The organism is Streptomyces rugosispiralis, from assembly GCF_024505145.1.
Lineage (GTDB): Bacteria > Actinomycetota > Actinomycetes > Streptomycetales > Streptomycetaceae > Streptomyces > Streptomyces rugosispiralis.
This window is the reverse complement of the sequence record NZ_JANIAA010000032.1, coordinates 57,672-115,342: the sequence shown is the minus strand read 5'-3', so window position 1 is coordinate 115,342 and position 57,671 is coordinate 57,672. Positions and strand designations below refer to the sequence as shown.

The following is a 57,671-nucleotide window of genomic DNA, read 5'->3' as shown; positions in this document are numbered from 1 at the left end:
GGCAATCAGTGCGTCAACACCGATCTCTTCCATGACCCGTACCGCACGGGCCCGTCGACCAGTCGGCAGCCGCCGTGCCCAGCGACCCGGCGGCCCGCGAACGCCGTCGTCGGCAGGTGACCGCCGGAGCCTACCGGCTGCGACAGTGCGACAAGCCCGTGGTCACCCTCGCCGCGATGGACGACCCCACCTGGATCCTCGACCAGGTCTTCCCCGTCGAGCGGGCAACCCCCCTCGTCACCGTCCTGGACGGCCACCCCCACACCTTGGCCTTCCTGAGCACGATCCGGAACGTTCCCGTCAGCACCCTCGGCGTGACCCGGTTCGGCCAGTCCGGGGCGATCGAGGACGTCTGCCGCTACCACGGCATCGATACGGACAGCCTCGTCGCCACCGCCCTCGACCTCATCGACTGAAACGGGCCCAAGCGCCCGGACCGCTCGGCGTCTTGGCCCACCCGCTGGCCCGAGATGACTGGCCCGAACGCTCTCTCCCGACCCTGCGCCGGCCTACGCCGACCCGTACCACCTGCATCCCCCTCACCCGCGGCACCATGCACACCCGGCCCGCCGCGCCATCCCCTCGCCGGGCCGGCGCCTCATACCCCGCCCGGCGGTAAGCCTCCTGTCCTGCTGAAAGGCATACCGCCGGGCGGCCCACCGTGCGGCCGCCGACAGCGCGCCACCGTCCCGCGTGACGACCGCCGCGTTCGTCCGACTCCTGATCACCGGTGCACGACACCCGCGTACGGTCCTCAACCTGTACGCCGGGCACTGCAACGCGGGACGGGCCACACTAGGGTCGTTCTGGCCGGCCTCGGCGGCGGACGCGGTGTGCTGTCCGGAGAGGACGCGGTGTGCTGTCCGGGCAGCAGCCCGGTCGGGCCCGAGCTATGAGGAGCACTAGTGGACGCTTGTCGGCTCGGCGACCTCGTCGACAGCTTGGCCCTGCGGCTTCACACCGCGCCCGTCGGGCCTGCCGCCCCGGTCACCGAGGTGCTGCTGTACGACGCGCACGCCCCGTTCCCGCGCGTACCCGGGGCCCTGCTGCTGGCGGTCGGCGTGCGGCCGGCGGCGGCCGGGCCGCTGGTGCGGGCCGCGGCGGAGGCCGGGATGACCGGGATCGTGGTGCGGGGCACCGACGGGCCGGTCGGGGAGGCCGAGACATATGGCGTGGCGCTGCTGTCGGTCGACGAGGGAGCGTCCTGGCACCATGTGCATCTGATGCTGGCCTCGGCGATCGGCGCCCGGTCCGCCCCCGGTGGCCGGCTGGGTGATCTGTTCGCGCTGGTCGACGCGATCGCGGCGGCGACCGGTGGGGCGACGTCCGTGGAGGACCCGCACAAGCGGATTCTGGCTTACTCCACCGTGCCCGGCCAGCCGGTCGACGAGGACCGCCGTCAGGGCATTCTCGGCCTCCAGGTCCCGGACAGCGTGGAGAACACGGACCAGGTCCGGCTGGTGTTCGGCTCGCGCGGGCCGGTGCGGCTGCCCCCGCTCGCCGAGGGTGAACTGCCGCGGCTCGCCGTAGCGGTGCGGGCCGGTGGTGAGACTCTCGGCTCGATCTGGGTGGTCGACGACGGCATGCTCGCCGCGGACGCCGAGAAGACCCTGGCCCAGGGCGCCTCCACGGCGGCGCTGCTTCTGTTACGGGCCCGCCTGGCCCAGGAGCTGGCCCGCGATCAGAACGTCGACGTGGTACGCCGGTTGCTGGACGGTTCGGCGGATGCCTCGACGGCACACCGTCTGGAGTGGGACGCGGTCCGGGTGGCCGCGTTCGTGCTGGATTCCGCGGCAAGCGTGCCGGACGCCGAGCGGGCCCTGCTCAGGCTGCTGGGCGTGGTGCGCCTGCAGTGCGAGGCCCGGTACGGGCAGCATGCGTGTGTGCTCCTGGACGGGGTGGTGTACGCCCTGCTGCCCGCGCCCGGGGAACACGGCGGGGAGCATGCGCCGCAGGGGCTGAAGGCGACCGACCGGCGGCACCGGCAGTTGGCGGAGGACACCGTGCGCCGGGCCGCGCGGTCGCTGCGGGTGCCGGTACGGGCAGCGCTCGGCCCGGTGGTGCCCAGCCCCGGCGGGGTGGTGGACTCGCGTGCGGACGCGGATACGGTCCTGCGGCTGCTCAATGACGATCTGCCGGTGGCCACCGTGGACGAGGTGCGTCCCCGGGTGACACTGCTGCGGCTTTCCGATGTGATGCGGGAGCGGCGAGGGTTGCGGACGGGTGCCTGGCGGCGAGTGCTGGCGGCGGACGCTGAGTACGGCACCGATTACGCCCGCACCCTGGTGTCCTGGTTCGACGCGGGCTGTGACGTGGCGGGCGCGGCCAAGGCGCTCTCCGTCCATCCCAATACCTGCCGCTACCGTCTCAAGCAGGTCGGCCGGCAGCTCGGGATCGACCTGGAGGACCCCGATGAACGGCTGGTTCTCTGGCTGCAGTTGAGGGTCCTGGCCGAGGGCTCCCGGTCGGCCGGCCCCTGACAGTCGATCCCTGTCAGCGGAGGTCGCGGATGAGTTCGCGGAGGATGGAGTCCACCTTCTCCTCCTTGAACTCTTCCGAGCCGATCAGCAGGGTCACGGCCCGCCGGCCGTCATCGGTGACGGCGTTCCTGAGCTTGTGACCGGTCTCCATGAAGCCGCTGTGTCCCCAAGTGACGAAGCCCGGGGTGCTCTCGTAGCGCTCGACTCCCAGGCCGTAGCGCCCGCCGCTCTCCTCGGGGTCCGGAACGGTCCGCTTCATCTCGGCCAGTTGGGCTGGGGCCAGCAGCTTCCCGGACATCAGCGCGGTCCAGAAGGTGGTGACGTCGGCACCGGTGGAGACCAGGGCACCCGATGCGTCGGACCCGGAGACGTTCCATTCCGTCCAGTCCAGCAGTTTCCCGGATCGCTTCACGTAGCTTCGCAAGTCCGGCTCGGGGAGCGTGGTCCGGTCGCCCGGCCAGGACGTGTGGCGCAGTCCGAGGGGCTTGATGATCCGCTCTTCGATCTCGGTGCTGATGCTGCGACCGGTGACCTTGGCGACGATCAGCCCGGCCAGGTTGTAGTTGGTGTTGGAGTAGGAGAAGCCGTGCGGAGTGCTGTCGTCGGCCGGGGGCAGAGTCAACGCCTGCAGGACCGTGTCCAGGGGCTCGAAGTGGTCCCAGCGGTGCGCAACCTCGTCGTCCCAGTACGGCGCGTCCAGGTAATCGGGCAGGCCACTGGTGTGTTGCAGCAGCTGTCGAATCGTGATCTCGCGCCCGTCGTAGTGCTCGGTGCGGATCAGACCCGGCAGATAGTCGTCGACGGTGCCATCGAGCTTGATCTTGCCTTCGCCGACGAGCTGGAGCACGACGGTGGCCACCCAGGTCTTGGTGTTGCTGGCGATACGGCTGTGCTCATTGCCGACGGCCTTGCGCCCCGTCCCCAGATCGGCGAGGCCGACCCCGGCGTTCCGAACACCGCAGCGTGGACTCTTCACCGTCACGCTGATCCCCGAGGCGTCGGCGCCGCTCAGTTCCTTCAGCGCCCTTTCGATGGCCTGTGTGTCACACCGTGGTGTTGCGGCCGACACGGCGGGAGCGGCCAGCAAGGGGACGAGGACCGCCAAGGCCGCGACCACACTTGTCCTGCGTCGCATCAGGTCTCCTTCTTCGATGCGGTTACGTGCCGCGTAACCGGATACGCCCAGCATCCGGCACGGGCGGGCCGTGGGTATGCGGTGTCTGTCCAGGGATTCCGCGCATGGTCTGTGCGCTTGGCCAACAGGCCGTCCCGTCCGATCTGCTATGCGGCGGAGTTGGCTGCCGGGTTCATCGACGACAAGTACCGCCCCGAGGGGCGCTGCGGCAGACCCTCCGCATGGTCGAGTGCGGTCACGTCCTCGCCGACGGCAGCCGGGAGAACGCCACCGGCAGCTGACCTACCCTCCCGGGCGTCGACTCGCTGGAGCCCTGCCTGCGTACCCGCCCCCCACAAGGCCCTCCCGTCCGCGGACTACGTGGAGATCGAGGCCGCTCCGCACGGCTTGCTCTGGACTCACGCGGAAGAGGTCAACGCCGCACTCCTCACCTTCCTGCGGAAGTGATCCCACGGGCGGGCAGTGCGGTCAGAAGCGCCTCGGCGGTGCGGCGGTCCAGGCCGGCCACCGGCTCGTCGAGCAGCAGGTTCGGTGGATGCCTCCACGCGGGCCGGGACAGGGCGCTCACGGGCAAGCTCCCCTGCGCGTACAGGCATGACGACCGTCCGACCGCTGCCTACATTTCCGGCACCTACACAGTCGCCGGAACGAAGAGGCCCCATGCAGTTCGGAATTTTCTCGGTGGGGGACGTGACCCCCGACCCGACCGACGCCCGTACGCCGTCGGAGCGCGAACGCATCAAGGCGATGGTCGCCATCGCGCTGAAGGCGGAAGAGGTCGGCCTCGACGTCTTCGCGACCGGTGAGCACCACAACCCGCCGTTCGTACCGTCGTCCCCGACCACGATGCTCGGCTACATCGCCGCCCGTACCGAGAGGTTGCTCCTTTCCACCGCCACGACGCTGATCACCACCAACGATCCGGTGAAGATCGCCGAGGACTACGCGATGCTCCAGCACCTGGCCGACGGCCGGGTCGACCTGATGATGGGGCGCGGCAACACCGGCCCGGTGTATCCGTGGTTCGGCCAGGACATCCGGCAGGGCATCAACCTGGCGAAGGAGAACTACGCCCTGCTGCGCCGGCTGTGGCGCGAGGACGTCGTGAGCTGGGAGGGGAAGTTCCGTACGCCGCTGCAGGGCTTCACCTCCACGCCGCGCCCGCTGGACGGCGTACCGCCGTTCGTCTGGCACGGCTCGATCCGCTCGCCGGAGATCGCCGAGCAGGCGGCCTTCTACGGCGACGGCTTCTTCCACAACAACATCTTCTGGCCCGCCGACCACACGCGGCAGATGGTCCGGCTGTACCGGCGGCGGTACGCCTTCCACGGGCACGGCCGGCCGGAGGAGGCCATCGTCGGCCTCGGCGGACAGGTCTTCATGCGGAAGAACTCCCAGGAGGCCGTGCGGGAGTTCCGCCCCTACTTCGACAACGCGCCCGTCTACGGGCACGGGCCCTCGCTTGAGGAGTTCACCGAGCAGACGCCGCTGACGGTGGGCTCTCCCCAGCAGGTCATCGAGCGGACACTGTCGTTCCGCGAGACCGTCGGTGACTACCAGCGGCAGCTGTTCCTGATGGACCACGCGGGGCTGCCCCTGAAGACCGTCCTGGAACAGATCGACATCCTCGGTGAAGAGGTGGTGCCCGTGCTGCGGAAGGAGTTCGCGATCGGTCGCCCGGCCGATGTGCCGGACGCTCCCACGCACGAGTCGCTGCGAGCCGTTCGCGAGGTGTCCGCCGCATGAAGCTCGTCGCTGTGTCCGCGGGACTGAGCACCCCGTCCGCCACACGCCTGCTCGCCGACCGGCTCGCCGAGTCGGCCGGCGGCGAGCTAGCCGCCGGTGGCCAGGACGTGGAGACCGAGGTCATCGAGGTGCGGGAGCTGGCCGTCGCCGTCGCCAACAACCTCGTGACCGGATTCCCCCCGCCGCCCCTGGCCGCCGCCCTCGACGCGGTGACGGGCGCCCACGGCCTGATCGCCGTGACCCCCGTGTTCACCGCCTCCTACAGCGGGCTGTTCAAGTCCTTCTTCGACCTGATCGACCCGGACGCCCTCACCGGCAAGCCGGTCCTCGTCGCGGCCACCGGAGGCACGGCCCGCCACTCCCTGGTCCTCGAACACGCCCTGCGCCCGCTTTTCGCCTATCTGCGCGCCACCGTCGTCCCCACCGCGGTGTACGCGGCGTCCGAGGACTGGGGATCCGGGGGCGACGAGTACACCGAGGGGCTGCCCGCGCGGATCCGGCGGGCGGGCGCCGAGCTGGCCGCCCTCATGGCCACCCGCGCGGTGGAGCGGGAGCCGGCGGAGGACGACATCACCGTGCTCGAGCGGCGCCTCTCCGACCTGCGATTCGACTGAGGCCGCCCCCCCCCGGCGGGCCGCCCCCCCCCGGCGCCCCCCGGCGGGCCCCCCGGCGGGCCGACCCCCGGCGGGCCGCACCACTCCGAGGGCCGCCTCCGGCTCCGGGGAGGCGAGCGCTTCCGTACGGGAGGGCACCTTCATCCGTTCCGGCCGGCTTATGGCATGCTTCGGGTAGATTCACCGCGTCGCACGCCTGCCGCAGCCGCACCCGTGCGGCCATGGTTCTTGAGGATGGTGTGTGGACCGGTACCCGAAGCGTCCCCTTTCCGGCAGGACGGGTGCCCGGCAGGGACCGGTGCGTGGCCGGGACGAGGAACTGGCGTTCCTCGACGCACGACTCGACGCCCTCGCCCGTGGCCACGGCGGGGTCGTGTGCGTCGAGGGCCCGCCGGGCAGTGGCAAGAGCCGGCTCCTGGCGGAGGGGCACGCCGCCGCGGTGCGGCGTGGCTTCCGCACGTTCCTGGGCGGCGCGGATCCCGACGAACATTTCGTGCCGCTCGCCCCGCTGCTCGGCGGGTTGGCGTCCGGCGTCGAACCCCTGCTCGACGCCGAGCGGCTCCGGGAGCTGTCCACCACTCCTGACCAGCGGTTCTGGCTGCTTCAGGAACTGCAGGACCGGCTGGAGCAGATGGCCCTCGACCGGCCGCTGCTCATCGTCCTCGACGACCTTCAGTGGTGCGACGACCTGACACTTCTCGCTGTCCGCACCCTCTCGACCAGGCTGTCGTCGCACGCGATCCTGTGGCTGGTGGCCGTGCGCGACGGGACCCCGAGCCCGTTGGTGCGCGGGTCGTTGGACCGATTGCGACAGGTCGGCGGGTACGAGTTGCGCCTCGGGCCGCTCACGGACGACGCGGTGGCGCAGATCGCCGGGGACGTCCTGGGCGCGGCGCCCGATGCCGGGGTCCTCGAAGTCGCCCGCCGCGCCGAGGGCCTGCCGCTGCTGCTGGTGGAGATGCTCGGCGGGCTGCGGGACGAGGACTTCGTAAGCGTCGCGGACGGTGTGGCCCGACTGTCGGGACAAGCCATTCCGGCCCGTCTGCTGTCCACCGTCGGACATCGCCTCGATCTGCTGTCCGCACCGGCCCGCGACGTTGTGCAGACCGCGTCCGCCGTGGGCCGCTCGCTCACCGTGGACCTGCTGGCCGAGCTGCTCGGGCGACCGGCCGCGGCGCTGATCACCGCGGTGCGGGAGTCCCTCGACTCCGACCTGCTGGTCGAACGGGACGGCCGTCTGTACTTCCGCCACGACCTGATCCGCGAGGCGGTCGAAGCCGCCCTGCCGGTCTCCGTACGCCGGGCCCTGCGCCGTCATGCCGCCGAGGTGCTGCTGGCACACGGCGCGCCCGCTGTCGAGGCCGCCACGCTCCTGGCCGACAGCGCGGAGGTCGGGGACCGTCCGGCCGTCGAGCGGCTGCGTACCGCCGCGGCGGAACTCGCGCCCACCGCGTCCGCTCCGGCGGCCGAACTCAGCTGTCGGGCCATGGAGCTCACCCCCGAGGACGCGCCGGAACGGCCCGCGATCGTGGCGGAAACCATCGTTCTGCTGTGGCAGAGCGGGCAGGCCGCGCGTGCCAAGGCGCTGGGTGCCTCGACCCTGCCCGGTATCCTCCGGCCCGAGGACGAGGCACGGGTACGGATGGGGCTGGCGCGCCTGTCCAGCCAGTTCGACTTCATGGAAGCGGTCCGGCAGGCCCGTGCCGGGGCCGCGCTGCCCGGTCTGCCGCCACCGCTGCGGGCCCAGCTGCTGGCGCTGCTCTGCCTCAACCTGGCGAACATCGGGGACATGGAGGCATGTGCCCACGCCGTGACCGAGGCGCTGGACGCCGCCGCGGGGGCGGGGGAGCGGGGCGCCGAGGCCACCGCGATGGCCGTCGAATCGGTCGTGCTCTTCTACCGAATGGACTGGAAAGCGGCGTTCCGGCTGGCGGACAGGGCCGCCGCGACGGCGGCCGACCTCGGCATCGCCCACTGCCTGTGGGTCCCGGAGGCGTTGTGGAAGGGCTTCCTGCTCAACGCGGCGGGCCGGGCGGGTGAGGCGCTCGCGGAGTCCGAGGCCGGGGTCCGGGACACCCGGCGTCGGGGCCAGGCCGCCGCGATGTTCCTGTGGCTCATGCACCGCTCGCGCGTACTCCTGGACGCCGGGCGGCTGGCGGACGCCCGGGCCGAGGCGGAAGCCGCGTCGGCGATGGTCGACGAGCTGGGCATGGGCAATTTCGCCGACGCCACCCTTCTGTACACGCTGGTGCGGATCGCCGTCCACACCAACGATCAGGAGGCCGCACGCATGTACGCGGCCCAGGCCGAGCGGATGCTGCGGGACGAGGCGCCGCTCGTCCGCAATGTCGGCTCCTGGATGACGGCGCTGGTGGCGGACTTCGAGGGCCGGCCCGACCTGGCCATGCGGGTACTCGGCGAAGCGACCGCGGCGCTCCCCGCGGAGAGCCCTTCCCTCGCCAGCCCCGACGATCCCGCTGACGCTCCTGTCTTCGTCCGCATGGCGCTGCGGGCCGGTGCCCACGAAAAGGCCGAAGTCGCCGTCTGCGTGGCGGAGCGACGCGCGAAGCTCAACCCCGACTTCACGATCCTGGCCGCATCGGCCGCTCACGCGCGCGGCCTGCTCGACAACGACCTCGCTCACCTGCTGCGCGCCATCCGCCTGTACGACGGCTGTCCCCGGCTCCTGGCCCGCGCGTCGGCGCTCGAGGACGCCGGGCGCAAGCTGGCCGCCACCCGTGCGTCCGAAGCCGTGCCCTATCTCGACACCGCCCTCGCCCTCTACACGGAGGCGGGCGCCGAGCGCGACATCGCGCGCGTCCGCAGCCGCCTGCGGGCGGCGGGCGTCCGGCGGCGGACCACGTCCGCGGGAACCGTGAAGAGGTGGCCTGAGCTGACCGCCTCGGAAGTCGGTGTGGTGCGGCTCGTCGCACAGGGGCTGACCAACCGGCAGGTCGCCGAGCGTCTCTCCCTCTCGCCGCACACGGTCAGCTCGCACCTGCGACGCGCCTTCACCAAGCTCGACATCACCTCGCGGGTGGAGCTGGCGCAACTGGCCGGCGCCCGTGACAGCGGAGAGTAATCGCTCCGTATCACACGGGCCCCGCCCCGCATCGCACGATCCGTGCGATGTCCGGGTTCCGGTTTGTCGTGACGATGGGGGAGTGGCTCAGAAAATTGAAAGACGGGGGAAGGCGCGGGACGGCGCACCGGCACCCGACGAGGGAAGCTTCGCGGGCGACGTGCTCACCATGGCTACGGTGCCTGCCCACCGGCGACGCGCCTACTGGCGCGAGGCGCTGTCCCGGACCTTCGGCGCCGTGGACATGTCGGTGGCCCGAGAGGTGAACTCGGGAACGATCCGCACCGCGCCGCTCGGCCGGCTCCAGGTCACCACGGTGGACGGTGATCCGCTGGAGGCCCGGCGCACGCCGCGGCTCATCGCCCAGGGCGACGAGGAGCAGTACGTCGTTGTGAAGCTGCTGAGCAAGGGGGACGCCCGGCTCGAGCAGGACAGCCGCGACGTCGCCCTGCGGCAAGGGGAAGTCTTCATCTACGACATGGCACGCCCGGTCCGGCTGGTCCTCGGTGATCGCTTCCAGACCAAGTCCCTCGTGGTGCCCCGGCAGGTCCTGGGCCTGAGCGAGTCTGATCTGCGGCACATCACGGCGTCCCCCCTCCGCGACGGCACGGCGCTCGGCGGGCTGCTGGCCACCTGCCTGGCGCGGCTCGCGGACGAGGCCGGAACGTACCGTGCGCACACCGGCGAGTCGATCGGCCGCAATGTCGTGGACATCCTGACCGTCCTGGCCGACGAGCGGCTCGGCAGGATCTCCACCGGGACTCCCAGCGGCGACGCGGCGCTACTGCTGCGGATCCGGGCGTTCATCGGGCGGCATCTCGAAGATCCGGGTCTGTCTCCCAAGGGCATCGCCCACGCCCACCACATTTCCGTGCGCTACCTGCACAAACTGTTCGAGCGCGAGGGCACCACGGTCAGCCGGTGGATCCAGAGCCGCAGGCTGGAGGCGTGCCTACGGGATCTTGGCCGCCGGGAGGACACGGGCCTCACCATCGCCGCGGTGGCACGCCGGTGGGGCTTCACCAGCGCTGCCCATTTCAGCCGGGTGTTCCGGGCCGCCTACGGGATGTCCCCCAGTGAATGGCGGCGATCGGTCATCGCGTTCCCGCGGCGGACCGGCCTGCCCGTGCCACCGGGCACGGAGGGGCATCAGGCGGACCTGGACGGTGTCATCGGCGAGCTATTGGCGGGAAGCGAATGACCGCCTTCCGGGCGGGCCCGGACGAAACGAAGAAGGAGCCGTCGTGGCCGAACTGACCGAGGCCGAGCCGGGAGCCGGGCCCGGCACCACGCGCTCCCCGGCGCCCGGCATACGGCTGGTGGGGCGGCAGGCCGAGGTCGCTCGGGTCCTGGACATCGTCGAGGAGGGGTGGACCGCACCCCGGACGCTGCTCCTGCTCGGCGACGCCGGCACGGGCAAGTCGGGGCTGCTGGCGGCCGCCGTGGACCACGCACGTGACAGGGGAACGCTCGTCCTGGCGGCCCAGGGCATCGTGGCCGAGTCGCCCCAGTCCTTCGCGTCCCTGCACCAGCTGCTCCTCCCCGTCATGTCCGATGCCGCCGCGCTGCCCGACCATCTGCGCAAGGCGCTCGAGACGGCGTTCGGTATCGCTCTCGACGAGGGGCCGCCCGACTCCATGCTGCTGCGTACTGCCGTCCTGGCGCTGTTGAGCGAGGTCTCGAACCGGCGGCGCGTCCTGCTGGCCCTCGACGACGTCCAGCACTTCGACCGGGATTCCCTCGACGTATGCGGTTTCGTGATGCGCCGTATCACCGCACAGGACGTTTCGGTACTGCTGACCGCGCGTGGCCACACGGCCCCCGCCGGGGTCCCGGCTGACCTGCCCACCGTGCTGTTGGGGCCGCTGCCCGAGCAGGCCGCGGCCGAACTCCTGGACTCCCAGCCGTACGCACCCACCGGCCGGACAAAGAGCAGCATGTCCACCGCCGAACCCGTTCTCGATCGTATGACCACGCCATCGGGGTGCATCCAGATCGTTCCCGCAGTACCGGACGAGCGGAATGAGGAATTCCTCTACCTGGGAATGATCGGCCGTCGCTCGGCCGCGATCACCGGGGAAGGGGACGAGGTTTTCCTGGAGCCGGGTGACCTCGTCTTCTGCGATCCGAGCCGGCGTCATGCCCTGCGGTTCGGCGACGACTGCCGGCTGACGGTCTTCCGTATGCCCCGCTGTTATCTGGGAGTTTCGGAGGCGGATCTGGACCGCGTCGTAGGGGTGACCGTGCCAGGCGGCCGGGGCTTGGGCGCGCTCGTGTCGGACCTTCTCTCCGCGTTCGCCGCCGTGGCGGAGTTCCGGACGTCGATGATCGGTGACCGGCTCGCCCGCAGTGCCATGGATCTCGTCGCTGTCCTTGTCATGGAACTCCTCGAGACGGAGGCCGCGGCCGAGGCGTCGGGTGTGCCGAAGGCCGGCAACGAGATGCTGACCCGGATCCGGGCCTATATCGAAGAGCATTTGATGGAGCCGGACCTGCTACCGGAATCGATCGCACGCGCGCACCGCATCTCGGTCCGCTACCTGCACAAGCTCTTCCAGAACGACGGCACCACGGTGAGCCACTGGGTGCGGCAGCGGAGACTCGACGCCTGCAGGCACGAGCTGAGCCGGACGCCGAACCGAAGGATCACCGTGGCCGCCGTGGCGCACCGCTGGGGTTTCAGCAGCCCAGCGCATTTCAGCCGCACCTTCCGGGACGCGTACGGCATGTCCCCCAGCGAATGGCAGGCCCTGGCAGCGTCGGACGTCGGCGCCCGCTGAGCAGGACGAGCCGGCCTCCTATGAGCGCGCCGAGACCGGCCGACGCAGCACCACGCGCGTGAGCAAGCCGCTCCCGGGACCCGTCACGACCGCGGCGACGGAGACCCACACCGGCCAGGGGGTGACGCCCAGCGCGTGATCCACGGACCACCGTCCGGGCCCGGTCAGGGCCAGTACGGCGGAGACGACGACCAGGACGAGGGGGTACTCATAGCCGTCGTTCTGGACCCACAGCCCCTTGGGCCACTTCACGGTACCCGCGACCGTCATCACCCCCATCGCGGCCATCGCGGCCAAGGGCGTGAGCAGACCCGCCGCCAGGAACAGGCCGGAACCGATCTGACTGGCTCCGGCGACGAGCGCGGTCAGCCGACCGCCGCGGAATCCGTCCCGGCGGAACTCCTCGGTCCCGCCCTCGAATCCGTTGCCTCCGAGCCGGAAGCTCACCTTCTGCACACCGTGCGCGGCGATGAGCAGCCCCACCACCAGCCGGAGGATCAACAGTCCAGCGTCCATCGTGTACCTGCCTGTTCCTGACGTATCCGGGCCGTGGGTCAGCCGGCGGCGTGGGCGCCGAGGATGGCCTGTGCGTAGACCATCCCGAGGCCGTAGGCGCCGCCGTGCTCCTTGACCACGTCGCCCACGGCGGCGTACGTCTCGGTGCGGGCCCAGTCGCGCTGGAGCTCCAGGAGCACCTGCACCCAGGTCACCGGGACCGCGCCGGCCTGCACCATGCGCTGGATCGCGTGCTCGTGGGCCTGCGGGCTGACACCGCCGGACGCGTCGGTGACCACGTAGACCTCGTAGCCCTGAGCGATGGCGGACAACGCCGGCAGGACGACGCAGACCTCGGTCCACAGGCCGGCGATGACGAGCTTCTCGCGGCCGGTGGCCTTGACGGCCTCGACGAAGTTCGCGTCCTCCCAGGCGTTCATCGTGCTGCGGTCGACGATCTCCTGCTCGGGGAAGACCTCCGCCAGCCGCGGCATGAGCGGCCCGGAGAAGGACTCGGCGGCCACGGTGCTCAGCACGACGGGCACGTCGAACACCTTCGCGGACTTCGCCAGGCCCACGGTGGAGTTGATGATGGCGGTGCGGTCGCCGCTGCCGGTGCCGAAGAACATCTGCGGCTGGTGGTCCACGAAGAGAACCGCGCAATTGTCCGGAGTGAGCAGGTCGGGGCTGGGGGCAGCGGTGACCTCGGCGATATTGACCATGAGTGTGCGCCCTTCTCGGCAAGTGGTGGCGCGGACTGTTGTCCGTGCCGTGGGGAACGCCGTCCTGTTGGACGGAGCCCGTGGATGTCCCGCAAGGGGCGGCTCAGGGCCGGGCCCTTGGGGGGAGTTCAGAGGTCGAAGCAGGGATCGAAGGGAGTGCTCGCGGAGTCCACGGCGAGGCCGCGCGCGATGCGCCACCGGCGGTGCTGCTCCGACTCGGCGACGGCCTGGCCGAGCAACTCCGCCTGGTGCGCGCCGGGCAGGGGCGCCCGCCGGGCCGCCCGGTAGCCGCCGAAGTGCGCCACCGGACTCCAGGCCGGGCTGACAGGGGGGAGTTCCTCGTCGAGCCCTTCGTATTCGGCGGCGCCGTAGACGATCCGGCCGCCGGTCACCGTGAGCAGCGACTCGATGTGGGCGATGTCCGGCTCGGGCACGATGAAGTAATCCTCGGAGAGAACCGCCAGGTCCGCGTAACACCCCGGCTGCAGCACGCCCTTGACCTTGTCCTCGCCGGTCAGTGCGGCGCCGGCGCGCGTGAACATCGCCAGTGCCGTCCGCCGGTCGACGCGGTTCGCCGGCGGGCGCAGCGCCAGATCGCCGACGGTGCGGCCGCTGACGAGCCAGTGCAGGGCGACCCAGGGGTTGTAGGTGGACACCCGGGTGGCGTCGGTGCCGGCGCCCACGGTCAGGCCGCGGTTCAGCATGGCCCGGATCGGCGGGGCGTCCGCGGCCGCTCCGGGGCCGTAACGCCGTACGAACGCCTCGCCCTGGAAGGACAGACGGTTCTGTACGGACATGGCGCCGCCGAGGGCGGCGATGCGGTCCAGGCTTTCGGGGGAGGCGGTCTCCGCGTGGTCGAACAGCCACCGGTTCCCGGCGGGGAAGAGCCCTTCCGCGGCGAGTTTCTCGAACACCGCGAGGTCACGGCGGATGGTTTCGTCGTAGGTGGCGTGCAGCCGGAAGCCCCATCCGTTCTCCATGAGGAGGCGTACGGCCTGCTCGAAATCCGCCTCGTAGCCGGGGGCGAGATCCGGACGCGGCTGGGTGAAGTTCTCGAAGTCGGCGGCCGACCAGGTGAGGTTCTCACCCGCGCCGTTCAGGCGCAGCCATGCGTCCCCGTCCTCGGGGCGGACCGTTTCGATCCAGCGGGCCAGGTCGTCGATCTCCTGGCCGGGCGTCTGGGGGAAGAGATGGTAGGCGATGCGCAACGACAGCCGGCCGGCCTTGGCCAGTTCGATGACGGTGGCGTAGTTGTCGGGGAAATTCTGGAAGCCGCCCGCGGCGTCTATGGCCGACGTCAGCCCGAATCTGTTCAACTCGCGCAGGAAATGCCGGGTGGAGGTCTTCTTGTCCTCCTCGCTCTGGAGCACCGGCGCCTTGGCCAAGGTCGAGTAGAGGATGAGGGCGCTGGGAGCGGCCAGCAGCATACCGGTCGGCTCTCCGTCCCGGCCGCGCACGATCTGGCCGCCCTTGGGGTCGGGCGTGTCCCGGGTGAAGCCGGCGGCCTTGAGCGCCGCGCGGTTGAGCACGGCCGACTGGTACAGATGCAGGACGAACACCGGGGTGTCCGGCGCGGCGGCGTTCAGTTCGGCGACGGTCGGCAGCCGGCGTTCGGCGAACTGCTCGGCCGACCAGCCCCCCACGACCCGCACCCACTGGCCCTTCGGGGTTCGAGCGGCCTGCTCACGCAGCATCGCCAGACCCTGACGCAGGCTGCGCACTCCGTCCCAGCGCAGCTCCAGTACGTAGTTCAGGCCCCCGCGGATCACATGCAGGTGTGAGTCGTTGAGGCCGGGTATCACCCGTCGCCCGAGGGCGTCGACCACCTTCGTACCCGTGCCGACGTGGGGAGCCACGTCCTTGTCGTCACCGACGACCGTGATGACGCCGTCGCGGATGGCGAGCGCCCCCGCCTGCGGGCGGGCCGGGTCCCCGGTGTGGATCTTGGCGTTGCGGACGACGAGGTCCGCGGCCTCGTCGATGGCGCGCGGCACCAGCCCGCCGACGGGCATCGTTGACATCTCTTGAACCCCTCTGGGAGAACGACTTCAGTCCACGTCATGGCCGGCAACGGCGGACTTCGGTGACGCGGTCCCACGCGCATACCCGTCTGCTCGAATCGAACCGAGCTCTGTGTGGAAGGGCCGGGGGACCGCTGTTGCTTCGGCAACACGATAGAGACGGCACACCCACCCCCATGTCCTGCCAGTGCACAGCGGTTTGCCTCACCGCGCACTGCCGCACGCTTCTCCGAATGTCATGGCGGAGGCCAGACGACAGTCCTGCACTGCGAGGACAGAAGCAGTGCGCTCAAGGGCAAAACACACGTGTCCGAAGGTTTTAACGTGCCGTCGCCGGAAGAGTCGGCGTCCCTATGAACACCCAGGAGATTCCCATGTCCGATCCCATCGAGCCGGTACAGCCGGTGCTGGAACCCGCGGCGGCCGCCTTCGCGGAGGCGACCGCCAATCCGCCGTACCTGTTCGACCTGCCCCCGGCGGAAGGGCGCAGGGCCGTCGACGAGGTGCAGTCGGGCGACATCGCCAAGCCCGCGGTCGACGAGGAGTGGATCACCGTCCCGGGCGGGCCCACGGGCGGCGTCCGGGCGCGGATCGTCAAGCCCGCCGGCGCCGAGGGCCCCCTCCCGGTGGTCATCTACCTCCACGGGGCGGGCTGGGTCTTCGGCAACGCCCACACGCACGACCGTCTGGTGCGGGAACTCGCCGTCGGCGCGGGCGCCGCCGTGGTCTTCCCCGAGTACGACCTGTCACCCGAGGTCCGCTACCCGGTCGCCATCGAGCAGAACTTCACGGTCGCGCGGTGGGTCGTCCAGCAGGGCGCGACCAAGGGCCTGGACCCCGCACGCATCGCCGTCGCCGGTGACTCGGTCGGCGGCAACATGACCGCCGCGCTGACGCTGATGGCCAAGGAGCGCGGCGGGATCCCGCTGGTGCAGCAGGTGATGTTCTATCCGGTCACCGACGCGAGCTTCGACACCGGCTCCTACCACCAGTTCGCCACCGGCTACTTTCTGCGCCGCGACGGCATGCGGTGGTTCTGGGACCAGTACACGACCGACGAGGCCGAGCGCGCCCAGATCACCGCCTCCCCGCTGCGCGCCACCACCGAGCAGCTCACCGGCCTGCCTCCGGCCCTGGTCATCACCGCCGAGGCCGATGTGCTGCGCGACGAGGGCGAGGCGTACGCCAACAAGCTCCGCCAGGCCGGGGTCCCGGTCACCGCTGTCCGCTTCCAGGGCATCATCCACGACTTCGTGATGCTCAACGCCCTGCGCGAGACCCACGCCGCCGAGGCCGCCATCACGCTGGCGGCCGACACCCTGCGCTCCGCCCTGCACACCGCCTGAGACTCAACGGCTGACTCGGGGTCGGACACCGGCTGCGCGGACGAACTCGCTTCGTCCGCGCAGCCGCGTTTCACTCAGTGCCGCTCGCGCCCGGTCCGGTCGGCCACCGTGACCACGACGACCAGGGCCGCGGCCAGCAGACCGGCGATCAGGGCCGGTGCCGGGAACTGGGCAGCCGCCAGAACAGCGATCGCGGCACCGGGATACGCGAACCGCTCGACCACGCTCCGCTGGTGCGGCCGAATGTGTACGGCCCACACGGTGATCAGGAAGACCGCCACCGGCAAGGTGACCGCGGCACCCGCTGCCGCCGAGGGCACATCGGGGCCGCGCGTGAGGAGCTCGGCGTACGCCGCCAGTCCGGCGCCCGCGGCGGCCGCGGAGGCGAAGATCAGGTAGTGGCCGTACGCCCAGGTGAACCTCTTGAGAGGGGCCTGGTGCGTCGTGGCGAGCAGTGTGTGCGCCGGTCTGGCGAAATACAGCCACCACATGGCGAAGACCATGAGCAGGCCACCCGTTGCCAGCGTGTACAGCGCGCCGACCTCGTGGCTCCGGTCGAAGGCACTGCGCACGGCCGCCGCCGCGGCCGCGATGGACTCACCGAGCACGATGAGGGTGAACAGCTCGTACCGCTCGGCGATGTGGTGCGGATGCCACGGGGTCATCCCGGCGACCTGCGCCCACACCGGGACGGAGACCTCGGCAATGATCAACACGATGATGACGGGCGGCTGTACCCGGGCAGGCAGGAAGGGCATCGCGACCCAGCCGACCTGACAGGCCGTCACTCCGGTGGCGAAGCGGAGAGCCGTTCGACGCCGACCGGGGTCCGATCGCGCCGCACGCAGCCACAGGACGGCCAGGGCGGTGCGGAGAACCGCGTATCCCAGCGTGATGACGCGAAGGTCGCCCTCCTCGAACGCCCGCGGCACACCGGCCGCGAGCACGAGGGACCCCGTGATCTGGACCAGCACCGCCAACCGGTACGGGACGTCGTCCGGGTCGTAGGCGGAAGCGAACCATGTGAAGTTCATCCACGCCCACCAGATGGTGAAGAACACCAGCGCGAAGCGCAGAGAACCGGTGATGTAGTGCCCGCCGGTCACCGCTGTACTCAGGCTCGCGGACGCCTGCGCCACCGCGATGACAAAGCACAGGTCGAAGAGGAGCTCCAACGAGGTGGCGGTCCTGTGCGGCTCACCGGGGTCCCGGCCCGGCATGGTGCCGTGGGAGTCTCCGCGCCGTCCTCCCGGCCACCGCCCGGCCCGCCGCGTACGCACCGGCGAGAAGCGGCTCGGCGGAGCGCCCCCGGAGCGGCTTCCACGGTCCGGTACGACCACATCGGCCTGCTCGCTCACCTTCATGCCTTTCCTCGCCGTTCGTCGGCTGACGTCGTTCGTCGGCTGACGCCGTCGGCGAGAAGTTAGAGCGGACGAGGAACGGGGACGTGCCCGTCGGCGCACGGGTACTTGCCCGACAGGGAACACCGGGCACCGGACCCCTCGCTCAGTGCGCTGCCGAGCACCACCGCATGCGCTCCTGGTCAATGCGTCCTACGTGCGGGCGCCTAGCGTCACTCCCGCGAGCAGAGCCCAGACCGCAGGAGGCGGATCATGACCATCGGCACCCAGCATGTGAGCAGTCAGCCCTGGCTGCATCAGAAGGGTGAGATCATCCAGGAGTTCGGGACCGTCAAGCAGTTCCCCCTCGGCCTCTCCCACGACGCGCGTATGTACTCCTGCCAGCGCCTCAACAGAGTCCTGGCGGACACCCAGATCCTCTACGGCCTGTACAAGAAGCACCACTGGCTGGTGCGCGGCGCGACCTTCTACCAACTGCACCTCGTGCTGGACAAGCACGCCGGGGAACAGCTCGCGCTCGTCGACACCCTCGCCGAGCGGGTCCAGACCCTGGGCGGTGTCGCGGTGGGTGATTCCCGGCACGTCGCCGAGATCACGTCGATCCCGCGGCCTCCGGACGGCGTGGAGGAAGTGCCCGCCATGCTCTCGCGGTTGCTGGCGGCACACGAGACCGTTCTCGCCGACGCCCATGACGCGGCGTCCCGCACCGGTGAGCTGGGCGACGACGGCACCAACGACCTGCTTGTCTCACAGGTGATCCGGACCGGCGAACTGCAGGCGTGGTTCCTGGCCGAGCATCTGGTCGACACACCCCTGGTCCGCGCCTGAACCCATAGCCGACGCAACCGGCGGCGGCTCGACGTGATCAGCGCCGCGTCGCGCCGGTACGCGATTTCCACTCATCCGGAGCGGGCTCGATCACGTGCTGGAACGGCGTGCCCCCGGTGGGGCAGACACTGGCGATGCCCCGGGCGTCGCATGCCGACTGTGCGGTGATCCACCCCCGCTCCCCTGCCTGCACGACTTACAGGAGAATTCACCATGAGCAGTCCCGAATCGCCCAGGGAGCGGGCCGAGCCGACGACGGGTAGGCATTTCGAGCTGGACCTGCGGCCGATGACCCGCATCAACCTCCGCCCCATCGCCTCCCCGATGCCCGTCGGTTTCTTCGCGGTGGCGATCGCGTCGGTCATCGTCGGAAGCATGCAACTGGGCCTCCTGGGCGACGACGCTCATCGGGCGGTCGCCCTGACGATCTTTCCGGCCTTCGTCCTGCAACTGCTGGTCAGCATCCTGGCGTTCGGGGCGAGGGACGTGCTCGCGGCGACGCTCATGGCGTGCTTCTCCGGAACCTGGCTGGCGAGTTCCCTCGTGCTGGCCATCAATCCGCCGGCGGGCACCGAGGTGCTCGGCATGCTCAATCTCGTGTTCGCCGCTTTCGCCCTGCTGATGGCGACCGTCGCGAACCGCAAGCGTGCGATGTGGTTCGTGCTGTGTGTGGCTGTGCCGCGCTTCGCAGTGGCCTCGCTGTTCAACTTCACCGGTGTCGAGTGGGTTGGCTACATTTCCGGGGCCTTCGGACTGCTCCTCGCGGGTGTGGCGATGTATGCCGCGTTCGCTCTCATGCTGGAGGACATGAGGGGCGAGGAGGTTCTGCCCGTAGGACGTCGGGGCCCGGCGCACGACGCCGTGGAAGGAAATCTGGCTGTGCAACTGCGCGACCTGGAACGTCAGGCGGGAGTGCGACGGACGCTGTGAGTCGTCCGGGACGCATCGGCGGCGAGGGAAGTGCTGATCCTTCCGTGGCACCGGGGCGCCCGCGCCCTTGCTACGGTCGGCACATGCCAGGTCGCCGCTACCACTCGCCCCGCCGCGCGGAGGCCGCTGCCGCGACCCGGCAGTCGATCCTGGACGCCGCCAAGGAGCTGTTCGCCACCCACGGCTACGTGGCCACCACGGTCACCCGGATCGCCGCCGCGGCCCGGGTCGGCACCAACACCGTCTACACCAGCACCGGCGGCAAGCCACAGATCCTGCGCGACCTGGTCACCGTGGGCGTCGAGGACCCCATCGCCGAACAGACCCTGGCGCGGATCGCGGCGGCCGACGATGCCCTGGACGTCGTGGTGTACGCCGTCGAGGGCATCCGCCGCGACAGCGAGAAGCACGCGGATGTCGTCGAGATCCTCCTCGACGCGGCCTCGGTCGACGCGCACGCCGCCGAACTGCTGCGCTTCGCCCAGGAGCGATTCCGTGCCGCGCTGCGGACCACCGCCGACCGGATCGCCGCGCTGGGCGCCCTGCGGGAGGGGCTCGACGTGGCGGGTGCGACGGATGTGCTCTGGTACTACCTCGGCCTGTCGTCCTGGCGCGTGCTGGTGCGGCAGAACGGCTGGGACTGGGACACCGCCGAGCGGTGGCTGCGGGACCGGACCGTGTCCGCCCTGCTCACCGGGTGAGCGTGGCCTCCAAGATGGCGAACGGGCTGTCCACAGGCCCTGGGACGCGCCGGTCGAGGGTGAATCCGGCACTGGCGAACAGCGCCGCGAACTCCGTCTCCCGACGCTCGTGGCCCGACACCATGCCGAGCATGGTCAAGTCGAGCAGCTTGCTCGGATGCGGCTCGTCGCCCTCCGAGAGCACCGTCTCCACCACCACCAGCCGGGCGCCATGGGACGCCGCCTCCGCGACCCGGCCCAGGACGCGCGCACACGACACGTCGTCCCAGTCGTGCAGCACGGTGGACAGCAGGTAGACGTCGGCGGCCGGTACGCTCTCGAAGAAGTCACCGGCCCGTACCTCGATGCGGTCGGCCACCCCCTGGCCGGCCAGTCGCGGGTGTGCGGTGGACACCACGTGCTCCAGATCGAAGACGATGCCGCGTCGGCCGGGTTCGTCGGCCAGCAGCCGGGCCAGCACGGAGCCGTCGGCGCCGCCGATGTCGGCGACCACCTCGCCAGGCGGGAGCCGGTAGCCGGTCAGTGCGGCGTCCTTGGGACCGTACGTCAGGTTGGCCATCGCCGACGCCATCACGGGCAGGTGCTCCGGGTGGGTGCCCAGCCACTCCGCGAAGGACTGTCCGAAGTGCGCCGTGGCCGCCGGGATGCCCGTACGGACGGTGGTGACCAGCTCGGAGAAGGGCGCGTAGTGCGTCTCCATCCACATGACCGCCATGTCGCGCACCGAACCGGGCACATCCGCCACCAGCGTGGAGCCGAGCGGGGTGAGCGCGAAGGCGTCCGCACCATGATGGGTCACCACCCCGATACCGGAGAGGATGTGCAGCAGCCGCCGCAGCGCGTCGGCGTCCGTCTCCGTGGTCTTCGCCAACTCCCCGACCGTCATCGGGCCGCCGTGCAGCGCCGTGGCCACACCGAGCTTGGCCAGCGCGTACAGCGCCTGGGACTGCTGGAAACCGGACAGCAGGCGCAGCATCTCCATGGACCGCCCGGACGCGGACGCCTCGGACGCCGTCGTGGCCGGGGCCGGGGCCGGAGCCGTGGCCGGGGCCGTCGCCGCGTCGGCCTGCGAGGGATTGGGCGCAGGGCACATGGGCCTCTCCAGAAGGTGTGGAAATTCGCGGTAATACGGCTACCGCTAAACCGTATCGCACCCTCGCGTTCGCGATGCCCCGGACATGGGCGCCGCAGATACGACCGACTTTTCGAACCTTTTGCGGTGTTTGTTGGGTTTCGCGCTCGGGAGTTGACGGCTCTCGGAGCCCCCCGGCCAGGCACAACCTCCGGCCGACGCCAATGAGTTGGAAAGAAACGCGAAGGATGAACCCATCCGGCATACTTGCGGGCGCGGACCACCCTGCTCACCATCACGCAAGCCAAGGCCCAGCGCGTAGTTCGAGCGCTGACGCACACTTCCAGGGAACAGTCGTCATGAATAACCTTCTGCCTTCGGACCCGACGTCCATAGGCGGCTATCCGTTGCTCGGCCGGCTCGGTGCGGGCGGCATGGGGCAGGTGTTCTTATCCCGTACGGGTTCGGGTCGGCTGCTCGCGCTGAAGACGATCCGCGACGATCTCGGCTCCGAGCCGGGGTTCGAGGAGCGGTTCGCCCGCGAGATAAGCAACAGCGACCGCGTCCGTTCGCCGTGGACCGTGACCGTCGTGGACTACAGTGCGCCGGGCCGGCGCCCGCAGTGGCTGGCCACCGAGTATGTGCCCGCGCCGTCGCTCGCCGAATGGGTTACGGCCCATGGCGTGCTGTCGCAGACCGCGCTGCTCTCACTCGCCGCCGAACTGTGCGGCGCCCTGCGGGCCGTGCACCAGGCCGGCCTCGCGCACCGGGACGTCAAGCCCGGGAACATCCTGCTGGCACGCGACCGTCCACGGCTGATCGACTTCGGCATCGCACGGGCCGCCGACGACACTCGGCACACCCGCCTCGGTGTCTCCGTGGGCTCCCCCGGGTTTCTCGCACCGGACCAGGCCGTCGGCGGTGTCGCCGCCGCCCCCGCCGACGTGTTCTCGCTGGCCGCCGTGCTGGTCTACGCCGCGACCGGACACGGCCCCTTCTCGCGTGCGGGGGAGCAGATCCCCGCGGCCACTCTGCTGTACCGAGTGGTCCACGAGGAACCCGACCTCGAAGGCGTCCCCCCGGAACTGGTGCCGCTGCTCACCGCGTGTCTGGCCAAGGACCCGGCGGTGCGCCCGACGGCGGCCCAGCTGGGCGGATGGCTGGAGGAGAGGGGCGGCCGGATCGGGCGGTGGCCCGAGGAGTGCCCCACGGTTCTGGCCGGAAAACTGACCGAGGCCGAGCATTCGGCGCGCACCATGGTCGACCTCGCGCACCACTCCACCGCCGCCCTCGCCGATCAGGATTCGGCCGGGGCGGCGGCGAGGTCCGACACCGTCCTCGCCACCCCGGCCGAGCCCGTCCGGCGCCGCCCGCCCGCCTGGCTGCTGACCACGGCCATCGCGGCGGTCGCGGTCGTGGTGGCCGTGGCGGCCACCGTCTACTTCGGTACGCAGCGGTCCTCGGCCAAGTCCTCCCCGTCCGCGCAGGGACGCCCGTCCGGCTCGGCCTCCTCGGCCTCCTCGGCGACCGAAGGAAAGACACCGTCCGCCTCGGCGCAAAAGCCTCGGGAGACCCAGCAGTCTCAAGAATCCCAGAAAAGCCAGGAGCCCAAGGACAAGGGCGCGGCACTCAAGGTCATACGGGCCACGTTCGAACTGGCCGCCGGGGAGTCCGTGGCGGCCGGGGCCAGGAGTCTGACCATGCAGCAGGACGGCAACCTGGTGGTCTCCGACCAGGATCACGAGCCGCGCTGGGCCGCGATGACCAAGGGGGAGGGCAACTCCGCCCGCTTCCAGGCGGACGGCAACCTGGTCGTCTACGACAGTGGCGGGCAGTTCCTGTGGTCCTCGCGGACCAATGGCCACCAAGGGGCGGTCCTCGTGTTCCAGGTCGACGGAAATGTTGTGATCAAGTCCGGCGACACCGTGCTCTGGGCCGCGGGAACGGAAAGCTGACCGTTCCGGTACCAGGACGGCCCGTGCCCCCGCGCCCCCGTGCCCCCGTGGCCTGAACCCGGCCAGGAACTCCGACTACGCCGGTGGTCCGGAGCGCGTCCACCGCACCGTGCGGGTTCGGATGGCCTGACCTGCGCGGTCCGGCTAAGCGGGGGCACGCCCACCTGGTGGACATCGGGTGGCCGTGCCACTCTTTCCCCTCGTCCACGCCGATGGAGGACACGATGAGCGACGTTCTGTCCGCCTGGGCCGCCATCACCGACTGGCTGGCGGTGCACGCGCCCGCCTCGCACGCCACCTTACGGCCGGGCGCTGCCGTGGCCGATGTTCGTTCCACCGAGGACGAACTGGGGCTGAGCCTGCCCGCCGAACTGGCCACCCTGCTGACGGTGTGCGACGGAACGGTCGATGCTTCAGCCCATGACCGCGACCCCGACGAGTACGACCCGGGCCTGTTCCTCGCCCAGCACCATCTGCTGCCGCTTGAGGAGATCGCGCACGTCCGGGGCGGGGGAGGGAACACCGACCCGTTCTGGGGCTCATGGGTTCCGTTCGCCGTCACCGACTACTCCCTGCCCCCGTGGGGCGGCCTGGCAATCGATGCCGGCGGTCGGCTCGCAACCTTCCACCTGGCCGGCGGTGAGCCGCCCTCTGAACCGCTCACCTCCCCGGGGTACGGATCCCTCGGCGAGTTCCTGGCCGCCCTGGCCGAAGCCCTCACTCAGGGCACCGGCCCGTTGAGGGCCGGAGTCGTCCTCCAGGCCGAGGAAACGCAGATCCGTAAAAGTGCGCCACAGGCTCCCGCGTGAACGTGCACTGCGAACGCGTTCGTCACACCGCGCCTGCTGCCGATGGCCGCTCAGTGCGCGAGCTTCAGCCCGGCGACGCAGCCGACAATGCCAATGAGCAGCACGATCTTCAGCGCGCTGACGGACTCGCCGCCGAAGGCCATGGCGTAGACGGCCGTGAGGACGGCGCCGATGCTGACCCAGACGGCATAGCCGGTTCCTACGGGCAGGGTCCTGAGCGCGTAGGAGAGCCCGATCATGCTCAGCGCGAGGCCGGCGACGAAGATGGCGGTGGGCGCGGGCCGGGACAGTCCGGCGGACTTGCCCAGGGCCGTAGCCCAAACGGCTTCCAGCACTCCCGAGAGCACGAGAACGATCCAGGCCATGTCTCACTCCCTGCGCCGTCTTGTCATCGCTGGGTACGGCGCACCTCGTCCAGGAGCTTGCTGGGCTCTGCCGCAACCCTCTCACAAGGCGTTTTTCGCGGCAATCAGCCCTCGCACATGCCGAAGCGGCGGTGCGGCGGGGTGTGCGCGGTGGCGGTGCGCGTTGTGGTCGCCCGCGTTCACAAGCTCACCCTCGCCGCTCTGGCCGTTGCCGCGGGTCTCTCGCTCACGGCCTCGCGGGCGTCGACCTGAAGACCAGTGAGGGGACGCTGTCCGCGAAGCGCGGTGGTGAAGTCCGTCTCCACATGCTCCTCCCTTCCTGTCACCCCTCCTCGACGCGGACCCCGCGCATCTGCTGCACGGTCGCACTGAGAGCTGGGTCACACGGCCTCACGCGGCTGCGGCGCGCTGGTCGGCACCACTTCGATGACGGACGGTCCTGTCGCCACGGTGACCGGTCCGGCCGTTCCGGATGCCGCCCCGGGTGTACCGCGTCGGCTGAGCTTGAAGGCCGAGCCGCCACCGCCGCGCGCCGCCCCTGTGACCCGGAGAACTCCCGTCATCGCAGGTCACCGCCGTGCCTTGGCGTCAAGGCGCCCTCGGGCGGCGACCGATCGGTGGAGCCAGCTTCAAAGTTTGAACACAAATTACACACATCCCCCTCTTCAGATGGGCCCCGATGGTCTAGATTGACCGTGCTTCACATGTTTGGACACCGAGCGACAAATGATGATCTATGCGTCCGGCTCTACGGTCAGTCAGCAGTCGCGTCGCCGGCGCCAGACGTGGGGGTGATCAGTTCTTGGAGCCCGAGAGGGGGCCTTGGGCGCTGGGGAGCACCCGGGGGTTACGACGGGCTCCCGCGCACCTCGAGAGCCTGGCGGGGCAGGCGAGCCTGCCGCCGCCGGGGTGAGTTGTTCACGTAGCTCCGAAAGAGCCGGATGTCATGCGCGGGGGGTAGGGGCCTCCCGCGGGGAGGAATAGCGCGGTGCGGGGGGGTGGGGGCCTCCCGCGGGGAGGAACGGCGCGAAGCGGGGGCGGGGGCCCTCCGAGGGGAGGAAGAGTGCGGGGGGCGGGGGCCTCCCGAGGGGTGGATCAGTGTGAGGCGATGGCGAACACGTCGAACCACTGGGACCTGGGGGGTTCTGTGCAAGGGGGATTACTCAACCCGTTTCCGCCGGCGCGCGGGCGTCTGGCGGACGGGGCGATCAGACAGCCCGCGATCGGCTGGGAGCAGCGGTACCGCCGTACCGTGATCACCAGCGATACCGTGGCCACGGCCTTCGTCGTGGCGGCGATCGGCAACTTCTTCGGCGCCCGGGACGCGGCCAACTGGCATGAGAAATGGGGAATTCTCGCCTTCGGCACCGAGCTGCTGGTGCTGGGGGCGCTCGCGGTGAGCCGGGCGTGGGCTCCGGCCGTGCTCGGCCAGGGCGCCGAGGAATTCCGTCGGCTCGGACGCTCACTGTTCACGGCGACCGTCGTACTGGCGCTCGGCGGCATCGCCCTCACCTCGCGCAACATCAAGCTCTGGATCTTCGTCGCGATCCCCGCGATCGCGCTCGTCACCATGACCGCGCGGTATCTGCTGCGCCTCTGGCTGCACAAACAGCGGAAGGAAGGACGCTGTCTGCGACCGGTGCTCGCTGCCGGGAGCCCGGCCACCGTCCGCGACCTGATCACCCGAACCCGCAAGTTCCCGCACCTCGGCTGGCGGGTGGACGCGGTGTGCACGACGGATGGCCGCGGGCTGGACGGTGACCAGGTGGACGGAGTGCCGGTCGTCGGCCGGATGTCGGACGTCGCCAAGCACGTCAGACACGACGGCTACCGTGTCGTCGCGGTCACACCGGACCCGCACTGGTCACCGGACCGGCTGCAGCGGCTGGCCTGGAACCTCGAGGGCAGCGACGCCGAGATGGTCGTGGCCCCCGTGCTGATGGAGGTGGCCGGTCCGCGGCTGCATATCGACGCGGTGCTCGGGATCCCGCTGCTGCGGGTCAGCATGCCGACCTTCACCGGGGGCCGCCGGGCGGTCAAAGGGGTCGTCGACCGGATGGGCGCGGCGATCCTGCTGGTGCTGTTCGCGCCGCTGATGGTGTTCGTCGGGCTGCTCGTGCTGGTGGACAGTCGGGGTGGGGTGTTCTACCGCCAGCGCAGGGTGGGCAAGGACGGCCGCGAGTTCACCATTCTCAAGTTCCGCACCATGGTCGCCGGGGCCGACCGGGCACGTGCCGAGCTGGCCGACCGCAACGAGGGCGCCGGCCTGCTGTTCAAGCTCCGCCGGGATCCGCGGGTGACCCGGGTGGGCGCGGTGCTGCGCCGGTACTCGATCGACGAGCTACCGCAGCTTTTCAACGTGCTCACCGGATCGATGTCGCTCGTCGGCCCGCGGCCTCCGTTACCCGAGGAGTCCGCCGCGTACGGCCCGGACATCCGGCGGCGGCTGCTGGTCAAACCCGGGCTCACCGGTCTGTGGCAGATCAGCGGGCGCAGCGATCTGCCGTGGGAGGAGGCGGTCCGGCTGGACCTGCGGTACGTGGAGGACTGGTCCCTCGCCCTGGACACAGTGATCTTGTGGAAGACGCTGCGTGCGGTGCTCCAGGGGCAGGGGGCTTATTGATGCGCGGGGGCTTTTTGACGCGCGGGAGGCGTCGTCCGGCCGGCGCATGGAAGGCAGGCCGGAAGGGCCTGCCTGGGGGGAGGAACGAGTCATGAGGGTCAGCGTTTTCGGGCTCGGCTACGTGGGCTGCGTGTCGGCCGCGTGCTTGGCCGGCATGGGGCACGAGGTCATCGGGGTGGACGTGAACCAGGTGAAGGTCGACCTGGTCAACGACGGCAAGGCCCCGGTGGTCGAGGAGCGGATCGGCGAGCTCATCGCCGAGGTCGTGCGGACCGGGGCGTTACGCGCCACCGGCGACGTCCGTGAGGCGATCATGGGCAGCGAGGTGTCGCTGGTCTGCGTGGGCACGCCCTCGGAGCCCAACGGCAGCCTGTGCACCACCTACTTGGAACGGGTCACCGAGCAGATCGGCGTCGCGCTGGCCGAGGGGGCCGGGCGGGGGAGCCGGCACACCGTGGTGTTCCGCAGCACCATGCTCCCGGGCACCTGCCTGAACCTGCTGGTGCCGATCCTGGAGAAGTACGTCGGCGGCACGGCCGGGGTGGACCTCGGGGTCGCGGTCAACCCGGAGTTCCTGCGCGAGGGCACGAGCGTGCGGGACTTCTTCGACCCGCCCAAGACCGTCATCGGCGAACTCGACCCGGCGAGCGGCGATGCGGTGACGGCGCTGTACGACGGCCTGCCCGGCGAGGTGTTCCGGGTACCGGTCCCGACGGCCGAGGCGATCAAGTACGCGGACAACGCCTTCCACGGCCTCAAGATCGGCTTCGCGAACGAGCTGGGCGCGGTGTGCCAGGCGCTCGGGGTGGACTCGCACCAGGTGATGGACGTGTTCCTGGCCGACCGCAAGCTGAACATCAGCCCCGCCTACCTGCGGCCCGGCTTCGCCTTCGGTGGCTCCTGCCTGCCCAAGGACCTGCGCAGCCTGGTCCACGCGGCGCAGCGGGCCGACGTCTCGGTGCCCATCCTCGCCCATGTGCTGCCCTCCAACTCCGACCATCTGCAGCGCGCGGTGGAAATGGTCGAGCGCACCGGCAAGCGCCGGGTGGGCCTGTTCGGGCTGTCCTTCAAACCCGGCACCGACGACCTCCGCGAGAGCCCGCTCGTCGAGCTGGCGGAGAGGCTCTTCGGCAAGGGGTACGACCTGCGGATCTACGACGCCAACGTGAGCCTCTCCCGGCTGCTCGGCGCCAACCGCGAGTACATCGAGAACCGGCTGCCGCACCTCGCGCAGTTGCTCGCGGACTCCGTCGACGAGGTGCTCGAGCACGCCGAGGTTGCCCTGGTCGGGACCAGGGACCCGGCCGTCCTATCGGCGCTGCCCCATGGCGGCGGCCCGGTGATAGTCGATCTCATCCGCCTTCCCGACGCCGAGGCGCGCCGGACCGAACCGGGGTACATGGGCCTTGCTTGGTAACGCGATCGGTGGTGACGGGTCGGGCCGCCGCGCGCTGATCCTGGTGGAGAACCTGTCGGTGCCGTTCGACCGGCGGGTGTGGCAGGAGTGCACGACGCTGCGCGACGCGGGCTGGGACGTGCACGTCATCTGTCCCCGGGGGAGTAAGCGGGACACCGAGCCGGAGGCGTTGATCGACGGGGTGCGGATCCATCGCTACCCGTTGCGCGCGGCCACCGGAGGGCCGGCCGGCTACCTGCGGGAGTACGGATCGGCGCTGTGGCATACCGCCCGGCTGGCCCGGAAGGTCGGCCCGGTCGACGTGGTCCACGCCTGCAACCCGCCCGATCTGCTGTTCCTGCCGGCACTGTGGCTGAAGCGCCACGGCGCGCGGTTCGTCTTCGACCAGCACGACCTGGTACCGGAGCTGTACCTCTCCCGGTTCGGCCGCGGCAAGGATCTGCTCTACCGCGCCGTGTGCGCGCTGGAACGGCGGACCTACCGGGCCGCGGACGTCGTGCTCGCCACGAACGAGAGCTACCGGGATGTCGCGGTGCGCCGTGGCGGCCGTCGCCCGGAGGACGTCTTCGTGGTGCGCAGCGCGCCCGACATCGACCGGTTCCACCCCGTACCGCCCGAGCCTGAGCTGAAGCGCGGCAAGCCTCATCTGCTGTGCTACCTCGGTGTCATGGGCCCGCAGGACGGCGTCGACTACGCCTTGCGCGCCCTCGCGAAGCTGCGCGACGAGCTTGGGCGGACCGACTGGCATGCGGTGTTCGTCGGCTCCGGCGACGCCTTCGACGCGATGGTCGAGCTGTCCCGGCGGCTCGGTCTCACCGAGCAGGTGCGGTTCACCGGGCGCATTCCGGACGCCGACCTGGTGCGCTACCTGTCCACCGCGGACGTGTGCCTTTCCCCCGACCCGCGCAACCCGCTCAACGACGTGTCGACCATGAACAAGGTCCTGGAGTACATGGTGATGGGCCGGCCGATCGTCTCGTTCGACCTGAAGGAGGCGCGGGTCTCCGCCGGCGACGCCGCCGTCTACGCGCCCGCCAACGACGAGGCCGAGTTCGCGGGGCTCATCGCGCTGCTCCTCGACGAACCGGAGCAGCGGGCCCGGATGGGCAAGATCGGCCAGGAGCGGATCAGCGGACCGCTCTCCTGGCGGAACTCGCAGGCGTCGCTGCTCGCCGCCTACGCGTCGGCGGTTCACCCGGACCGGGCAGGGAAGAGGCCGCGTCGTTGAGCGATGACACGATACGCCTGGTCACGATCGGGCGGATTATCCGTCGGCGCTGGCGGCTTCTCACCGTCCTCGCCGTGGTGGGGGCGCTCGTCGGCTACGGCACCTCGCTGCTGTTTCCGCCGCGCTACACGACGTCGGCATCGGTACTGCTGCCGGGGGCGTGGGAGGAGCGCGAGCTGCTGACCCAGGCGGAGATCGCGACCAGTTCGGTGGTGGTCGACCGCGCGGCCGCCACGCTCGGCTGGCCTGGGGTCACCGGTGGCGAGCTGCGGGATCGGGTGAGCGCCGCGGCCGCCGACGGGAACATCATCAAGATCTCTGGTACGGCCGACACCCCGGAGCGTGCGCAGCACCTCGCCGACCAGGTGGCCCAGCAGTTCGTCGCCTTCGCCGCGCGGCTCGCGGGCGACGACACCGACTCCGCGGCGTCGACCGGGCCCGACGCACTGCGGAAGATGGTGGTGCAGACCAGCCGCCGCATCACCGAGCTGGCCGATGCGGCCGATCCGGGGCGGAGCGTGGAGAGCGTCCAGGGCCGCACCGAGCTCGAGAAGCTGCGCATCGCGCTGCAGGAGGCCGTGAAGAAGCTGGACGAGGCCGACCCGGTGAGCAACAAATCCAACATGGTCGTCATGGGGCCGGCGGCCCGGCCGAGCGGCGAGGCACCGCCGACGAGGACGCAGCTCATCGTCGCCGGAGCGCTGCTGTTCTTCCTGTTCGCGGTCATCGGCCATCTCACCGCCGCACGGATGAGCCGCCGACTGCGCACCGAACCGGAGATCGCCGCAGCGCTGGGCTCGACGCTGCTGGGTACCGTCGACGTACCCGGTGAACGGCCCGCGCACCGGCCGGAAGGCGCTGGCCCGCGGGCCCGGATCCGCCGGCTGCTCGGCGTCGACATCCGGTGGGACCTGCCGACCCCGCAGGCGTCCGGTGACGAGGCCGGCAGGCAAATCCGCTACCGGCGGGTGTGCGCCCGGCTCCGGGACCGGCGGCCGGCCCCCCGGCGGCTGCTGGTGGTCGTACCCGAAGGCGACGAGATCGCCCGCCGGGCCGCCGAGCAGCTCGTGGCCGAGTCCAAGGGCGATCCTTCCCCGTCCGCTTCGAGCGGGGGATACCCCATGCTGCGGGTGGTGGGAGTTTCGGTGTCCCAGCCGCTGGTGCCGGACCGCGGCACCGAGTCCGGTGCCCTGGTCGTGCTCAGCGCGGGCAGCTGGACCGCGGGCGAGCTGGCCGGCATCGCCGAGGCGTGTGCGGACGGCAACCACGAGGTCGTCGGCGTCGTCGTCGCCGGTACGGTCCGGGCCCGCCCGAAGCGGTCCGCCGGCCGCGCTCCGGACGACGCCACTCCGGCGCTCGCCGTTCGCGGCCACGCGGGAGGTGCGGTGTGACGACGAGCACGACTCCGGAGCGGCCGGCGGCCGCTCCGCTGTTCGACCTGCAGGCGCTGGTGGTGGCGGTGCGCAGGCGCCGCCGTCTCTGGTGCGCCATGGCTCTGCTGGGGCTGCTGGCCGGCGCGGCGATGGCGGTCCTGCTGCCACCGCCGCCGACCGCGGTGACCAAAGTGCTGGTCGCGCATCAGGAGGACCAGCCGAACGACACGGGAACGCTGATCCGCACCGACGTCGCGCTGCTGGGCACCACACGGATCGCCGGCAAGGCCCTGCAGTCCCTCAACTCCCGGGAAAAACCGGAAGACTTCCTGCGGGACTACCGGGGCACCGGCTTGACCAACAACCTGCTGCAGATCGATGTGACGGGCGACAGCGAGGCGGAAGCGGTGGCCCGCGCCAAGGCGCTGGCCGACGCGTTCGTCGCGGACCATGTGAGGCGGATGCGGGAGACCGCGAAGGCCGAGTCCAAGGCCCTGCTCGACCAGCGTGACCGCGTGCGGAAGGAACTCGCCGAGGTCAACAAGGCGATCGGGGGCCGATCGCCGGGCAGCGCCCCGGAATCGTCGGCGAGCACCGAGTCGCTCTTCGCCCGCCGGGCCGAGCTCAACTCGCGGATCGCCGATTTCGACCAGCGCGCCGCGGAGGCGCGCACCGGCACGCCCCGGATCATCGCCGGTACGCAGATCGTGGACGCCCCGCGCGCGGTGCCGCACTCCCTGCCCAGGACGGCTGCCACCAATGCCGCGATCGGGCTCGTCCTCGGGCTCGTCCTCGGGCTCGCGGTGTCCGCGGTCTTCACGGTGGTGGCGGACCGCCCCGTGCTGCGCCGGGAGATCGCGGCCAACCTGGGTGCCTCGGTCATCGCGGAGCTGCCCCGCCGGTCGGGCAGGCTGTGGCAGCGCCGGCGGATCCGGGCGGCCCGGACCAGGCTCACCGCGTCCCTGGCCCGCACCGTGCGCGGCTCCGCGGAACCGGTGTCGCTGCTGGAACTGGGCTGTGCGCGCGGCACGAGCGTGATCGCCCTGGACCTCGCCGGGGAACTGGCGGCGGACGGTCCGGTGGCCATCATCGATGGTCTGCCCGGCCCACAGCTCGCGCGCCGCCGCCCGAAACCAGGAGACCCGACCGTGATCAGCGGTGACCATGCCGCCGCCGCGCAGCATGAGCGCCGGTTCGGCGTCGGCTCGGTCGCGCCCGGCACCGTATGGACCGACCTCCACTACCTCGGTACCCAGACCGTGCTCGTCGTGCGTGCCGGGCACGGCAGCGCCGCATGGCTGCACACCGTGGCGCGGCAACTCGCGGACCAGCGCATTCCGGTGATCGGTGTGGTGCTGATCGACCCCGATCCGCGTGACCGGACCGACGGCACGCTGTGGGACGGGCTGCACATCGCGCTGCGGGGCCATGGCGAGCGGCTGGCCCGGCGAGACGGGCCGGGCCAACTACGGACCGAGCGACCGCCGATGTGGGCCGCACGAGTCCCGGACAGCGACCAGGAGGCGCGGTAGGAGATGTGTGGCATCGCAGGTACGTACCGATGGCCGGACGGGAAGGTCGTGACCGACCGGCTCACCCATACCCTCGCCCACCGCGGCCCGGACGGCACGGGCCGGTACAGCCACCCCGCCGGTGACGGCGAAGTGCACCTCGGGCACCGCCGGCTGGCCATCATCGACCTGTCCGGGACCGGCGCCCAGCCGATGGTCTCGGGCGGCCTCGTGCTGACGTACAACGGTGAGCTGTACAACGCGCCCGAACTGCGTGCCGAACTGGCGGCCGCCGGGGTGCGCTTCCGCGGCACCTCCGACACCGAGGTGCTCCTGGAGGCCTGGCGGCGCTGGGGCACCGACTGCCTGCCCCGGCTGCGCGGCATGTTCGCGTTCGGCATCTTCGACGAGCGCACCGGCGAACTGGTCCTCGCCCGGGACCAGTTGGGCATCAAGCCGCTGTTCCTGCTCCGGCGCGGCGAGGGCCTGGTGTTCGCCTCCGAGCTCAAGGCGCTCGCCGCCGTGACCGGCGGGTCGCTGGAGGTGGACCATGCGGCGCTGGTGGCCTCGCTGCTGTACTACTGGGTGCCGGACTCGCGCTGCGCGTTCCGCGAGGCGGAGAAGCTGCCGCCGGGGAGCTGGCTGAGGTGCCGGCCCGACGGCCGGGTGGAGCGCGGCCGGTTCTGGAACCTGAAGGACGTCGCCGCCGAGGGCCGGGAGCGGGCCCGGAGCGGCGAGCAGCCGGACCTCGCCGCCATCGTCGAGGAGTCGACCCGGCGCCATCTGCTCTCCGACGTGCCCGTGGCGACCTTCCTCTCCGGCGGTCTCGACTCCAGCTACCTGACCGCGCTGGCGGCCCGCCACCAGCCCGGGATCTCCGCTTACACGATCGGGTTCCGCGCCGAGGACGCCAGGTTCGAGGCGATGCCGGACGACCTGCGCTACGCCCGGCGGGTGGCCGAGCGGTTCGGCGTCGACCTGCATGAGATCGAGATCGCTCCGAACGTGCTCGACCTGCTGCCGCGGATGACGTACCACCTGGACGAGCCGATCGGCGACCCCGCCGCGATCAACACGTTCCTGATCTGCTCGGCCGCCCGGGAGGCCGGGGTCAAGGTGATGCTCTCGGGGATGGGTGCCGACGAGCTGTTCGCCGGTTACCGCAAGCACCTGGCCAACCTGATCGCGCTGCGCTACCAGCGCGTTCCGCGGCCCCTGCGGCGCGGGGTGTCCAGGGCCGTGGACCGGCTGCCGGTGGCCACGGCCCGCCGGGGGTACCGGTCGGTGCGCTTCGCGAAGCGGTTCCTCTCCTTCGCCGATCTGCCGGAGGAGACCGCGTTCCGGCGCAGCTACACCATGTACGACCAGGACGAGCTGCTCGCGTTGATCGACCCGGACCTGGTCGGCACGGTCGAGGACGTGCTGACCGAGCATGCGGATGTCTACCAGGACAACGACCTCGACGACTTCGTCAACCGCATGTGCCTGGGCGACGCCCGGATGTTCCTGCCGGGCCTGAACCTCACCTACACGGACCGGTCGAGCATGGCCGCGTCGACCGAGGTGCGGGTGCCGTACGTGGACGTCGAGGTGGTCAAGGCGGCGTTCGCCGTGCCCGGTGACCGCAAGATCGTCGGACGGCAGGGGAAGGCCGTCCTCAAGGAGGCGGCCACCTCGATCCTGCCCCGCGAGATCGTGTACCGGCCCAAGGGCCTGTTCAGCGCCCCGCTGCGCGCCTGGATGAGCCGGGACCTGGCACCGCTGGTGCGCGACGTGGTGCACGACGGCGTGCTCGTCCGCTCCGGGTTCCTGCGCCGCGACGCGCTGGCGCGGATGGTCGCCGAGGACGCCGCCGGGCAGCGGGACTTCTCCAAACATCTGTGGCATGTGCTGACCCTCGAGTACTGGTACCGCGGCGCGACCTCCGGGGCCGCCCAGGACTCTCCCCTGACGGCGTAGAGACAAGAGGACTTCGGGTGAAACAGGTTGTGCAGAACTACAAGAGCGGCGAGCTGGCGCTGCTCGACGTGCCGGTGCCGGGGTGCAAGCCGGGCGGGGTGCTGGTGCGGACCGCGTACTCGCTGATATCCACCGGCACCGAGCTGATGAAGGTGTCCGAGGCCGGCATGTCGATGCTGGGCAAGGCCCGCTCCCGGCCCGACCAGGTGGCCAAGGTCGTGCAGAGCGTGGCCACCAACGGGTTGCCCGCCACCTACCGCAAGGTGATGGGCAAGCTGGACTCCTACACGCCGCTCGGCTACTCGCTGTGCGGGGTGGTCGAGCAGGTCGGCGCCGGGATCGACGATGTGAAGGTCGGCGACCTGGTGGCCTGCGCCGGCAATGAGCACGCGCTGCACGCCGAGCTGAACTGGGTGCCGAAGAACCTCTACGCCCGGGTGCCGGACGGCCTCGCGCCGCGGCACGCGGCCTTCGGCACCGTCGGGTCGATCGCGTTGCAGGGCGTCCGCCAGGGCGAGTCACACCTCGGCGAAGTGGCGCTGGTCATCGGCCTCGGGCTGATCGGGCAACTGGTGGTGCAGCTCCTCGCCGCCTCGGGAGTCCGCGTCATCGGGGCCGACCCCGACCCGGTGCGCTGCGAGCTCGCCGAGCGCCTGTCCGCGGCGACCTGCGGCGATCCCGCCTCCGCGGCCGTGGAAACCGCCGTCGCCGAACTCACCGGCGGCCACGGCGTGGACCAGGTGTATCTGGCCGCCGGTGGCGGCAGCAACCAGCCCGTCGAGCTGGCCGCCCGGCTCTGCCGGGACCGCGGCCGGGTCGTCGACATCGGCAAGTGCCGCCTGGACCTGCCGTGGAACGCGTACTACGAGAAGGAGCTCGACGTCCGGTTCTCCCGCAGCTACGGCCCCGGGCGCTACGACCCGGAGTACGAGCTCGAGGGGCGCGACTACCCGATCGGCTATGTGCGCTGGACCGAGCGCCGCAACCTGGCGTGTTTCCTCGATCTCCTCGCCCGCGGCAGCGTCGACGTGGAGCCCCTGGTCTCCCACATAGCCGACTTCGACGACGCCGTCGAGACGTACCAACGTCTGAAGGACGGCGACCTGAAGGCCGTGGCCGTGCTGTTCCGGTATCCCGGCCACCCCGGCCAAGCCGGGGAGACGGCGGCCCCGGCGGTGGCCGTGCCCGCGGTGCGGCGCGGTGGCGGAGCGTCCGCCCCGGCCCGGTACGCCAACGCGTCGGTGCGGCTGGCGTTCGTCGGCGCGGGAAACTACGCGACGTCGATGCTGCTGCCGCACCTGGAACGGCGCGAGGGCGTCGAGTTGGCCACGGTCGTCACCACCACCGCGCTGTCCGCGGCCAACGCGAAGCGGAAGTTCGGCTTCGCCGAGGCGACCACCGATCTCGACGCCGTGCTCGGCGACCCGTCCATCGACGCGGTGTTCGTGGTCACCCGCCACAGCTCGCACGCCCAACTGACCATGAGGGCGCTGCGGGCCGGCAAGGCGGTGTTCGTGGAGAAGCCGCTGGCGCTCACCGAGGACGAGCTGGCCGGTGTGCTCACCGCGGTGGAGGAGTCCGGCAACGACCGGCTGCAGGTGGGCTTCAACCGCCGGTTCGCGCCGCTGCTGCAGGAGGCCAGGAAGCGGTTCGGCGCCCGGACCGGCCCGGCGAGCCTCCGCTACCTGGTCAACGCGGGCCGCCTCGAGCACGGTAGCTGGTACCTCCAGCAGGGCACCGAGGGCTCGCGGTTCGCCGGCGAGGGCGGACACTTCATCGACACGGCGAGCTGGCTGCTCGGGGCCGACCCGGTCTCGGTGTACGCGGTCGCCACGTCCGGCAACGAGGACCTGCAGATCGTGCTGCGCTACCCGGACGGGTCCACCGCCACCATCGCCTACGTCACCACCGGCTCGCCGGGCTTCCCCAAGGAGACGCTGGACCTGATCGCGGACGGCAAGGTGCTGCGGCTCGACGACTTCGTCCGTGCCACCGTGTACAACGGCCGCCGCGACCGGTGGGTCAGTTCGCGGCTGCCCAAGGCCCGGGACAAGGGCCAGTCCGCCGAGCTGGCCGCGTTCATCAAGGCCGTGCGGACCGGCGGGCCGATGCCGGTGCCGCTGGAGTCGCTGGTCGCCACCACGACGGCCACCCTCGCCGTGCGGACCGGCCTGGCCGGCGGTGCGCCGGTGACGTTGGAGCGCGCTCGATGAGCATGAGCGCGGGCTGGTACCTGCGGCGGCTGTCCCGGATGGGACCGCGGGAGGTCGGCGGCCGGGTGGCCGACGCGGTGCGCAGGCGGCGGTGGCGGTCGGCGCCGCCGGACTGCCCGAGCGTGACCGGCGCCCGGTTCACCGCCGTACTGCCCGCGGGGACGATCGCCGCGCTGCCACCGGACGCCGCGAAACGCCTCATCGCCGAGGCGGACCGGCTGATGGCCGGGCACGCCGAGTACTTCGGGGTGGAACGCGACGACCTGGCCGACCCGGACTGGTGCCACGACCCGAAGACCGGGCGCCGGGCCCCGTGGGGCTACGCCTTCGACGTGCCGTACCGCGACGAGGACGCGGTCGGGGACATCAAGCAGATCTGGGAGCCGTCCCGGCATCAGTACCTCACCGTGCTCGCCGCCGCCTACGCGATCACCGGGGACGAGCGGTACGCCGAGCGGGTGGCCGAGCACCTGCGGTCGTGGTGGACGGCCAACGCGCCGCTGCGCGGAGTGCACTGGACCAGCGGCATCGAGCTGGGGATCCGGCTGCTGTCCTGGGTGTGGATCCGCCGGCTCCTCGACGGCTGGCCGGGCGCGGCCGGGCTGTTCGAGGGCAACCCGGTGGCGCTGAACCAGATCTGGCACCACCAGCGCTGGCTGGCCGCCTTCCCGAGCCGGGGGTCCTCGGCGAACAACCACGTCATCGCCGAGGCCGCCGGGCAGTCCGCCGCGGCCTGCGCGTTCGGGTGGTTCCCCGGCTCGGCGCGCTGGCGGGCCGACGCGCTGCGGTCACTGGAGCGGCAGCTGCGGAACAACACCTTCGGCTCCGGCCTCAACCGCGAGCTGGCCACCGAGTATCACGGACTGGTGCTGGAGCTGGGCCTGGCCGCGGTGGCCGAGGCGGATGCCGCCGGTGTGCCGGTCCCCGCGTCGATCCGGCTGGTGCTGCTGCGGATGACCGACGCGCTCGCGGCCATCGTGGACAGCCGGCTGCGGCCGCCGCGCCAGGGGGACGCCGACGACGGGCACGGTCTGGTCGTGGACGGCGCGGGCACCGACCGCTGGGGCTCGCTGCTGGCCACCGGGGACGCCGTGTTCGGCCGGCTCGCCTGGTGGCCGGAGGTGACCGGCACCGATGTGCGCACCCCACTGCTGGCCGCGCTCGTCAAACCCACCGAACTGCCGGTGACCCGCCCATCGAGCCGACCGGCCCATTTCGCCGACGCGGGGCTTACGATCCTGCGCGGCCCGGGGGAGATCTGGTGCCGCTGCGACGGCGGTCCGCATGGCTTCCTGTCCATCGCCGCGCACGCTCACGCGGACGCGCTGTCCGTGGAGGTCCGGCACGACGGGGTCGACGTGCTCGCCGACCCGGGGACGTACTGCTACCACGGGCAGCCCGAGTGGCGGCAGTACTTCCGGTCGACCCTCGGCCACAACACCCTGCAATTGGACGGCGGTGACCAGTCCGTCTCCGGCGGCCCGTTCCTGTGGACCCGGCACGCCCGGAGCCGTGTCCTGACCGCGGACACCTCGGGCGAGGGCGTGGCCCGCTGGTGTGCCGAGCACGACGGCTACCAGGGCTCCGTGCACCGCCGCCGGGTGGAACTGACGGCCGTGAGTCAGGAGCTGAGGGTGGTCGACGAGGTGCGCGGCCCGCGCCGGGAGGCGCGTCTGGCGTTCCACCTCGGCCCGGAGATCGCCGCGGACCTGGTGGACAACCGGGCGGTGCTCACCTGGACCCGGGACGGCGAGGACCGCTCCGCGGTGCTCGACCTGCCCGGCGAGCTGGCCTGGCGGGCACATCGCGGCGCGACCGGACCGCCGCTGGGCTGGTACTCGGCCGGCTTCGGACGCAAGGAACCCAGCACCACACTGGTCGGCACCGGCTTCGCCGACGGCGCGCAGGGGTTCACCACCGTACTCAGGTTCCGCGGCTAGGGGGGACGCGTGGTGATCAAGTGGCGGAACTGGGCGTTACCGGTGGCGGTGTCGGCGCTCGTCCTGCCGGCGGTGACCGGCTGTGTGAGCACGCCGGGCGCCCCGGCGGCGAAGCCGACCGCCGCGCCGTCCACGTCCGAGGCCCGGCCCGTGGCCCGGGTGTGTGCCAAGCCCACGGCCGGGCCGGCGAAGGCGCCGGAGGGGGCGGTGACGGTCGACCCCGCGGTGGTCGGTGACCTGGCGGCGAAGACCAAGAGCAACCCCCCGAACACCACGTTCTGGCTTCGGCCGGGCAAACACAGGCTCGACCCGGACCGCTATGCCCAGGTCATCCCCAAGAAGGGGAACCGCTACCTCGGCGCGCCGGGCGCGGTGCTCGACGGCCGGAAGAAGAACCAGTACGCGTTCGGCGGCACCGCCCGCGACGTCACCATCCGCCACCTGACCGTGCAGCGTTTCGTGGCGCCGCCCGACGAGGGCGTGGTCAACCATGACTCGGCCGACGGGTGGTTGATCGAGCACGCGACGATCCAGGACAACTCCGGCGCCGGGCTGATGGCCGGTGCCCGCCAGCGGGTCCGCGCCAGTTGCCTGCGCGACAACGGCCAGTACGGCATGAACGCGTACAAGGCCAAGGGCCGTATCAGCGGCCTGGTGGTCGAGGGCAACGAGATCGCGGGCAACAACACCGGCGACTGGGAGCGGCGGCGGGAGGGCTGCGGCTGCACCGGAGGCATCAAGTTCTGGGCCGTCGACGGCGCCGACGTACGCGGCAACTGGGTGCACGACAACCGCGGGACCGGGTTGTGGGCGGACACCGACAACAACGACTTCCGCATCGAGGACAACGTGCTCGATGCCAACGACGGTGCCGCGCTGATCTACGAGACCAGCTACAACGCGGTCATCCGGAACAACACGATCCGACGGAACAACTGGGTCGAGGGCCGCCGGGAAGCCGACCGCGGCGACACCTTCCCGTTCGCGACCGTCTACCTGTCCGAGTCGGGCGGCGAACCCCGGATCAAGGCCCGCACCAACAAGATCGAGATCTACCGCAACGTACTGGAGAACAACTGGTCCGGGATCACCCTGTGGGAGAACGCCGACCGGTTCTGCAACAGCCCGGCCAACACCTCGTCAGGTGCCTGCACCCTGCTGGTCCGGGACCCCGACCGGTGCGCGAAACCGGCGATCGCCAAACAACCGCTCTACGCCGACTGCCGGTGGAAGACCCAGCGGGTGGACATCCACGACAACCGCTTCGTGCTGGACAAGTCCGTCGTCAAGTGCACGGTGAAATGCGACCGAATGGCGGTGCTGGCCAACTACGGCACCTATCCGGACTGGTCGCCGTACCAGGGCGAAGGGGTGGCCGAGGCGATCACCCACAAGCAGCACAACCGCTGGCACCACAACGTCTACCTCGGGCCATGGCAGTTCGTCGCCCACGACCCGAGCCGGGTGCTCGACTTCGGGCAGTGGCAGATCGCGCCGTACCAGCAGGACGCGGGCAGCACCTTGCGCGCACGGGACGGTGGTTGAGATGGACGGGGGTCACACCCCGAAGATCGTCGGGACGGTCTGGGGGCTGCTGGTCCTCAACACCCTCGGTTCCGCCGGGGCGAAGACCATCGTCCCGCTGCCCCGCTCCCTCATCCAGATGGTCACCATGGGCGCGCTGGTCGCCGCGTTCGCGCTGGCGCTCGCGGTCAATCTCCGGCTGCGCATCCGGGCCAGTGCGTATGTATTCCTGCTCACCCTGCTGCTGGTGACGAGCGTGATCTCCAGCGCCCACCTGGAATCCGGGTTCGGCGCGCTGTTCCGCTGCACCCGGCTGGCTCTCTTCGTCGGCACGCTGTGGCTGCTCAGCCGCTGGTGGGACGGCAGCCTGACGTTCGTGCGGCACCACATCCGGATGTACTTCGCGGTGCTCGGGTCGGTGGCCGCCGGCCTGGTCGTCTCACCGGGCGCGGCCCTGCCCGACCTCTACGGCGGGCGGCTGGTCGGCGCGTTGTGGCCGCTCACCCCGCCGCAGATCGGACAGTACGCCGCGGTGATCACCGGGCTGACCGTGCTGCTCGTACTGGGCCGCCGGATCGACCGGGCCGGTGCGGTGGTGGTCATCGTGCCGTCACTCGTCCTGCTCGCGCTGACCCATACCCGGACGGCGACGCTCGGCCTGTTCCTCGGCCTGGCGCTGGCGATCGGCTCGCTCCTTCTCACCAGCGCCGCGGCCCGCCGCTTCTTCAGCTGGGCGGTGCTGTGCGCCACGGTGGCCGCGGTGGGATTCGCCTCCGTCCTCCAGGCGTGGTTCCTGCGCGGACAGAGCAAGGAGAACTTCTCCAGCCTCACCGGCCGGGCCAAGGTCTGGGACGCCCTGCTGGCCGCTCCCCGGACGGCCGGGGAGAAGTGGTTCGGCATGGGCCTGGGCGACAAGTCGTTCGGCGGGCTGCCGATCGACAACAGTTGGCTGGCCGTTTACAACGAGCAGGGTCTGCTCGGCGTCACCCTTGTCGCGGCGATCATCATCGTGCTGGCCGGTGTCGCGCTGCTGCGGCCACCGTCGTTGCAGCGGGCCTGCGCGATCTTCCTGATCAGCTACTGCGCGATCGCGTCGTACACCGAGGCCGGTCTCGGCGACGCCTCGCCGTATCTGCTGCATCTGGCCCTGGCCGCCGCGCTGTTGGCGGCACCCGCCGCGGCCGCTCCGCTCGCGACGCCCGAACTCCCTCGACGACACGTTCCGCGCTGGGCCCGGAGATCGGAGGTTCCTTGAGCATGCACGGCATGCGTGTGCTGGTAGTGCACAACCGCTACGCCTCGGCGCAGCCGAGCGGGGAGAACAAGGTCGTCGACCAGGAGGTGGAGCTGCTGCGCGCGGCAGGCCATCAGGTGGGGGTGTTCGAGCGGCGCAGCGACGACATCGCCGCCCGGTCCCTCCTCGGCAAGGCCGCAGTACCGCTCCTCGTGCCGTGGAACCCGGCGGTCCGAGCGGAGCTGGCCGCCCGGCTGCGCACCGAGCGGCCGGACGTGGTCCACATCCACAACGTCTTCCCGCTTCTGTCGCCCGCGGTGCTCGCCGCCTGTGCCGACGCCGACGTGCCCGCCGTCGCCACGCTGCACAACTACACCCAGGTCTGCCCTCCCGGCACGCTGCAGCGGGACGGCCGGCCGTGCGCCGAGTGCGTCGGCTCCGCACCACTGCCCGCCGTCCGGCACGGCTGCTACCGGAGTTCCCGCCTCGCGACGGTGCCGCTCGCGGTCAGCCTGTCGGTCAACCGGCGCCGATGGTGGTCCGGCGTGGAGCGGTTCTTCTGCATCTCCGCGGCGCAGCGCGACGTCCTGGTGCGGGCCGGCATGCCGGCCGAACGGCTGGCGGTGAAGCACAATTTCGTGCCCGACCCGGGCGTCCGCCGAGTGGGCGGGGGAGAGCATCTGCTCTATCTCGGCCGGCTCGCGGAGGCCAAGGGCGTACGGCTGCTCATGGCCGCGTGGGACGAGATCGCGGCGAGCGGCGGTGTGGGCGTACCGCTCGTGATCGCCGGCGCCGGGCCACTGGAGGATGAGGTGACCGGCTGGGCGGCGGGCCGGGACGACGTGGCCTACGTCGGCCTGCTGGACCCGGCGGAGTGCGCCCAGGTCATCGCGCGATCGGTCGCCGTGGTGGCCCCCTCGACGTGGCTGGAGGCGTTCGGCCTGGTGGTCGTGGAGGCGATGGCGGCCGGGGTGCCGGTCGTCGCCGCCGGTCACGGCGCCTTCGTCGAACTCGTCGAGGACGGCGTGACCGGGCTGCTGCACCGGCCGGGCGAGCCCGCCTCGCTCGCGTCCCGCATACGCCGGATCGCGGCCGACCCGGCCCTGGGCCGGGAGCTGGGCCGGGCCGCCCGGGTCCGTTACGAACAGGGTTTCAGCCCGGCCGTCGGGCTGGAGCGCCTGGTTGAGGAGTACCGCACCGCGATCGCGGTGCGGTCGGCACTGACTCGCGGCGGGGACTCCCGCGCGAGCAGGGGGGATGGGAACAGTAGATGACACGATGCCGACTCTGCGGCTCGGAAGCGATGGCGAGCGTCGTCGACCTCGGGGCGACGCCGCCATGTGAGAGCTTTCTCGCCGCGGACCAACTGGACCAGCCGGAGCCCGCGTACCCGCTGCACCTGCGGGTCTGCACCGACTGCTGGCTCGCGCAGCTCCCGCCGCTGATCACGCCGGAGGAGACGTTCAAGGAGTACGCGTACTTCTCCTCCTACTCGACCTCCTGGGCGGAGCACGCGCGCACGTTCGTCGCCGACGCCGTGGCGCGGCTGGGTCTCGGCACCGACGCCTTCGTGGTCGAGGTCGCGAGCAACGACGGATACCTGCTGAGGCATGTGGTGGACCGGGGGATCCGCTGCCTCGGCATCGAGCCGTCGGTGAACGTCGGCGCGGCGGCGCGGGACGCGGGAGTGCCCACGCTCACGGAGTTCCTCGACCCGGCCACCGGCGCGGCCGTCCGATCCGAGCAAGGCCCGGCGGACCTGGTCGTGGCCAACAACGTGTACGCGCACATCCCGGACGTGGTCGGGTTCACCCGGGGGCTGCGCGCCCTGGTCGCCGACGACGGCTGGGTCTCCATCGAGGTGCAGCACCTGCTGACCCTGATCGAGGAGAACCAGTACGACACGATCTACCACGAGCACTTCCAGTACTACACGGTCGCGTCGGCGATCCGGGCGCTGGCGAGCGGCGGGCTGACGCTCGTGGACGTCGAGCTGCTGCCCACCCACGGCGGCTCCATCCGGCTGTGGGCCCGCCCGGCCGAGGTGGCCGGTGAGCCGACGCGGGGTGTGGCCGACGTGCTGGCCCGGGAGAAGGCCGCCGGGCTCCAGGAGCTGTCCGGGTACACCGAGTTCTCCGCCCGGGTGGCCAAGGTGCGCCGGGATCTGCTGCGGTTCCTCATCGAGGCGGCCGAGCGCGGCGAGACGGTCGTCGGCTACGGAGCCCCGGGCAAGGGCAACACCCTCCTCAACCACTGCGGCATCCGGCCCGACCTGCTCCCGTACACGGTCGACCGCAACCCCTACAAGCACGGCAGGTTCACTCCGGGCACCCGCGTCCCGATCCTGGCACCCGAGCAGATCGCCGCCGACCGGCCGGACTACGTCCTGGTCCTCCCGTGGAACCTGCGGGCGGAGCTGGTCGAGCAACTGTCCTTCGTGGGCGACTGGGGCGGCCGGCTGGTCTTTCCCATCCCGGAACTGAGCATTGTCGAGGTAAAGCGATGAAGGTCGTTCTGTTCTGCGGCGGTTACGGGATGCGAATGCGCAGCGGTGCCGCGGACGACGTGCCCAAGCCGATGGCGATGGTCGGCCCCAGGCCGCTGATCTGGCACGTCATGCGCTACTACGCGCACTTCGGGCACCGGGAGTTCATCCTGTGCCTCGGGTACGGGGCTCACCACATCAAGGACTTCTTCCTCAACTACGAGGAGACGACGTCCAACGACTTCGTGCTGCGGGCCGGGCGGACCGAGCTGCTGTCCACCGACATCTCGGATTGGACGATCACGTTCGCGCAGACCGGCGTCGAGTCGCCGATCGGGGAGCGGCTGCGCCGGGTGCGGCACCACCTCGACGGCGACGAGATGTTCCTCGCCAACTACGCCGACGTGCTCACCGACGCCCCACTGCCGGAGATGATCGAGAACTTCGCCCGGCGCGACGCCGGTGCCTCGATGATGGTGGTGCCGCCGCAGTCCTCGTTCCACTGCGTGGACCTGGGCGAGGACGGCCTGGTGGGGGGCATCACCGCGGTGAGCGAACTGCCACTGTGGGAGAACGGCGGCTACTTCGTGCTCCGCCAGGAGGTCTTCGACCACATCCCGGAGAACGGGGACCTGGTCGCCGACGGATGCGCCCAACTGGCCAAGCGCGGACGGCTGGTGGCGCACCAGCACCGCGGCTTCTGGAAGCCGACCGACACCGTGAAGGAGCGGGCCGCGCTGGACGCCGCCTACGCACGGGGCGACCGCCCGTGGGCCGTGTGGGAGCGGGCCAGCGCCGGAGCGAGGGCGTGATCCGGCTCGGGGCCGGAAGCCTCGACCGGATCGTCGCGGTGGGCGCGCACTGCGACGACATCGCCATCGGCGCGGGCGGCACGCTGCTCGCGATGTGCCACGCACGGCCGGGGCTGCGCGTCGACGCCTTGGTGCTCTCCGGCGGTGGCGGCGACCGGGAGCAGGAGGAGCAGGCCGCGCTGGCCGCCTTCTGCCCCGGCGCCGACCTGCGGCTGACCGTGCACAAGCTGCCGGACGGCCATTTGCCCGCGCACTGGGAAGAGGCCAAGGCCGCGGTCGAGGAACTGCGTGCGCGGACCGAGCCGGATCTGGTGCTGGCGCCGCGCACCGATGACGCGCACCAGGACCACCGCGGCCTGGCGAAGCTGATCCCCACCGCCTTCCGCGACCACCTCGTGCTCGGCTACGAGATCGTCAAGTGGGACGGCGACCTCGGCCGTCCGGCGGCGTACCAGCCACTCTCGCCGGAGATCGCCGAACAGAAGGTGCGGCTGCTGCAGGAGCACTACCCCTCGCAGCGGCACCGGCCCTGGTACGACCGGGAGGCCTTCCTCGGCCTCGCGCGGATCCGCGGCATCGAATGCCATGAGCGATACGCCGAAGCGTTCGCCGTCACCAAACTCACGCTCAACCTGGGGGGTTGAACCTTGCGCGTACTGCTGACCGGACACCAGGGCTATCTGGGAACCGTCATGGCCCCGGCCCTCGCCGCCGCCGGGCACGAGGTCGTCGGCCTCGACGCCGGCCTGTTCGCCGACTGCGTGCTGGGCCCGGCGCCCGCGGACCCGCCGGGGGTTGGGGTATCCCCTGCTCGAGCGGAGCCGAGAGCTTGGGGAAGGGTGGACCTGCGCGACGTCACGGCCGAACACGTGGCCGGGGTCGACGCCGTGATCCACCTGGCCGCGCTCTCCAACGACCCGCTGGGATCGCTGGCGCCGGAGCTCACCCACGACATCAACCACCACGCGTCCGTGCGGCTGGCCCGGCTCGCCCGCGACGCCGGAGTGCGGCGCTTCCTGTACGCGTCCACCTGCTCGGTCTACGGCGCCGCCGGTGGCGACGACCTGGTGGCCGAGGACGCCCCGCTGCGCCCGGTGACGCCGTACGCGGAGTCCAAGGTGCGGGTGGAGGACGACCTGCACGACCTGGCCGACGGCGACTTCAGCCCGGTGTTCATGCGCAACGCCACCGCCTTCGGCTACTCGCCCCGGCTGCGCGCCGACATCGTGCTGAACAACCTGGTGGGCCACGCGCTGTTGTCCGGCGAGGTGCTGGTGCTCTCCGACGGCACCCCCTGGCGCCCGCTGGTGCACGCCGCCGACATCGCACGGGCCTTCATGGCCGCGCTGACCGCGCCGCGGGACGCGGTGCACGACCGGGCGTTCAACATCGGCAGCGAGACCAACAACGTCACGGTCGCCGAGATCGCCGGGCAGGTCGCCGAGGCGGTGTCCGGCGCCAAGGTGAACATCACCGGGGAGAACGGCGCCGATCCGCGGTCGTACCGCGTGGACTTCTCCCGGTTCCGCACGGCGATACCCGGCTTCGACTGCGAGTGGACGGTGAAGCAGGGCGCGCTCGAACTCGCCGACGCCTACCGGAAATACGGGCTGACCCGGGAGGACTTCGAGCAGCGGTTCACCCGCCTCGCCGTGCTGCGCGCGGCGTCCGACGCCGGCACCGTCGACGACACCCTGCGGTGGCGCCGGTGACCGCGCACGGCGACGAGATGTACGCGCTGGTGGAGCGGCTGTACCCGCTCTGCCGGAGCATCACCGGCGACGGTGTGCGCGCCACCCTGGACATCGTCGGCGAGTACATCCCGCTGAAGGTGCACGAGGTGCCGACCGGGACCCAGGTGCTCGACTGGACGGTGCCCAAGGAGTGGAACATCCGGGACGCCTACATCGCCGACCCCGCGGGCAACCGGGTCGTCGACTTCCGGGCGTCCAGCCTGCACGTGCTCGGCTACAGCGTGCCGGTGTCGGCGACCATGCCGCTGGCCGAGCTCCGCGGGCATCTGCACACTCTGCCGGACCACCCGTCCTGGGTGCCGTACCGCACCAGTTACTACAAGCCGGAGTGGGGGTTCTGCCTGGCCCAGGAGACCCTGGACGCACTGCCGGACGGCGAGTACGAGGTGTGCGTCGACTCCACACTCGCGGACGGCCACCTCACCTACGCCGAGCACGTGGTCCCCGGGCAGGTCGCCGACGAGGTGATCGTCTCCTGCCACGTCTGCCACCCGTCGCTGGCCAACGACAACCTGGCCGGCATCGCCGTGGCGACGTACCTGGCGCGGGCGCTGGCGGAGCGGACGCCGTACTACACCTACCGGTTCATCTTCGCGCCCGGCACCATCGGGGCGATCACCTGGCTGGCCCGCAACGCGGAGCGGGTGAATGGGGTATCCCCTGCTCGAGCGGAGCCGAGAGCTTGGGGAAGGGTCAAGCACGGGCTGGTGCTGGCCTGCGCCGGCGACCCGGGCGCATTGACGTACAAGCGGAGCAGGCGCGGCGACGCGGAGATCGACCGGGTGATGCGGCATGTGCTGACCGCCTCCGAACGCCCGCACCACGTAACCGAGTTCACCCCGTACGGCTACGACGAGCGGCAGTACTGCTCGCCCGGGTTCGATCTCGGCGTCGGCTCGCTCACCCGGACCCCGTACGCGGGCTACCCCGAGTACCACACCTCGGCGGACAACCTGGATTTCGTCTCCCCGGAGGCGATGGCGGACACGCTCGCCGTCTGCCGCGAGGCGTTCGCCGTCCTCGACCGCAACCGCCAGTACGTCAACCTCAGCCCCTACGGCGAACCACAGTTGGGCCGCCGCGGGTTGTACGACGCGCTCGGCGGGCGCAGTGACACCAAGCAGGCCCAGATGGCCATGCTCTGGGTGCTCAACCTCTCCGACGGCGAGCACAGTCTGCTGGACGTCGCCGAGCGGTCCGGGCTGCCGTTCGACACCGTCGCCGACGCGGCCGGCGCCCTGCACGGCGCCGGGCTGATCAAGGCATGACGCCGATGCCCACCGAGGGGGAGAACTCGCAGACAACGGCGCCACCGGCCCGATCCGCCAAGCGGGCCCTCGTCGGCCGGCTGTCCTGGGGACTGGCCGACCAGGCGGCCTCCAGCGTGTCCAACTTCGCGGTGGGCATCTACGTGGCCCGCTCGCTGGGGGTGACCGCGTTCGGCGTGTTCAGCCTGGCCTGGGTGACCTACGGCGTGGTGCTCAACGTCTCCCGCGGGCTGGCCACCGATCCGCTCGTGGTGCGCTTCAGCGGCGTGTCGGAAGAGTCCTGGCGCGGGGCGGTGGCCCGGTCGTCGGGTACCGCACTCGGCGTGGGCGCGGCCATCGGCGCGGCGTGTCTGGTGGTCGGGCCGGCCCTCGGCGGCCGCGTGGGGCCCGCGTTCGTCTGCCTCGGCGTCATGCTGCCGGGGCTGCTTCTGCAGGACGCCTGGCGGTTCTCGTTCTTCGCCGCCGGCGCCGGGCGGAAGGCGTGTCTCAACGACGTCGTGTGGGGCGTCGCGCTCGTCCCGGCCATGGTCGTGGCGGCCCGGGTGGGCAGCGTGGCGGCTTTCGTGCTCGCCTGGGGCGCGTCCGCCACGGTGGCGGCGGGGTACGGCTACCTCCAGTCCGGCATCCGGCCCCGGGTGACCGGGGCGCGCGGATGGCTTCGTGAGCAGCGCGATCTCGGCTACCGGTACCTGGTCGAGAACACCTGCCTCAGCGGCGCGAGCCAACTGCGGGCGTACGGGCTCGGCGCGATCGTCGGGGTCGGCGCGGTGGGTGCGGTGCGGGGCGCCGAACTCCTGCTCGGCCCGTTCCTCGCCGTGCTGATGGGCCTTTCGCTGGTCACCGTCCCGGAGGCGGCCCGGGTGCTGCGGCGGACCCCGCACCGCCTCGGCGCGTTCTGCCTCCTGCTGGGTGGCGGGCAGGCCGTCGGCGCGCTGCTCTGGGGCGGGGCGCTGCTGCTGATGCCGGACCGGCTCGGCGAGTTCGCGCTCGGCGGTGTCTGGCACTCCGCCGCCCAGCTCATCCTGCCGGTCACCCTCGGCGTCGCGGGCGCCGGCCTCGGCACCGGCGCGGCGGCCGGGCTGCGCGCACTCGGCGCCGCCCGGCGCAGTCTGCGCTCCCAGCTGTTCGCCTCCGCCGCTTACGTCGGCGGCGGGCTCGGCGGCGCGGCCGTCGCCGGCACGGTCGGCTCGGCCTGGTGCGTCGCCGCCGCGACCGTCAGCGGCTCGGCCGTGTGGTGGCTGCACCTGCGGTCCGCCCTGCGCGAGCGCCACCACCACCCCATTCCCGAAGTGAGGACCCCATGACCGCCCAACCCAGGCTGAGCATCGGCCTGCCCGTGTACAACGGCGAGGAGTACCTGGCCGAGTCGCTCGACGCCCTGCTCGGCCAGACCTATGAGGACTTCGAGCTGGTCATCTCCGACAACGCCTCGACCGACGGGACCGAGGACATCTGCCGCAAGTACGCCGCGCAGGACAAGCGCGTCCGGTACCTCCGGCTGCCCCGGAACATCGGCGCCACGCCGAACCACAACCGGCTGTTCGCCGAGTGCCGCGGCGAGCTGTTCAAGTGGGCCTCGCACGACGACCTCTACGCCCGCGATCTGCTGCGGGCCTGCGTCCGGGCGCTGGACGAGCGGCCGGACGTGATCCTCGCCCACGCCGACCAGGCGGTCATCGACGGCGGCGGCCAGGTGAAGGTCCCGTACGAGTACACGCTCGCCACCGACTCACCGCATCCGCCGGAGCGCTTCCGCAGCATGCTGTTCGAGCCCGGGGGTGACGACTTCTACGGGGTGATCCGGGCCGCCGCGCTGCGCCGGGTGAAGCCGATGGACAGCTACCACCACGCGGACCGCACGTTCGTCGCCGAGATCGCCTTGCACGGACGCTTCCACCAGGTGCCGGAACTCCTGTACTTCCGCCGCGACCACCCCACCCGCGCCGAGCGCGCGAACCCCAGCAAGCGCTCCCGCTGCGTCAACCTGGACCCGCGCCGGGCGGGCCCGCTGCACCCGACGCCCCGGCTGCTCGCCGAGTACGTCTGGGGCTTCGCCTCGGCGATCCGGCGGGCCCCGCTGTCCGCGGCCGACCGGCGCGCGTGCTATCGCCACCTGGCCGCATGGATGACCAGCCGGGTCCGGCCGGGCGCCGGTGAGCGGGTCGAGGACCGCGCCCCGGTCGACCCGGCCAAGCTGACCGTCTCCGTCGACGCCCTCGTCGCCGGACGTGAGGGGAGGCAGGCATGAGGACGGCGACACGGGTGGGGGTGTTCGGCCTGCTCGGCTCCGGCAACCTCGGCAACGACGGATCGCTGGAAGCCGTGCTCGGATACCTCCGCGCCGAGCATCCGGACGCGGTCGTGGACGCGCTGTGCGGCGGACCCGAGGCGGTGACGGCGAAGTTCGGGATCCCCGCGACGCGGCTGCACTGGAACCGCGCGGAGTACCGGACCGCGTCCCGTGCGGGCGCGATCGCGGCGAAGGGTCTGGGCAAACTCGTCGATGTCTTCCGCACCGCCGCCTGGGTGCGCCGGCACGACGTGGTGATCGTGCCGGGCATGGGCGTCCTGGAGGCCACGCTGCCGCTGCGGCCGTGGGGCTTCCCGTACTCGCTGTTCCTGCTCTGCGCGAGCGGCCGGCTGCTGCGCACCCGGGTCGCGCTGGTCAGCGTCGGCGCCGCCGAGATCGGCAACCGGCCGACCCGGGCCCTGGTGCGCTGGTCGGCGCGGCTGGCCGCGTACCGGTCGTACCGGGACGCCCAGTCCCGCGACGCGATGCGGGCGATGGGTGTGGACACCGCGCGCGACGAGGTCTACCCGGATCTCGCGTTCGCCCTGCCGACGCCGCGGGAGTGGGGTATCCCCTGCTCGGAGCCTGTCGGAGAGCTTGGGGAAGGGCCCACCGGCTCGCCGGGTACCGTCTGCCTGGGCGTCATGGACTTCCACGGCGGCAACGACGACCGTGCCCGGGCCGAGGAGATCCACCGGCGCTACCTCGACGGGACGATCCGGTTCGTCCGCACGCTCGTCGAGGAGGGCAGACCGGTCCGGCTCCTCACCGGCGACCAGTGCGATGCGTCGGTGGTCGCCGCGATCCTCGACGCGGTCGACTCACCGCTGGTCACCGCGGCCGAACCGGCCTCACTGGCCGACCTGATGAACGAGATGGCGGCCGCCGACACCGTGGTGGCCGTCCGCTACCACAACCTGATCTGCGCGCTGAAGACCGGAACGCCCGTGCTCGCCCTCTGCTATGCGGCGAAGAGCGACGCGCTCATGGAGCGGATGGGCCTCGGCGCGTACCGCCACCCGGCACGCGAGGTCGACGCCGACCGGCTGCTCGAGCAGTTCCGGGACCTGGAGAAGCACGCGGCGCAGCTACGGCGGACCCTCACCGAGCGGAACCGGGCCGCCGCGGAGCAACTCGCCCATCAGTTCACCGCCTTGACCACGACCCTGTTCCCGGCGAACGACCACGACCACGCCCACGCCATGCGGGAGACTCCATGAAGGCGACCGAAGTCCCGGCGATCGCCGGCGCGTACCTGTTCGAGCCGACGCCGTACGCCGACGAGCGCGGCTTCTTCTGCCGAACCTTCGACGCCGATGTGGTCCGCTCGGTGGGCCTCGACCCGGACGCCTTCGTCCAGGACAGCCTGTCCCGCTCGGTCCGGGGCGTGCTGCGCGGCCTGCACCTGCGGTCCGGCGCCGGTGAGGCCAAGCTGGTGCGGTGCTCGTACGGGAAGGTCTTCGACGTCGTCGTGGACCTGCGGCCGGACTCGCCGACGTATCTGGGCCGGGCCTTCTTCGAACTGTCCGGCGAGACACAGGCGACCCTGTACATCCCGGCGGGGTGCGCGCACGGCTTCCAGGCGCTGACCGAGACCGCTGACACCTCGTACCGGATCGACCGCCCGCACGATCCGGCCGAGGACGTGACGATCGCCTTCGACGACCCGGAGCTCGCCATTCCCTGGCCGCTGCCGGTCACATCGATGTCCCAGCGGGACCGGGAGGCGCCGAGCCTCGCCGAGGTACTGAAGCACAGGGAAGGGTGAAGTCGGCTTGGACACCGAACACACCGAACACGCCGAACACGCCGAACACACCAAGCACACCGAACACGCCGAACACACCAAGCACACCGAACACGCCCAACACATCAAGCACACCGAACACTCCGGAGAGACCGCGGAGTTCCTCCTGCCCCGGTCGCGGCTGGCGAACGAGCGGCTGCACGCCATGATCCCCGGGGGCGCGCACACCTACGCCAAGGGCGACGACCAGTACCCCGAGAACCTGGCCCCCGTCATCAGCCACGGCCGTGGTGCCCACGTGTGGGACATCGACGGCAACCGCTACCTCGAGTACGGCTCCGGCCTGCGGTCGGTCAGCCTCGGCCACGCCCACCCACGCGTGCTCGAGGCGGTGCGGCGGGAACTCGACCGCGGCAGCAACTTCGTCCGGCCCTCCATCGTGGAGGCCGAAGCCGCGGAACGCTTCCTGGCCACGGTGCCGACCGCCGAGATGGTGAAGTTCGCGAAGAACGGCTCCGACGCCACCACCGCCGCGGTGCGCCTGGCCCGCGCCGCCACCGGGCGCCCGCGGGTGGCCATCTGCGCCGACCATCCGTTCTTCTCCGTCGACGACTGGTTCATCGGCACCACGCCGATGTCCGCCGGTGTGCCCGCGGCGACCAACGAGCTGACCGTGGCGTTCCCCTACGGGGACCTGGCCGCCACGGAGGAACTGCTCACCCGGCACCAGGACGAGGTCGCCTGTCTGATCCTCGAACCCGCCGCCGTCGCCGAGCCCCCGCCGGGGTATCTCGCCGGCCTGCGCGAACTGGCCGACCGGCACGGCTGCGTACTGATCTTCGATGAGATGATCACCGGCTTCCGCTGGTCAGAGGCGGGCGCCCAGGGCCTGTACGGCGTCGTTCCCGACCTCTCCACGTTCGGCAAGGCGCTGGGCAATGGATTCGCCGTCTCCGCGCTGGCCGGCCGCCGCGATCTGATGGAGCTGGGGGGCTTGCGCCACTCCGGCGACCGGGTGTTCCTGCTGTCCACCACGCACGGCGCGGAAACGCACTCGCTGGCCGCCGCGATGGCCGTGCAGACCATCTACACCGAAGAGGGCGTCACCGCGCGGCTGCACGCCCTCGGCGAGCGGTTGGCCGCCGGTGTCCGCGACGCCGCGGCCGGCATGGGCGTCGGCGACCACATCGTCGTCCGGGGCCGGGCCAGCAACCTGGTCTTCGCCACCCTCGACGCGAACGGGCAGCCGTCGCAGCGGTACCGCACCCTGTTCCTGCGCCGACTCCTCGCGGGCGGGGTGCTGGCCCCGTCGTTCGTGGTGAGCAGCGCGCTCGACGACGCCGACATCGAGCACACCGTCGAGGTGGTGGCGCGGGCGTGTGCGGTGTACCGGAAGGCGCTGGACGCCGCCGACCCCACCCCCTGGCTGGCCGGAAGACCGGTGAAGCCCGTATTCCGCCGCTTGGTGTGACAGGCCGACGTGGCGTGCCGACATGGCGTGCCGACGTGATGTGACGCGACGTCAGCGACGCTCCCGCCGAGGGGCGTCGGCCATCCGATCGACCAGCCACGCGGTCGCCGGAATCACCGCCAGCGCGGTGCACCAGCCGCCGAGGACATCGGTCGGATAGTGCGCGCCCAGAGCGACCTGCGCCCATCCCATCGCGGCGCCGGCCACGAGCGCCGCGACGAGCACGAGTGATGTGCCGGCCGTCCCGCCGAGGCCGAACCGGCCGGTCGCGAGCAGCGCCACGATGATGGCGAGTCCGGTGAAGAAGGCGGTGTGCCCGCTCGGATAGGACAGGTTGCCGTCGCCGTGGATGGTCCGTCCCACCAGATGCTTGAGCAGCGTCGCCGTCCCCACGGTCATGGCGGGGCCGGCGACGACGAGCACCGCCGCGCGAGGACGCCGAAGCAGCAGGCAGCCCGCCACGGCGGCCACAATCAGCGTCGCCGCTCCGGCGGGTTCCCCCAGGAAGTCCATGGCCAGCGCGACGCGCCTCCAGGGCGGCCGCACACTGTCCGCCGTCGGCCGGACGATCCACCTGTCCACCCCGCCGGGCTCGCTGTGGCCGGCGTACAGGACCCCGAGCACGCCGACCACCAGCGCGGCGAGGGCCGCGATCGGCCCGAGCCGCGCGTGCAGCGACCGGGGCAGCACCGCGGGCACCGGCCGGCCGGTCACACGCCCACCGCGTCCGGTCGGCCTGCGGTAGTGACCTTCTTGTACGGAGCGGTCGGCCGGGCACCCGCTCGGGCAGGCCCGCGTCGGCGGAGCCGCTGACCGCGCCCCACCAAGGCGGGGCGCCGCTCGCCGACAGTTCGGGTTGGGCCGTCTTCCAGTTCCGCTCCGGCCAGGCGATCCAACGCGAGCCCCCCCGTCGTGTCCGATCCACCCTCCAGCGACCGCAACCGCCCCGCGGACACCCGCTGGCCTGGTCAAGGGCCATCAGGATCAGCCTCTTCCGGTCATCCTACCGGTAGCCGACAATCCCGGCGGCGGAGAGCAAGGCTGTTGGCGGCCGGCGTCGCTGCCGCCGCCTGGCGATGAACTCGCCCATCACAAGAGCAGTCCGGCACGCAGGTCGTCCGCCAAGCCGGTCGTGTCCGTGAGTCCGAAGGCCACGCGCTGGAGCAGGAATCCGTGCAGCAGCCCCATCACCACGCGGGCTCCGCGTTCCGGGTCCACGGCGGGCGGCACCGCGCCCGCGGCCCGGCCGCGGCGCAGCGCGTCGGCGATACTGGCTCGGACCTTCTCGAAGCCCTCCGCGGCGGGGCCACGCACCTCGTCATTGCGCAGCACCTCCGACCACGTCTGTACGACGCAGCGCAGCAGCTCGTCGACCGCGACCGGGTGCCCCGCCGCGTCCCGCACCGTCTCGCCGCTGATCGTGTCGAGCGCGGCGGCCACCAGTTGCGCGACGCCCGGGGCGTCGGTGCTCTCGGCCAGCCGCTCAACCGGTTCGAAGATCAGCCGGAACGCGTCGCCCGCGATGGCGAGGACGATCTCCTCCTTGCTCGTGAAGTAGCGGTAGGGCGCCCCGGCCGAGACGCCTGCCTCCGCGGCGATGTCCGGCATCGAAGTCTGGTGGAACCCGTCGCGGGAGAAGCAGCGGCGGGCCGCCGCGACGATCTCGGCGCGCTTGGCCTCGCGGCGCTCGGCTGTGAGGCGCGGCATGGCGGCCCCTTTCATCGTGAATGAACATTCACCTTGACGGCTCGGCTGCTCCGGGACCACCATAAAAGTGAACAACCATTTACGGAAGCGGGCCGCGGCCTCCCGACGAGCTCCCGGAGAGGAGATCCACCGATGGGCACGGAGCTGAGCATCGGCGTATACACCTACGAGCACACCGAGGCACTGTTCGACGGCCGGGTGACGGTCGACGGGGTGGACGCGGTGTTCGAGACGGCACCCCTCGTATCGGACATCTTCCGTCGCACCGTCGAGGGGCACTACGACCTTGCCGAGTTCGGTCTCACCTACTTCCTGCGCACCTTCGACCTCGACGACGCGCCGTTCCTGGCGCTGCCGATCCTGCCCAACCGCAACTTCCGCCACTCGGCGATCTTCGTGAACACCGCCGGCGGGATCGAGAAGCCGCGGGACCTCGTCGGCCGGACCGTCGGCGAGTTCACGCTCTACGGCCACGACGCCGGGATCTGGCCGAAGGGCATCCTCGCTGACGAGTACGGTGTGACCCCCGACCAGTGCCGCTGGGTCATCGGCGGCACCAACCACCCCGTCCCCGCCTGCGACTGGATCCCGCGGCCCGTCCCGGACGGCGTCGACGTGCGCCAGGCGGAGGACGGCCAGACCCTGGGTGCCATGCTCGAATCCGGCGAGATCGACGCACTGATCTCCATCGACGTGCCGCGGGCGGTGCTGGACGGTTCACCGAAGGTCGCCCGCCTGTTCCCCGACTACGAGGCCGTCGAGCGCGACTACTACCGCCGCACCGGGATCTTCCCCCCGATGCACATCGTCGCGATCCGCAGGGAACTGGCACGGCGGCGGGGCCTCGCACGGGCCGTCTACGACGCCTTCACGGAAGCCAAGGCGCTCGCCGAGCGGAAGTACCTCGTCGACGCCGCGAAGCAGCACATGAGCGTCATCACGCCGTGGTTCAGCGCGCTGTTCGAGGAGAACCGCCGACTGCTCGGCGACGACTGGTGGCCCTACGGGGTCGCCGCGAACCGCAAGGCCATCGACACCTTCCTGCGCTACCACCATGAGCAGGGCCTGTCGAAGCACCGGCTGACGTGCGAGGACATCTTCGTGCCGGAACTCCTCGACACCTGAGCCGAGCGGCGACGCCGTCGGCGGCGCAGGATGGAGGCGCCCCCGCACCCGCTGCCTCGAACTCGGCCACCACGGCCGAAGCGGCCCCGAAAAGGGTTGGACGGGGTGCCACCAGGGCTTGTAGGTTGCGGTTGACCGTGACACCGCCCGAGGAGGTGAGACCCATGAACGCAGTATCGACGTGGGTGCTCCCCCTTTCCGTCACGGCCGGCGATTGACGTAGGTGTCGCCGGGAGCGCCTCGACAACAAGGCACTCCCGAAAGGCAACACCTATGGACACGTTCGACGTGATCATTGCCGGGTGCGGGCCGGCCGGCGCGACGCTGGCCGCCGAACTACGGCTGCACGATGTGCGGGTACTCGTTCTGGAGAAGGAAACCGAGCCCGTATCGTTCGTCCGCATCGTCGGTCTGCACATGCGCAGTCTCGAGCTGATGGCGATGCGCGGGCTGCTGGATCGCGTGCGCGAACACGGAAGACAGCGCCCGGCCGGCGGATTCTTCGCCGCCATCGACAAACCCGCGCCCCAGGGCCTGGATTCCGCGCATGCCTATCTGCTGGGCATCCCGCAACCGGTCATCGTCCGCCTGCTCGAGGAGCATGCGGCCCAACTGGGCGCGCAGGTCCGACGCGGCTGTACGGTGGCCGATTTCGAGCAGGACGACGACGGTGTGACCGTCGAGCTGGCCGATGGCGAACAGTTGCGTTCGCGCTATCTCGTCGGCTGTGACGGCGGGCGCAGTACGGTGCGCAAACTGCTGGGCGTCGGCTTCCCCGGCGAGCCCTCGCGGACCGAGACGCTGATGGGCGAGATGGAAGTGGGCGTGCCGCAGGGGGAGATCGCCGCCAAGGTGACCGAAATCGGCGAGACCAACAAGCGATTCTGGCTCAGGCCCGTCGGCGAAGGGGTATATGGCGTCGTAGTCCCCGCCGCGGGAGTCGGCGATCGCGCGGAACCACCCACCCTCGAGGCTTTCAAACAACGGCTGCGCGCCATCGCCGGAACCGATTTCGGCGTGCACTCCCCGCGCTGGTTGTCCCGCTTCGGGGATGCCACCCGGCTGGCCGAACGCTATCGGGTCGGGCGGGTGCTGCTGGCCGGCGACGCGGCACACATCCACCCACCCACCGGCGGACAGGGCCTCAACCTGGGTGTTCAGGACGCGTTCAACCTGGGCTGGAAACTGGCCGCACAAGTCCGTGGCTGGGCGCCGGAAACACTGCTGGACACCTACCACGCCGAACGCCATCCGGTCGCCGAGGACGTGCTGGACAACACCCGCGCCCAGATGGAACTGCTGTCCACCGAACCTGGCCCGCAGGCCGTGCGCAGGCTGCTCACCGAACTGATGGACTTCGACGAGGTGAACCGCCGTCTCATCGAGAAGATCACCGCGATCGGCATCCGCTACGACGTCGGCGAAGGCCCCGACCTGCTCGGCCGGCGCCTACCCGACATCGACGTGAAACACGGCCACCTCTACGATCTGCTGCACCGCGGCCGCGGCCTGCTGCTGGACCGCACCGAACGCCTGACCGCCGGCGGC

46 protein-coding genes, 2 pseudogenes and 1 riboswitch (2 of these 49 cut by a window edge) are annotated in these 57,671 nt (G+C 71.2%); of the genes and pseudogenes, 37 read left to right on the top strand and 11 right to left on the bottom strand.

The window, feature by feature from the left end; all coding sequences use genetic code 11:
- Positions 1–33, bottom strand: partial view of a hypothetical protein gene (locus NP777_RS34290; RefSeq protein WP_256654082.1) — the 5' portion only. Its footprint begins 324 nt before the window's first position; only the first 33 of its 357 coding nucleotides appear in the window; it begins with the start codon at positions 31–33; its stop codon lies beyond the left edge, outside the window.
- A 17-nt stretch (positions 34–50) separates the two neighbouring features.
- On the opposite strand from NP777_RS34290, the pseudogene NP777_RS34285 reads away from it, so the two are divergent.
- Both NP777_RS34285 and NP777_RS34280 read left to right on the top strand, forming a co-directional pair.
- Positions 51–416: pseudogene (locus tag NP777_RS34285) on the top strand (pyruvate dehydrogenase); the annotation flags it as partial.
- A gap of 489 nt (positions 417–905) precedes the next feature.
- Positions 906–2,480, top strand: coding sequence for a PucR family transcriptional regulator (locus tag NP777_RS34280; RefSeq protein WP_256654080.1), 1,575 nt, complete (start codon positions 906–908; stop codon positions 2,478–2,480).
- Between the two features lie 13 nt (positions 2,481–2,493).
- Here NP777_RS34280 and NP777_RS34275 read toward each other — a convergent pair whose 3' ends face one another.
- Positions 2,494–3,615 (bottom strand): serine hydrolase domain-containing protein, encoded by a 1,122-nt coding sequence (locus tag NP777_RS34275; protein ID WP_256654079.1) that lies wholly within the window; start codon positions 3,613–3,615, stop codon positions 2,494–2,496.
- A 333-nt stretch (positions 3,616–3,948) separates the two neighbouring features.
- Here NP777_RS34275 and NP777_RS34270 point away from each other — a divergent pair.
- Positions 3,949–4,062, top strand: a pseudogene (locus NP777_RS34270) (alpha/beta fold hydrolase); the annotation flags it as partial.
- On the opposite strand, the gene NP777_RS34265 reads toward NP777_RS34270, so the two are convergent.
- The gene (locus tag NP777_RS34265) at positions 4,043–4,183 is read right to left on the bottom strand and encodes a hypothetical protein (protein ID WP_256654078.1); all 141 of its coding nucleotides are present in this window, start codon (positions 4,181–4,183) and stop codon (positions 4,043–4,045) included. The pseudogene NP777_RS34270 and the gene NP777_RS34265 sit on opposite strands and share 20 nt — an antisense overlap.
- Before the next feature lie 92 nt (positions 4,184–4,275).
- On the opposite strand from NP777_RS34265, the gene NP777_RS34260 reads away from it, so the two are divergent.
- The 5 genes from NP777_RS34260 to NP777_RS34240 all read left to right on the top strand — a co-directional run bounded on the left by NP777_RS34260 (position 4,276) and on the right by NP777_RS34240 (position 11,837).
- Entirely contained in the window at positions 4,276–5,361 is a 1,086-nt protein-coding gene (locus NP777_RS34260; protein ID WP_256654077.1) for an LLM class flavin-dependent oxidoreductase, read from the top strand.
- Positions 5,358–5,975, top strand: a complete 618-nt coding sequence (locus tag NP777_RS34255; protein ID WP_256654076.1) for an FMN reductase — start codon at positions 5,358–5,360, stop codon at positions 5,973–5,975. Before NP777_RS34260 ends, NP777_RS34255 begins: the two co-directional genes overlap by 4 nt.
- Before the next feature lie 241 nt (positions 5,976–6,216).
- Positions 6,217–9,057 (top strand): helix-turn-helix transcriptional regulator, encoded by a 2,841-nt coding sequence (locus NP777_RS34250; RefSeq protein WP_256654075.1) that lies wholly within the window; start codon positions 6,217–6,219, stop codon positions 9,055–9,057.
- Between the two features lie 169 nt (positions 9,058–9,226).
- Positions 9,227–10,258: a helix-turn-helix domain-containing protein gene (locus tag NP777_RS34245; protein WP_256654074.1), complete on the top strand. Its 1,032-nt coding sequence runs from the start codon at positions 9,227–9,229 to the stop codon at positions 10,256–10,258.
- A 43-nt stretch (positions 10,259–10,301) separates the two neighbouring features.
- The gene (locus NP777_RS34240; RefSeq protein WP_256654073.1) at positions 10,302–11,837 is read left to right on the top strand and encodes a helix-turn-helix domain-containing protein; all 1,536 of its coding nucleotides are present in this window, start codon (positions 10,302–10,304) and stop codon (positions 11,835–11,837) included.
- An 18-nt stretch (positions 11,838–11,855) separates the two neighbouring features.
- Here NP777_RS34240 and NP777_RS34235 read toward each other — a convergent pair whose 3' ends face one another.
- From NP777_RS34235 to NP777_RS34225, 3 genes are all read right to left on the bottom strand, one after another.
- On the bottom strand, positions 11,856–12,353 hold the full coding sequence (locus tag NP777_RS34235) for a DoxX family protein (RefSeq protein WP_256654072.1): 498 nt from the start codon (positions 12,351–12,353) through the stop codon (positions 11,856–11,858).
- Positions 12,354–12,391: 38 nt separating this feature from the next.
- A complete protein-coding gene (locus tag NP777_RS34230; RefSeq protein WP_256654071.1) occupies positions 12,392–13,054 on the bottom strand; it encodes a hydrolase in 663 nt (220 codons plus the stop codon).
- A 128-nt stretch (positions 13,055–13,182) separates the two neighbouring features.
- Complete coding sequence (locus tag NP777_RS34225) at positions 13,183–15,075, bottom strand: amidohydrolase (protein ID WP_256654070.1); 1,893 nt, start codon at positions 15,073–15,075, stop codon at positions 13,183–13,185.
- 374 nt (positions 15,076–15,449) lie between these two features.
- On the opposite strand from NP777_RS34225, the gene NP777_RS34220 reads away from it, so the two are divergent.
- Entirely contained in the window at positions 15,450–16,421 is a 972-nt protein-coding gene (locus NP777_RS34220; protein WP_256654069.1) for an alpha/beta hydrolase, read from the top strand.
- 74 nt (positions 16,422–16,495) lie between these two features.
- Here the strand turns inward: NP777_RS34220 and NP777_RS34215 are convergent, their stop codons facing one another.
- Positions 16,496–17,785: a low temperature requirement protein A gene (locus NP777_RS34215; protein ID WP_256654068.1), complete on the bottom strand. Its 1,290-nt coding sequence runs from the start codon at positions 17,783–17,785 to the stop codon at positions 16,496–16,498.
- Between the two features lie 249 nt (positions 17,786–18,034).
- Here NP777_RS34215 and NP777_RS34210 point away from each other — a divergent pair, with 249 nt between their 5' ends.
- The 3 genes from NP777_RS34210 to NP777_RS34200 all read left to right on the top strand — a co-directional run bounded on the left by NP777_RS34210 (position 18,035) and on the right by NP777_RS34200 (position 20,241).
- The gene (locus NP777_RS34210; RefSeq protein ID WP_256654067.1) at positions 18,035–18,610 is read left to right on the top strand and encodes a Dps family protein; all 576 of its coding nucleotides are present in this window, start codon (positions 18,035–18,037) and stop codon (positions 18,608–18,610) included.
- Positions 18,611–18,823: 213 nt separating this feature from the next.
- On the top strand, positions 18,824–19,540 hold the full coding sequence (locus tag NP777_RS34205; protein ID WP_256654066.1) for an acetate uptake transporter family protein: 717 nt from the start codon (positions 18,824–18,826) through the stop codon (positions 19,538–19,540).
- A gap of 83 nt (positions 19,541–19,623) precedes the next feature.
- Complete coding sequence (locus NP777_RS34200; RefSeq protein WP_256654065.1) at positions 19,624–20,241, top strand: TetR/AcrR family transcriptional regulator; 618 nt, start codon at positions 19,624–19,626, stop codon at positions 20,239–20,241.
- Here NP777_RS34200 and NP777_RS34195 read toward each other — a convergent pair.
- Positions 20,231–21,334 (bottom strand): acetylserotonin O-methyltransferase, encoded by a 1,104-nt coding sequence (locus NP777_RS34195; RefSeq protein ID WP_256654064.1) that lies wholly within the window; start codon positions 21,332–21,334, stop codon positions 20,231–20,233. The two genes, NP777_RS34200 and NP777_RS34195, sit on opposite strands and share 11 nt — an antisense overlap.
- Positions 21,335–21,672: 338 nt before the next feature.
- On the opposite strand from NP777_RS34195, the gene NP777_RS34190 reads away from it, so the two are divergent.
- Positions 21,673–23,268, top strand: coding sequence for a protein kinase domain-containing protein (locus tag NP777_RS34190; RefSeq protein WP_256654063.1), 1,596 nt, complete (start codon positions 21,673–21,675; stop codon positions 23,266–23,268).
- A gap of 224 nt (positions 23,269–23,492) precedes the next feature.
- Positions 23,493–24,077: a hypothetical protein gene (locus NP777_RS34185; RefSeq protein WP_256654062.1), complete on the top strand. Its 585-nt coding sequence runs from the start codon at positions 23,493–23,495 to the stop codon at positions 24,075–24,077.
- A 50-nt stretch (positions 24,078–24,127) separates the two neighbouring features.
- Here NP777_RS34185 and NP777_RS34180 read toward each other — a convergent pair whose 3' ends face one another.
- Positions 24,128–24,442 (bottom strand): DMT family transporter, encoded by a 315-nt coding sequence (locus NP777_RS34180; RefSeq protein WP_256654061.1) that lies wholly within the window; start codon positions 24,440–24,442, stop codon positions 24,128–24,130.
- A 9-nt stretch (positions 24,443–24,451) separates the two neighbouring features.
- Positions 24,452–24,513, bottom strand: a riboswitch (guanidine-III (ykkC-III) riboswitch).
- Positions 24,514–25,550: 1,037 nt separating this feature from the next.
- Between NP777_RS34180 and NP777_RS34175 the strand changes: the two genes are divergently transcribed.
- From NP777_RS34175 to NP777_RS34075, 21 genes are all read left to right on the top strand, one after another.
- Positions 25,551–27,065, top strand: coding sequence for a sugar transferase (locus NP777_RS34175; protein ID WP_256654060.1), 1,515 nt, complete (start codon positions 25,551–25,553; stop codon positions 27,063–27,065).
- Between the two features lie 91 nt (positions 27,066–27,156).
- Positions 27,157–28,482 carry a nucleotide sugar dehydrogenase gene (locus NP777_RS34170; RefSeq protein ID WP_256654059.1) on the top strand — a complete coding sequence of 442 codons (1,326 nt, stop codon included), beginning with the start codon at positions 27,157–27,159 and terminating at the stop codon, positions 28,480–28,482.
- Positions 28,472–29,710 carry a glycosyltransferase family 4 protein gene (locus tag NP777_RS34165; protein WP_256654058.1) on the top strand — a complete coding sequence of 413 codons (1,239 nt, stop codon included), beginning with the start codon at positions 28,472–28,474 and terminating at the stop codon, positions 29,708–29,710. The genes NP777_RS34170 and NP777_RS34165 overlap by 11 nt, the downstream gene beginning before the upstream one ends.
- On the top strand, positions 29,707–31,101 hold the full coding sequence (locus NP777_RS34160) for a Wzz/FepE/Etk N-terminal domain-containing protein (RefSeq protein ID WP_256654057.1): 1,395 nt from the start codon (positions 29,707–29,709) through the stop codon (positions 31,099–31,101). The genes NP777_RS34165 and NP777_RS34160 overlap by 4 nt, the downstream gene beginning before the upstream one ends.
- Complete coding sequence (locus tag NP777_RS34155) at positions 31,098–32,615, top strand: Wzz/FepE/Etk N-terminal domain-containing protein (RefSeq protein WP_256654056.1); 1,518 nt, start codon at positions 31,098–31,100, stop codon at positions 32,613–32,615. Before NP777_RS34160 ends, NP777_RS34155 begins: the two co-directional genes overlap by 4 nt.
- Positions 32,616–32,618: 3 nt before the next feature.
- On the top strand, positions 32,619–34,553 hold the full coding sequence (gene asnB, locus NP777_RS34150; RefSeq protein ID WP_256654055.1) for an asparagine synthase (glutamine-hydrolyzing): 1,935 nt from the start codon (positions 32,619–32,621) through the stop codon (positions 34,551–34,553).
- Between the two features lie 17 nt (positions 34,554–34,570).
- Positions 34,571–36,766 carry a bi-domain-containing oxidoreductase gene (locus NP777_RS34145; RefSeq protein WP_256654054.1) on the top strand — a complete coding sequence of 732 codons (2,196 nt, stop codon included), beginning with the start codon at positions 34,571–34,573 and terminating at the stop codon, positions 36,764–36,766.
- On the top strand, positions 36,763–38,706 hold the full coding sequence (locus NP777_RS34140; RefSeq protein ID WP_256654053.1) for an alginate lyase family protein: 1,944 nt from the start codon (positions 36,763–36,765) through the stop codon (positions 38,704–38,706). The genes NP777_RS34145 and NP777_RS34140 overlap by 4 nt, the downstream gene beginning before the upstream one ends.
- A gap of 9 nt (positions 38,707–38,715) precedes the next feature.
- Positions 38,716–40,251 (top strand): right-handed parallel beta-helix repeat-containing protein, encoded by a 1,536-nt coding sequence (locus NP777_RS34135; RefSeq protein ID WP_256654052.1) that lies wholly within the window; start codon positions 38,716–38,718, stop codon positions 40,249–40,251.
- Position 40,252: 1 nt separating this feature from the next.
- On the top strand, positions 40,253–41,485 hold the full coding sequence (locus tag NP777_RS34130; protein WP_256654051.1) for an O-antigen ligase domain-containing protein: 1,233 nt from the start codon (positions 40,253–40,255) through the stop codon (positions 41,483–41,485).
- Between the two features lie 11 nt (positions 41,486–41,496).
- On the top strand, positions 41,497–42,738 hold the full coding sequence (locus tag NP777_RS34125; RefSeq protein WP_256654050.1) for a glycosyltransferase: 1,242 nt from the start codon (positions 41,497–41,499) through the stop codon (positions 42,736–42,738).
- Positions 42,735–43,970 (top strand): class I SAM-dependent methyltransferase, encoded by a 1,236-nt coding sequence (locus tag NP777_RS34120; protein WP_256654049.1) that lies wholly within the window; start codon positions 42,735–42,737, stop codon positions 43,968–43,970. The genes NP777_RS34125 and NP777_RS34120 overlap by 4 nt, the downstream gene beginning before the upstream one ends.
- Complete coding sequence (locus NP777_RS34115; protein ID WP_256654048.1) at positions 43,967–44,761, top strand: glucose-1-phosphate cytidylyltransferase; 795 nt, start codon at positions 43,967–43,969, stop codon at positions 44,759–44,761. Before NP777_RS34120 ends, NP777_RS34115 begins: the two co-directional genes overlap by 4 nt.
- A complete protein-coding gene (locus tag NP777_RS34110; protein WP_256654047.1) occupies positions 44,758–45,405 on the top strand; it encodes a PIG-L deacetylase family protein in 648 nt (215 codons plus the stop codon). Before NP777_RS34115 ends, NP777_RS34110 begins: the two co-directional genes overlap by 4 nt.
- Before the next feature lie 3 nt (positions 45,406–45,408).
- Positions 45,409–46,473, top strand: coding sequence for an NAD-dependent epimerase/dehydratase family protein (locus NP777_RS34105; protein ID WP_256654046.1), 1,065 nt, complete (start codon positions 45,409–45,411; stop codon positions 46,471–46,473).
- Entirely contained in the window at positions 46,461–47,783 is a 1,323-nt protein-coding gene (locus NP777_RS34100) for a DUF4910 domain-containing protein (RefSeq protein WP_256654045.1), read from the top strand. Before NP777_RS34105 ends, NP777_RS34100 begins: the two co-directional genes overlap by 13 nt.
- Positions 47,780–49,087 carry a hypothetical protein gene (locus NP777_RS34095; RefSeq protein WP_256654044.1) on the top strand — a complete coding sequence of 436 codons (1,308 nt, stop codon included), beginning with the start codon at positions 47,780–47,782 and terminating at the stop codon, positions 49,085–49,087. The genes NP777_RS34100 and NP777_RS34095 overlap by 4 nt, the downstream gene beginning before the upstream one ends.
- Positions 49,084–50,031, top strand: a complete 948-nt coding sequence (locus tag NP777_RS34090) for a glycosyltransferase family 2 protein (protein WP_256654043.1) — start codon at positions 49,084–49,086, stop codon at positions 50,029–50,031. The genes NP777_RS34095 and NP777_RS34090 overlap by 4 nt, the downstream gene beginning before the upstream one ends.
- Positions 50,028–51,293 (top strand): polysaccharide pyruvyl transferase family protein, encoded by a 1,266-nt coding sequence (locus NP777_RS34085; RefSeq protein ID WP_256654042.1) that lies wholly within the window; start codon positions 50,028–50,030, stop codon positions 51,291–51,293. The genes NP777_RS34090 and NP777_RS34085 overlap by 4 nt, the downstream gene beginning before the upstream one ends.
- A complete protein-coding gene (locus NP777_RS34080; RefSeq protein WP_256654041.1) occupies positions 51,290–51,841 on the top strand; it encodes a dTDP-4-dehydrorhamnose 3,5-epimerase family protein in 552 nt (183 codons plus the stop codon). The genes NP777_RS34085 and NP777_RS34080 overlap by 4 nt, the downstream gene beginning before the upstream one ends.
- Before the next feature lie 103 nt (positions 51,842–51,944).
- Positions 51,945–53,291 carry a glutamate-1-semialdehyde 2,1-aminomutase gene (locus NP777_RS34075; protein ID WP_308405303.1) on the top strand — a complete coding sequence of 449 codons (1,347 nt, stop codon included), beginning with the start codon at positions 51,945–51,947 and terminating at the stop codon, positions 53,289–53,291.
- Between the two features lie 51 nt (positions 53,292–53,342).
- Here NP777_RS34075 and NP777_RS34070 read toward each other — a convergent pair whose 3' ends face one another.
- A complete protein-coding gene (locus NP777_RS34070; protein ID WP_256654040.1) occupies positions 53,343–54,005 on the bottom strand; it encodes a phosphatase PAP2 family protein in 663 nt (220 codons plus the stop codon).
- Positions 54,006–54,380: 375 nt separating this feature from the next.
- Positions 54,381–54,998 carry a TetR/AcrR family transcriptional regulator gene (locus tag NP777_RS34065; RefSeq protein WP_256654039.1) on the bottom strand — a complete coding sequence of 206 codons (618 nt, stop codon included), beginning with the start codon at positions 54,996–54,998 and terminating at the stop codon, positions 54,381–54,383.
- Positions 54,999–55,130: 132 nt separating this feature from the next.
- On the opposite strand from NP777_RS34065, the gene NP777_RS34060 reads away from it, so the two are divergent.
- Both NP777_RS34060 and rox read left to right on the top strand, forming a co-directional pair.
- Positions 55,131–56,123 (top strand): phosphate/phosphite/phosphonate ABC transporter substrate-binding protein, encoded by a 993-nt coding sequence (locus tag NP777_RS34060; RefSeq protein ID WP_256654038.1) that lies wholly within the window; start codon positions 55,131–55,133, stop codon positions 56,121–56,123.
- 273 nt (positions 56,124–56,396) lie between these two features.
- Positions 56,397–57,671 carry the 5' portion of a rifampin monooxygenase gene (gene rox / locus NP777_RS34055; protein ID WP_256654037.1) on the top strand. It continues 156 nt past the right edge of the window, so only the first 1,275 of its 1,431 coding nucleotides appear in the window; it begins with the start codon at positions 56,397–56,399; its stop codon lies off the right edge, out of view.

Bases quoted from the DNA above. Each gene is read 5' to 3' on its own strand.
- NP777_RS34275 (WP_256654079.1), bottom strand. From the start codon at position 3,615: ATGCGACGCAGGACAAGTGTGGTCGCGGCCTTGGCGGTCCTCGTCCCC.
- NP777_RS34260 (WP_256654077.1), top strand. From the start codon at position 4,276: ATGCAGTTCGGAATTTTCTCGGTGGGGGACGTGACCCCCGACCCGACC.
- NP777_RS34255 (WP_256654076.1), top strand. From the start codon at position 5,358: ATGAAGCTCGTCGCTGTGTCCGCGGGACTGAGCACCCCGTCCGCCACA.
- NP777_RS34245 (WP_256654074.1), top strand. From the start codon at position 9,227: ATGGCTACGGTGCCTGCCCACCGGCGACGCGCCTACTGGCGCGAGGCG.
- NP777_RS34235 (WP_256654072.1), bottom strand. From the start codon at position 12,353: ATGGACGCTGGACTGTTGATCCTCCGGCTGGTGGTGGGGCTGCTCATC.
- NP777_RS34230 (WP_256654071.1), bottom strand. From the start codon at position 13,054: ATGGTCAATATCGCCGAGGTCACCGCTGCCCCCAGCCCCGACCTGCTC.
- NP777_RS34225 (WP_256654070.1), bottom strand. From the start codon at position 15,075: ATGTCAACGATGCCCGTCGGCGGGCTGGTGCCGCGCGCCATCGACGAG.
- NP777_RS34220 (WP_256654069.1), top strand. From the start codon at position 15,450: ATGTCCGATCCCATCGAGCCGGTACAGCCGGTGCTGGAACCCGCGGCG.
- NP777_RS34215 (WP_256654068.1), bottom strand. From the start codon at position 17,785: ATGAAGGTGAGCGAGCAGGCCGATGTGGTCGTACCGGACCGTGGAAGC.
- NP777_RS34210 (WP_256654067.1), top strand. From the start codon at position 18,035: ATGACCATCGGCACCCAGCATGTGAGCAGTCAGCCCTGGCTGCATCAG.
- NP777_RS34205 (WP_256654066.1), top strand. From the start codon at position 18,824: ATGAGCAGTCCCGAATCGCCCAGGGAGCGGGCCGAGCCGACGACGGGT.
- NP777_RS34200 (WP_256654065.1), top strand. From the start codon at position 19,624: ATGCCAGGTCGCCGCTACCACTCGCCCCGCCGCGCGGAGGCCGCTGCC.
- NP777_RS34195 (WP_256654064.1), bottom strand. From the start codon at position 21,334: ATGTGCCCTGCGCCCAATCCCTCGCAGGCCGACGCGGCGACGGCCCCG.
- NP777_RS34190 (WP_256654063.1), top strand. From the start codon at position 21,673: ATGAATAACCTTCTGCCTTCGGACCCGACGTCCATAGGCGGCTATCCG.
- NP777_RS34185 (WP_256654062.1), top strand. From the start codon at position 23,493: ATGAGCGACGTTCTGTCCGCCTGGGCCGCCATCACCGACTGGCTGGCG.
- NP777_RS34180 (WP_256654061.1), bottom strand. From the start codon at position 24,442: ATGGCCTGGATCGTTCTCGTGCTCTCGGGAGTGCTGGAAGCCGTTTGG.
- NP777_RS34175 (WP_256654060.1), top strand. From the start codon at position 25,551: ATGGCGAACACGTCGAACCACTGGGACCTGGGGGGTTCTGTGCAAGGG.
- NP777_RS34170 (WP_256654059.1), top strand. From the start codon at position 27,157: ATGAGGGTCAGCGTTTTCGGGCTCGGCTACGTGGGCTGCGTGTCGGCC.
- asnB (WP_256654055.1), top strand. From the start codon at position 32,619: ATGTGTGGCATCGCAGGTACGTACCGATGGCCGGACGGGAAGGTCGTG.
- NP777_RS34140 (WP_256654053.1), top strand. From the start codon at position 36,763: ATGAGCATGAGCGCGGGCTGGTACCTGCGGCGGCTGTCCCGGATGGGA.
- NP777_RS34130 (WP_256654051.1), top strand. From the start codon at position 40,253: ATGGACGGGGGTCACACCCCGAAGATCGTCGGGACGGTCTGGGGGCTG.
- NP777_RS34125 (WP_256654050.1), top strand. From the start codon at position 41,497: ATGCGTGTGCTGGTAGTGCACAACCGCTACGCCTCGGCGCAGCCGAGC.
- NP777_RS34120 (WP_256654049.1), top strand. From the start codon at position 42,735: ATGACACGATGCCGACTCTGCGGCTCGGAAGCGATGGCGAGCGTCGTC.
- NP777_RS34115 (WP_256654048.1), top strand. From the start codon at position 43,967: ATGAAGGTCGTTCTGTTCTGCGGCGGTTACGGGATGCGAATGCGCAGC.
- NP777_RS34095 (WP_256654044.1), top strand. From the start codon at position 47,780: ATGACGCCGATGCCCACCGAGGGGGAGAACTCGCAGACAACGGCGCCA.
- NP777_RS34090 (WP_256654043.1), top strand. From the start codon at position 49,084: ATGACCGCCCAACCCAGGCTGAGCATCGGCCTGCCCGTGTACAACGGC.
- NP777_RS34085 (WP_256654042.1), top strand. From the start codon at position 50,028: ATGAGGACGGCGACACGGGTGGGGGTGTTCGGCCTGCTCGGCTCCGGC.
- NP777_RS34080 (WP_256654041.1), top strand. From the start codon at position 51,290: ATGAAGGCGACCGAAGTCCCGGCGATCGCCGGCGCGTACCTGTTCGAG.
- NP777_RS34065 (WP_256654039.1), bottom strand. From the start codon at position 54,998: ATGCCGCGCCTCACAGCCGAGCGCCGCGAGGCCAAGCGCGCCGAGATC.
- NP777_RS34060 (WP_256654038.1), top strand. From the start codon at position 55,131: ATGGGCACGGAGCTGAGCATCGGCGTATACACCTACGAGCACACCGAG.